The sequence below is a fragment of the Cupriavidus sp. 05N39 genome, from assembly GCF_056397325.1.
On record NZ_JBFTNE010000031.1, the window covers coordinates 1 to 55,243 of the forward strand.

General features: G+C 64.5%; 58 protein-coding genes and 1 pseudogene (1 of these 59 cut by a window edge). 31 read left to right on the plus strand and 28 right to left on the minus strand.

The annotated features are described in order from the left end of the window. Window positions 1–844, minus strand: a pseudogene (locus AC1DN0_RS16565) (DUF6402 family protein); the annotation flags it as partial. A 102-nt stretch (window positions 845–946) separates the two neighbouring features. After that, window positions 947–1,198, minus strand: a complete 252-nt coding sequence (locus AC1DN0_RS16570; RefSeq protein ID WP_441625173.1) for a hypothetical protein — start codon at window positions 1,196–1,198, stop codon at window positions 947–949. A gap of 441 nt (window positions 1,199–1,639) precedes the next feature. Here AC1DN0_RS16570 and AC1DN0_RS16575 point away from each other — a divergent pair, with 441 nt between their 5' ends. Then, a complete protein-coding gene (locus AC1DN0_RS16575; protein WP_441625175.1) occupies window positions 1,640–1,915 on the plus strand; it encodes a recombinase family protein in 276 nt (91 codons plus the stop codon). Between the two features lie 175 nt (window positions 1,916–2,090). Beyond that, window positions 2,091–2,513: a hypothetical protein gene (locus AC1DN0_RS16580; protein WP_441625177.1), complete on the plus strand. Its 423-nt coding sequence runs from the start codon at window positions 2,091–2,093 to the stop codon at window positions 2,511–2,513. Between the two features lie 46 nt (window positions 2,514–2,559). Here the strand turns inward: AC1DN0_RS16580 and AC1DN0_RS16585 are convergent, their stop codons facing one another. Together AC1DN0_RS16585 and AC1DN0_RS16590 are read right to left on the minus strand one after the other, a co-directional pair. Beyond that, complete coding sequence (locus tag AC1DN0_RS16585; RefSeq protein WP_441625179.1) at window positions 2,560–2,745, minus strand: hypothetical protein; 186 nt, start codon at window positions 2,743–2,745, stop codon at window positions 2,560–2,562. Window positions 2,746–2,866: 121 nt separating this feature from the next. Beyond that, window positions 2,867–3,325: a GNAT family N-acetyltransferase gene (locus tag AC1DN0_RS16590; RefSeq protein ID WP_441625181.1), complete on the minus strand. Its 459-nt coding sequence runs from the start codon at window positions 3,323–3,325 to the stop codon at window positions 2,867–2,869. Between the two features lie 152 nt (window positions 3,326–3,477). Between AC1DN0_RS16590 and AC1DN0_RS16595 the strand changes: the two genes are divergently transcribed. Further along, window positions 3,478–4,227 carry a glutathione S-transferase family protein gene (locus AC1DN0_RS16595; RefSeq protein WP_477145852.1) on the plus strand — a complete coding sequence of 250 codons (750 nt, stop codon included), beginning with the start codon at window positions 3,478–3,480 and terminating at the stop codon, window positions 4,225–4,227. 161 nt (window positions 4,228–4,388) lie between these two features. Here AC1DN0_RS16595 and AC1DN0_RS16600 read toward each other — a convergent pair whose 3' ends face one another. The 4 genes from AC1DN0_RS16600 to AC1DN0_RS16615 all read right to left on the minus strand — a co-directional run bounded on the left by AC1DN0_RS16600 (window position 4,389) and on the right by AC1DN0_RS16615 (window position 5,936). Beyond that, complete coding sequence (locus tag AC1DN0_RS16600; protein WP_441625185.1) at window positions 4,389–4,676, minus strand: DUF6881 domain-containing protein; 288 nt, start codon at window positions 4,674–4,676, stop codon at window positions 4,389–4,391. A 53-nt stretch (window positions 4,677–4,729) separates the two neighbouring features. Continuing rightward, window positions 4,730–5,098, minus strand: coding sequence for a c-type cytochrome (locus tag AC1DN0_RS16605; protein WP_441625187.1), 369 nt, complete (start codon window positions 5,096–5,098; stop codon window positions 4,730–4,732). A 130-nt stretch (window positions 5,099–5,228) separates the two neighbouring features. After that, a complete protein-coding gene (locus AC1DN0_RS16610; protein WP_441625189.1) occupies window positions 5,229–5,570 on the minus strand; it encodes an FKBP-type peptidyl-prolyl cis-trans isomerase in 342 nt (113 codons plus the stop codon). 57 nt (window positions 5,571–5,627) lie between these two features. Further along, window positions 5,628–5,936 (minus strand): DUF1272 domain-containing protein, encoded by a 309-nt coding sequence (locus AC1DN0_RS16615; RefSeq protein WP_441625191.1) that lies wholly within the window; start codon window positions 5,934–5,936, stop codon window positions 5,628–5,630. A gap of 127 nt (window positions 5,937–6,063) precedes the next feature. On the opposite strand from AC1DN0_RS16615, the gene AC1DN0_RS16620 reads away from it, so the two are divergent. Beyond that, on the plus strand, window positions 6,064–7,023 hold the full coding sequence (locus tag AC1DN0_RS16620) for a GlxA family transcriptional regulator (RefSeq protein ID WP_441625193.1): 960 nt from the start codon (window positions 6,064–6,066) through the stop codon (window positions 7,021–7,023). 11 nt (window positions 7,024–7,034) lie between these two features. On the opposite strand, the gene AC1DN0_RS16625 is transcribed toward AC1DN0_RS16620, so the two are convergent. From AC1DN0_RS16625 to AC1DN0_RS16640, 4 genes are all read right to left on the minus strand, one after another. Next, on the minus strand, window positions 7,035–8,135 hold the full coding sequence (locus AC1DN0_RS16625) for a CaiB/BaiF CoA transferase family protein (protein ID WP_441625195.1): 1,101 nt from the start codon (window positions 8,133–8,135) through the stop codon (window positions 7,035–7,037). Window positions 8,136–8,158: 23 nt separating this feature from the next. Then, entirely contained in the window at window positions 8,159–9,139 is a 981-nt protein-coding gene (locus tag AC1DN0_RS16630; protein ID WP_441625197.1) for a tripartite tricarboxylate transporter substrate-binding protein, read from the minus strand. Between the two features lie 71 nt (window positions 9,140–9,210). Further along, window positions 9,211–10,392, minus strand: coding sequence for an acyl-CoA dehydrogenase family protein (locus AC1DN0_RS16635; RefSeq protein ID WP_441625199.1), 1,182 nt, complete (start codon window positions 10,390–10,392; stop codon window positions 9,211–9,213). A gap of 11 nt (window positions 10,393–10,403) precedes the next feature. Next, window positions 10,404–11,957 (minus strand): AMP-binding protein, encoded by a 1,554-nt coding sequence (locus AC1DN0_RS16640; RefSeq protein WP_441625201.1) that lies wholly within the window; start codon window positions 11,955–11,957, stop codon window positions 10,404–10,406. A 100-nt stretch (window positions 11,958–12,057) separates the two neighbouring features. Between AC1DN0_RS16640 and AC1DN0_RS16645 the strand changes: the two genes are divergently transcribed. Continuing rightward, complete coding sequence (locus tag AC1DN0_RS16645) at window positions 12,058–12,963, plus strand: LysR family transcriptional regulator (protein WP_441625203.1); 906 nt, start codon at window positions 12,058–12,060, stop codon at window positions 12,961–12,963. Window positions 12,964–13,065: 102 nt separating this feature from the next. On the opposite strand, the gene AC1DN0_RS16650 is transcribed toward AC1DN0_RS16645, so the two are convergent. Further along, complete coding sequence (locus AC1DN0_RS16650) at window positions 13,066–14,151, minus strand: AraC family transcriptional regulator (RefSeq protein ID WP_477111418.1); 1,086 nt, start codon at window positions 14,149–14,151, stop codon at window positions 13,066–13,068. 346 nt (window positions 14,152–14,497) lie between these two features. On the opposite strand from AC1DN0_RS16650, the gene AC1DN0_RS16655 reads away from it, so the two are divergent. The 5 genes from AC1DN0_RS16655 to AC1DN0_RS16675 all read left to right on the plus strand — a co-directional run bounded on the left by AC1DN0_RS16655 (window position 14,498) and on the right by AC1DN0_RS16675 (window position 20,589). Beyond that, window positions 14,498–16,105: a long-chain-fatty-acid--CoA ligase gene (locus AC1DN0_RS16655; protein ID WP_441625308.1), complete on the plus strand. Its 1,608-nt coding sequence runs from the start codon at window positions 14,498–14,500 to the stop codon at window positions 16,103–16,105. Window positions 16,106–16,154: 49 nt separating this feature from the next. Continuing rightward, entirely contained in the window at window positions 16,155–16,949 is a 795-nt protein-coding gene (locus AC1DN0_RS16660) for a crotonase/enoyl-CoA hydratase family protein (RefSeq protein ID WP_441625207.1), read from the plus strand. A 55-nt stretch (window positions 16,950–17,004) separates the two neighbouring features. Then, window positions 17,005–17,322, plus strand: a complete 318-nt coding sequence (locus AC1DN0_RS16665) for a DUF485 domain-containing protein (protein ID WP_441625209.1) — start codon at window positions 17,005–17,007, stop codon at window positions 17,320–17,322. Further along, a complete protein-coding gene (locus AC1DN0_RS16670; protein ID WP_441625211.1) occupies window positions 17,319–18,887 on the plus strand; it encodes a sodium:solute symporter family transporter in 1,569 nt (522 codons plus the stop codon). The genes AC1DN0_RS16665 and AC1DN0_RS16670 overlap by 4 nt, the downstream gene beginning before the upstream one ends. Before the next feature lie 178 nt (window positions 18,888–19,065). After that, entirely contained in the window at window positions 19,066–20,589 is a 1,524-nt protein-coding gene (locus tag AC1DN0_RS16675) for a CoA-acylating methylmalonate-semialdehyde dehydrogenase (RefSeq protein ID WP_441625310.1), read from the plus strand. A gap of 176 nt (window positions 20,590–20,765) precedes the next feature. Here AC1DN0_RS16675 and AC1DN0_RS16680 read toward each other — a convergent pair whose 3' ends face one another. The 5 genes from AC1DN0_RS16680 to AC1DN0_RS16700 form a co-directional block, all read right to left on the minus strand. Continuing rightward, window positions 20,766–21,437: a hypothetical protein gene (locus AC1DN0_RS16680; protein ID WP_441625213.1), complete on the minus strand. Its 672-nt coding sequence runs from the start codon at window positions 21,435–21,437 to the stop codon at window positions 20,766–20,768. A 10-nt stretch (window positions 21,438–21,447) separates the two neighbouring features. After that, the gene (locus AC1DN0_RS16685) at window positions 21,448–22,842 is read right to left on the minus strand and encodes a selenium-binding protein SBP56-related protein (protein ID WP_441625215.1); all 1,395 of its coding nucleotides are present in this window, start codon (window positions 22,840–22,842) and stop codon (window positions 21,448–21,450) included. Between the two features lie 120 nt (window positions 22,843–22,962). Then, on the minus strand, window positions 22,963–23,223 hold the full coding sequence (locus tag AC1DN0_RS16690) for a hypothetical protein (protein WP_276291170.1): 261 nt from the start codon (window positions 23,221–23,223) through the stop codon (window positions 22,963–22,965). Window positions 23,224–23,420: 197 nt separating this feature from the next. Continuing rightward, window positions 23,421–24,224 carry a MetQ/NlpA family ABC transporter substrate-binding protein gene (locus AC1DN0_RS16695; RefSeq protein WP_441625218.1) on the minus strand — a complete coding sequence of 268 codons (804 nt, stop codon included), beginning with the start codon at window positions 24,222–24,224 and terminating at the stop codon, window positions 23,421–23,423. A 125-nt stretch (window positions 24,225–24,349) separates the two neighbouring features. Beyond that, the gene (locus tag AC1DN0_RS16700; RefSeq protein ID WP_441625220.1) at window positions 24,350–25,114 is read right to left on the minus strand and encodes a YoaK family protein; all 765 of its coding nucleotides are present in this window, start codon (window positions 25,112–25,114) and stop codon (window positions 24,350–24,352) included. A 250-nt stretch (window positions 25,115–25,364) separates the two neighbouring features. Between AC1DN0_RS16700 and AC1DN0_RS16705 the strand changes: the two genes are divergently transcribed. From AC1DN0_RS16705 to AC1DN0_RS16740, 8 genes are all read left to right on the plus strand, one after another. Beyond that, window positions 25,365–26,294 carry a dioxygenase family protein gene (locus AC1DN0_RS16705; RefSeq protein WP_441625222.1) on the plus strand — a complete coding sequence of 310 codons (930 nt, stop codon included), beginning with the start codon at window positions 25,365–25,367 and terminating at the stop codon, window positions 26,292–26,294. Window positions 26,295–26,318: 24 nt separating this feature from the next. Next, window positions 26,319–27,086: an SDR family NAD(P)-dependent oxidoreductase gene (locus AC1DN0_RS16710; protein WP_441625224.1), complete on the plus strand. Its 768-nt coding sequence runs from the start codon at window positions 26,319–26,321 to the stop codon at window positions 27,084–27,086. Between the two features lie 64 nt (window positions 27,087–27,150). Then, complete coding sequence (locus tag AC1DN0_RS16715; protein WP_441625226.1) at window positions 27,151–28,035, plus strand: beta-keto acid cleavage family enzyme; 885 nt, start codon at window positions 27,151–27,153, stop codon at window positions 28,033–28,035. A gap of 80 nt (window positions 28,036–28,115) precedes the next feature. Then, window positions 28,116–29,093: a quinone oxidoreductase family protein gene (locus AC1DN0_RS16720; protein ID WP_477145853.1), complete on the plus strand. Its 978-nt coding sequence runs from the start codon at window positions 28,116–28,118 to the stop codon at window positions 29,091–29,093. Further along, entirely contained in the window at window positions 29,090–29,428 is a 339-nt protein-coding gene (locus tag AC1DN0_RS16725; protein WP_441625230.1) for a cupin domain-containing protein, read from the plus strand. The genes AC1DN0_RS16720 and AC1DN0_RS16725 overlap by 4 nt, the downstream gene beginning before the upstream one ends. Window positions 29,429–29,524: 96 nt before the next feature. Continuing rightward, a complete protein-coding gene (locus tag AC1DN0_RS16730) occupies window positions 29,525–30,667 on the plus strand; it encodes a porin (protein WP_441625232.1) in 1,143 nt (380 codons plus the stop codon). 95 nt (window positions 30,668–30,762) lie between these two features. Continuing rightward, entirely contained in the window at window positions 30,763–31,746 is a 984-nt protein-coding gene (locus AC1DN0_RS16735) for a tripartite tricarboxylate transporter substrate binding protein (protein ID WP_441625312.1), read from the plus strand. A gap of 127 nt (window positions 31,747–31,873) precedes the next feature. Next, window positions 31,874–32,902, plus strand: coding sequence for a LacI family DNA-binding transcriptional regulator (locus AC1DN0_RS16740; RefSeq protein WP_441625234.1), 1,029 nt, complete (start codon window positions 31,874–31,876; stop codon window positions 32,900–32,902). Between the two features lie 62 nt (window positions 32,903–32,964). On the opposite strand, the gene AC1DN0_RS16745 is transcribed toward AC1DN0_RS16740, so the two are convergent. From AC1DN0_RS16745 to AC1DN0_RS16760, 4 genes are read right to left on the minus strand one after another with little or no spacing between them, the layout of a single operon-like run. Next, window positions 32,965–34,089, minus strand: a complete 1,125-nt coding sequence (locus tag AC1DN0_RS16745) for an NAD(P)/FAD-dependent oxidoreductase (RefSeq protein ID WP_441625236.1) — start codon at window positions 34,087–34,089, stop codon at window positions 32,965–32,967. A 51-nt stretch (window positions 34,090–34,140) separates the two neighbouring features. Beyond that, window positions 34,141–35,115, minus strand: coding sequence for a Bug family tripartite tricarboxylate transporter substrate binding protein (locus AC1DN0_RS16750; protein ID WP_477145854.1), 975 nt, complete (start codon window positions 35,113–35,115; stop codon window positions 34,141–34,143). Window positions 35,116–35,166: 51 nt separating this feature from the next. Beyond that, window positions 35,167–35,883 (minus strand): RraA family protein, encoded by a 717-nt coding sequence (locus AC1DN0_RS16755; protein ID WP_441625240.1) that lies wholly within the window; start codon window positions 35,881–35,883, stop codon window positions 35,167–35,169. 42 nt (window positions 35,884–35,925) lie between these two features. Then, on the minus strand, window positions 35,926–36,924 hold the full coding sequence (locus AC1DN0_RS16760) for a hydroxyacid dehydrogenase (protein WP_441625242.1): 999 nt from the start codon (window positions 36,922–36,924) through the stop codon (window positions 35,926–35,928). Window positions 36,925–37,099: 175 nt separating this feature from the next. Between AC1DN0_RS16760 and AC1DN0_RS16765 the strand changes: the two genes are divergently transcribed. The 5 genes from AC1DN0_RS16765 to AC1DN0_RS16785 all read left to right on the plus strand — a co-directional run bounded on the left by AC1DN0_RS16765 (window position 37,100) and on the right by AC1DN0_RS16785 (window position 40,849). After that, window positions 37,100–38,002, plus strand: a complete 903-nt coding sequence (locus AC1DN0_RS16765; RefSeq protein WP_441625244.1) for a LysR family transcriptional regulator — start codon at window positions 37,100–37,102, stop codon at window positions 38,000–38,002. A gap of 26 nt (window positions 38,003–38,028) precedes the next feature. Further along, window positions 38,029–38,985, plus strand: a complete 957-nt coding sequence (locus tag AC1DN0_RS16770; protein ID WP_441625246.1) for an AraC family transcriptional regulator — start codon at window positions 38,029–38,031, stop codon at window positions 38,983–38,985. Between the two features lie 95 nt (window positions 38,986–39,080). Beyond that, window positions 39,081–39,425, plus strand: a complete 345-nt coding sequence (locus AC1DN0_RS16775; protein ID WP_441625248.1) for a VOC family protein — start codon at window positions 39,081–39,083, stop codon at window positions 39,423–39,425. Window positions 39,426–39,683: 258 nt separating this feature from the next. Further along, window positions 39,684–40,280 (plus strand): hypothetical protein, encoded by a 597-nt coding sequence (locus AC1DN0_RS16780; protein WP_441625250.1) that lies wholly within the window; start codon window positions 39,684–39,686, stop codon window positions 40,278–40,280. A 119-nt stretch (window positions 40,281–40,399) separates the two neighbouring features. Next, window positions 40,400–40,849, plus strand: a complete 450-nt coding sequence (locus AC1DN0_RS16785) for an NUDIX hydrolase (protein ID WP_441625252.1) — start codon at window positions 40,400–40,402, stop codon at window positions 40,847–40,849. A gap of 54 nt (window positions 40,850–40,903) precedes the next feature. Here AC1DN0_RS16785 and AC1DN0_RS16790 read toward each other — a convergent pair whose 3' ends face one another. Beyond that, the gene (locus tag AC1DN0_RS16790; protein WP_441625254.1) at window positions 40,904–41,674 is read right to left on the minus strand and encodes an SDR family NAD(P)-dependent oxidoreductase; all 771 of its coding nucleotides are present in this window, start codon (window positions 41,672–41,674) and stop codon (window positions 40,904–40,906) included. Window positions 41,675–42,176: 502 nt separating this feature from the next. Next, complete coding sequence (locus AC1DN0_RS16795; protein ID WP_441625256.1) at window positions 42,177–42,368, minus strand: hypothetical protein; 192 nt, start codon at window positions 42,366–42,368, stop codon at window positions 42,177–42,179. A gap of 549 nt (window positions 42,369–42,917) precedes the next feature. On the opposite strand from AC1DN0_RS16795, the gene AC1DN0_RS16800 reads away from it, so the two are divergent. Beyond that, window positions 42,918–43,382 (plus strand): GDP-mannose mannosyl hydrolase, encoded by a 465-nt coding sequence (locus tag AC1DN0_RS16800; protein WP_441625258.1) that lies wholly within the window; start codon window positions 42,918–42,920, stop codon window positions 43,380–43,382. Between the two features lie 36 nt (window positions 43,383–43,418). Here AC1DN0_RS16800 and AC1DN0_RS16805 read toward each other — a convergent pair whose 3' ends face one another. Next, entirely contained in the window at window positions 43,419–44,279 is an 861-nt protein-coding gene (locus AC1DN0_RS16805) for a transglutaminase-like domain-containing protein (protein ID WP_441625260.1), read from the minus strand. A 154-nt stretch (window positions 44,280–44,433) separates the two neighbouring features. Between AC1DN0_RS16805 and AC1DN0_RS16810 the strand changes: the two genes are divergently transcribed. Further along, a complete protein-coding gene (locus AC1DN0_RS16810) occupies window positions 44,434–44,634 on the plus strand; it encodes a hypothetical protein (RefSeq protein WP_441625262.1) in 201 nt (66 codons plus the stop codon). Window positions 44,635–44,738: 104 nt separating this feature from the next. Here AC1DN0_RS16810 and AC1DN0_RS16815 read toward each other — a convergent pair whose 3' ends face one another. Beyond that, entirely contained in the window at window positions 44,739–45,443 is a 705-nt protein-coding gene (locus AC1DN0_RS16815) for a response regulator (protein ID WP_441625264.1), read from the minus strand. Window positions 45,444–45,950: 507 nt separating this feature from the next. Here AC1DN0_RS16815 and AC1DN0_RS16820 point away from each other — a divergent pair. The 3 genes from AC1DN0_RS16820 to AC1DN0_RS16830 all read left to right on the plus strand — a co-directional run bounded on the left by AC1DN0_RS16820 (window position 45,951) and on the right by AC1DN0_RS16830 (window position 47,734). Then, the gene (locus AC1DN0_RS16820) at window positions 45,951–46,121 is read left to right on the plus strand and encodes a hypothetical protein (protein ID WP_441625266.1); all 171 of its coding nucleotides are present in this window, start codon (window positions 45,951–45,953) and stop codon (window positions 46,119–46,121) included. A gap of 174 nt (window positions 46,122–46,295) precedes the next feature. Further along, window positions 46,296–46,934 carry a response regulator gene (locus tag AC1DN0_RS16825; protein WP_441625268.1) on the plus strand — a complete coding sequence of 213 codons (639 nt, stop codon included), beginning with the start codon at window positions 46,296–46,298 and terminating at the stop codon, window positions 46,932–46,934. Between the two features lie 65 nt (window positions 46,935–46,999). After that, window positions 47,000–47,734: an Hpt domain-containing protein gene (locus AC1DN0_RS16830; protein WP_477145855.1), complete on the plus strand. Its 735-nt coding sequence runs from the start codon at window positions 47,000–47,002 to the stop codon at window positions 47,732–47,734. A 107-nt stretch (window positions 47,735–47,841) separates the two neighbouring features. On the opposite strand, the gene AC1DN0_RS16835 is transcribed toward AC1DN0_RS16830, so the two are convergent. After that, the gene (locus tag AC1DN0_RS16835) at window positions 47,842–51,141 is read right to left on the minus strand and encodes an ATP-binding protein (protein WP_477145856.1); all 3,300 of its coding nucleotides are present in this window, start codon (window positions 51,139–51,141) and stop codon (window positions 47,842–47,844) included. 518 nt (window positions 51,142–51,659) lie between these two features. Between AC1DN0_RS16835 and AC1DN0_RS16840 the strand changes: the two genes are divergently transcribed. The 3 genes from AC1DN0_RS16840 to AC1DN0_RS16850 all read left to right on the plus strand — a co-directional run bounded on the left by AC1DN0_RS16840 (window position 51,660) and on the right by AC1DN0_RS16850 (window position 54,812). After that, window positions 51,660–52,391, plus strand: a complete 732-nt coding sequence (locus AC1DN0_RS16840) for a glutathione peroxidase (protein ID WP_035870843.1) — start codon at window positions 51,660–51,662, stop codon at window positions 52,389–52,391. 148 nt (window positions 52,392–52,539) lie between these two features. Continuing rightward, window positions 52,540–53,985: a dihydrolipoyl dehydrogenase gene (locus AC1DN0_RS16845; RefSeq protein ID WP_441625274.1), complete on the plus strand. Its 1,446-nt coding sequence runs from the start codon at window positions 52,540–52,542 to the stop codon at window positions 53,983–53,985. A gap of 530 nt (window positions 53,986–54,515) precedes the next feature. Further along, complete coding sequence (locus tag AC1DN0_RS16850; RefSeq protein WP_441625276.1) at window positions 54,516–54,812, plus strand: YciI family protein; 297 nt, start codon at window positions 54,516–54,518, stop codon at window positions 54,810–54,812. 39 nt (window positions 54,813–54,851) lie between these two features. On the opposite strand, the gene AC1DN0_RS16855 is transcribed toward AC1DN0_RS16850, so the two are convergent. Continuing rightward, window positions 54,852–55,243, minus strand: the 3' portion of a protein-coding gene (locus AC1DN0_RS16855; protein WP_441625278.1) for a hypothetical protein. The gene runs 142 nt beyond the window's last position; 392 of the gene's 534 nt are visible here — the last part of the coding sequence; its start codon lies off the right edge, out of view; the stop codon is at window positions 54,852–54,854.

The following is a 55,243-nucleotide window of genomic DNA, read 5'->3' on the forward strand; positions in this document are numbered from 1 at the left end:
GTGGTACCCTGTATAAATTTGAGTACAACACCAAATCCCCGCCTTGTTTGTGCCGCAATTGCAAATCCCGATAATCTCTATTTCTTATCGGATAATAGACAGTGTTTTTGGAAACAACGCCGGCGCGCGCAACTGTATAATTTAGCCAATCCGCCGTTGTTACCTCCCCAATTACAGTCGAGGCGAGAACAATAATAAAACCGGTCTTGTTCCAATGGCAAAAATATTGAGTTCCATTTTGGATAATTATTGGTTTTTTTTCGGTTCTGTCGTGAAAGGTAAATACGTCGCGCATATAAATGTACACTTCGGTGACCGTCAGGCGGGTGCGCGTGTGTGCTATGCGATGATAAAAAAATCCACCAAGTGCGGCATAAAACGAAAAGGCACCAAGGGAACCATAGAGATCGTCCATCCAAAGCCCATTTGGGTGCGCTACGCCTTTAGGCCACATCAGGAATTTTGATATATTATCGCTATCAACGGAGTTTTTCTGATACTGATACTCTTGATGCCACTGCTGTATGTCTTCTCTGGATTTATTCCATGTATCCACATGGTATGGTGAAGGATCACGGCGGGAGCACATCAATTTTAAAATGTTATGCGCATCTAAATTAAATGGCTTTTCGTTTATAAGTTAATCGAATTTTTCCTTGGCGCGTGGATATTTCAATATCCAAGCCAACTTAAACATGGTTGTATCAACCATACTCGATGGGAACGGCTTGCAGTCTTGATTGATGCCTCTAATTGCCCCCTTGTCGGTGTTGGCATAGTTCAAATCACCGGCCAACCACTTGCGCATGACCTTAGCCGACATGGGCCATTCGATGCGCTCCATAGCGCCCGGTATATCTTGCAAGTCAAACAGTTTAACGCGTGGCTTTTTTACCGCTGGCGCAGCGGGTGCGGGGGCTGGTTTCGGTGGTGGTGGCGTATTCAGTCATTCGTGAAAGTCTAGAAAGCCTTCGATCAAGCTTTTCGGCGGGCGCCTGGGCTTTGGCGGCTTTTTTGGCGGAGGGGGCGGCGGTGGTTGATTTCGCAGCGGCGACGCGGTTCGATCCGTCGAAAGTGCGAATTCTTCTGCGTCTAAGACTGTGCAGGTCTTGCTGCCAAGATTCCACAGCGGACGAATGGTGCTTTTTTCTAAGAACGGAAATTGCTTTTCTGATGTATCCATAAAGACGAACTCCATCGACTAGCCTTCGCTTATAGCAGAGACGTCTGTGGAACAAAATCAGAAAATCCTATTTTGAAGGCAAAGAATGTAAATTCTTGCAAACAGGGGCGGCGCGTTGAATGAAGCGCGCCCGCGCTGGCTACGCGCAATAGGGCAGGCGCCCGCCGCATCATCGCTTCCGACTGCGGCTGTTGTGGTTTTGCTGGAACAGAGGCACTCACGGCTTATACCCCGTGCGGTGGCGCATACGGGCCACACACCAATCCACCCAAGATAAGCGTCAACAAGGTTTATAGGCAACGTCTATATCCGCCAGTCTACGCCCGGGCAAGCGCAGTACAACCTGGAAAGCCAGCGTCGGCAATATGGATTGGTGGATCGGGGCGGGGCCCGGGCACTGGGCTGGGAAGAGGTTGATGTCATTGGTGACGCGATCTGGGTTGCTCGGGATCGGGCATGCGCCGGCGCGGCTTTGAGCGCTTGCTTGGGCAGTTGCGCGACGGCACAGTGGGCGCGGTGTTTGCCATCGAAGCTTCGCGGCTGGCTCGCAATGGCCGCGACTGGCATACGCTGTTGGAGTTCTGCAGCCTGGTCAACGCCTTGCTGATTGACGCCGATTCCAGGAGGAATCTGGCAGGCATTTGCGAATGCTATTTCGATCGCGTCGTCGAACGGATCGGTACTGCTTTTCCCGATTCCATCCCTGATATCGATCGCCCGCAACGCAATTGACCCATGAGTCTGCAATCCGTAATGGCCTTCCTGGCGCAACGGATGCGGCCATCCGGATTTCGCCCGAGCACCCGGCGCGGCTCGTCAGGGCGCAGTGGGTAGATGTGGCGCAAAGGCCAGGCATGACGCCGGAAAACGCGCACGCAAAGCGGCTTCAAAAAGCACCTGATGTAACATGACTCCCCAATCTGCCCAAGGAGAGGGAATGTCTAAAGGTTTGGTATTGCTGGCCGCCGCGCTGACGGCGCAAGCGCTAATGCTTTCGGGTTGTGCCGGTGGCGTTAACGCGAGTTCCATACAGGCGTCGGAACCAAGGCGCGTGCATTCCAATGCCAGTGTCAGCGACCTGGTGCTGTGCCTGAAAGGCAGGCTGGGGGATGACGCCAGCGTGGTCGCATACCCGGAGCCGGGGCGGGTCGATATCCGGGTCGGGCGCGCCCAGGATTCCGATTACCGGTTTTTTCACCTGATCAGCTTGCGTCGGGCCCAGGAAGGCTCGGATGTCGAGATCCGCAGCGCGGATGAATGGCATCCCTGGCTGAGTGCCAGCCGGATAGCGGGGATGGTGGATGACTGTGTACCGGGAAAGGCGCGCTGAATAGCCTTTCCTCCATGCGCTCGCTGAAAGCGCGGCGCCTGCCGGGTCAGCGCTGCGTGGCGTGGGCCCGCGCGCTGTCCGCGTTGCCCGGATCCGCATGGCGGCCGGTGCGGCTGGTTCCGGGCGTATCGTCCGCCGCGCCGAAGCGGGGCGGGTAGAGCGGGTGCCGCAGTGCCGCGTAGACAAGCACGACGGTGGCAATGGCGGTGATCCAGTCGATCAGGTCTTTCATTGGCGTTCCTCCACGTTGCCTGCATGGCGCGGCAGTTCCGTATCCAATGACAGTAGCCAACCGGCGCGGCCCGGGCAACGAAGCTTTGGTGCAATCCATATGCGCTGGCGCCGCGGGGAACCTACAAGATCAGTTTATAGCCCTCATGGCTGGCCACAAAGCCGAGCCTTTCATAGAACCGGTGCGCGTCCGGACGGCCCTTGTCCGTAGTCAGCTGGACCAGCGCGCAGCCGCGAGCCCTGCACGCCGAGATTGCCCATTCGAGCATCTGTTGGCCAATCCGCGCGCTACGGTAGGGTGCGGCGATCCGGACTGCTTCGATCTGCCCCCGCCATGCCCCTCTCCGGGCAATGCCCGGTATGAACGATATCTGCAGTGTGCCGACTACCGCATCTCCATCCATGGCGACCACGAGACGCTGATTCGGGTCGGCTTCCACGGCTTTAAAGCCGGCAACGTATCGTTCGTCCAGGGGCGAACCGACAGTCTCCCGCTGGCTGCCAAGCGCATCGTCCGCCAGCAATCCGACGATGGCGGGAAGGTCGGCCGGCAATGCGGTGCGAAAAATGATGTGTTCCATATCTGAACCGTGGGGAGCGCTGGCGCCAGGGGAAAGGCAAGTATATCGTCGCATACTGAAGCCCCGGGCGATCGCCGGATCGCCCGGGGTTGCCGGCAAACCGCCTTCGCGACCCTGGCTCGCGAGGCGAGCCGTCATGCTGGGAGGCTGAAATGCGCAAGCTGTTCTTCACCACGGGATCGCCGTTCGCCCGCGCCGTGCGCATCGTGCTCGTCGAGAAGGGGCTGGATTTTGAGCGCGAGGAAACCTTCACGACGCCCAGCGTCGAGGAACGCGCGAGGATCACGCCAACCCTTCAGGTGCCTGCCCTGATCGACGGCAAGCTGACGCTATGGGACTCGGCCGTGATTCTGGATTACCTCATGTCGGCCTATCCGGTTGCGGCGGTGCCCGAAGGCATGCGGCCCCTGGCCGCCCGTTATGTGCGCTCCGGGGAAGAATGGCATGACAAGCTCGTTCTCGCCACGCTGCAAACCTTAGGCGTGTCGACGACGACGGTGTCGCAGCTGCAATGGTCCGGCATTCGCCACGAAGAAAACAGCCATGCGGCCCGGTGCGCCATTCGCAACCAGCATCTTCTCGATTGGTTCGAGTCTCAGCTCATCGGCACTGCGGACGGCTTTGTCCCTGGCGTGGTATCCGCCCAGGATATCCTGCTCGCCTGCATTTGCCAGTTCATTGAAACTCGCCCGTTGCGGTTGTCCTGGCGCGCTCCGGATCGCCCCAAACTCGTTTCGCTGATCGCTCGCATGGAACAGCGGCCGTCCTTCCAGCAGGAAGCCGCGCTTTGGTGGGAGCCAGGGGTCACTTACGCCACTGCCGCCGAGGTGGAGTGGGCGAAGCGAAAAACCATTTACAGTGGACCTGGCTTCAGCGAGTGGGCGTCACAGCKCGCGGATTAGCGAATCCGGCCCAGGCACCTGGCCCGACGCTTCAAGCGCCGTACTCGTCGCCGCTGGATGGGGCGTACGGTAAAACCTGCTCGTGTTCGTCGGGCAGGTTGCGCGCGACGATGGCTCTCGCGGCTATCGTCGCACTCAGGTTGAATTCCGGACAAACTGCGTCAATGCCGCGCCGGGCACGCGTGTTGCAGCCAGAGGATTTCAAACGCCTCGGGCGTCATCGCCACCCCGTCAAACTCCGGATCCGCGTTGATCTCGTCGAGAAGCGGTACGGGGACGAGCCCAAGGTGGGTTCTTCCGGTTGTTGCCCCGACGCTTGCGAAGCCTACGCTTCCATCCGGGAAGAACTCCAGTTTCCGGGTCTCGAAGCGCTTGCCATTGAGCTCCGACACAAGGCGAACCGGCTCCGAGGAAAGCTCGTGCCTCCAGATGACGTCGATGTATTCCACGGAAATCCCCCTTGGCGAAATGCAATCTAGTCCTTGCTGGTCGCTTTCGATCGTTACGGGTACGAATGCAGGTACGCCAGCAGGTCCTCGATCTGCCGCTCGTTGCCGAGTCCCCAAAAACGCATCTTGGTACCGGGTACAACCTTGCCCGGCGACCTGAGAAAATCGCTCAGCGTCTTTTCAGACCATACGATCCCTGATTTCTTCATTGCCGGAGAGTATGTGTAGTCGTTGGTTCCTCCGGCGGTCCTGCCAAAGATGGCATTGAGCTGGGGACCAAACGCACCGCGCGCGGATGGCCCGACGCTGTGGCAAGAGGCGCATCGCGTGGTGAACAACGCCTTTCCGGCCTGTACGTCCCCCGCAGCGTGCGCCGATGTTTGGATGGCTAGTGCCAGAGTCAACAATGCGGCTGTTTTCATGGCGCTTGTTCGGAATAGGGGAGGCGCAGCATTATATAGCGCCTCCTGGCACCGGAAAGAGCGCGTGCCGCTGACGCAGTATCAATGCAGCGCTTGCGTGGCCGGCGGGCGCTCAGGCGGAGACGAGGCCTCAGTCATCCCGCGTCAACACTTCGAGCAGCTCGATCTCGAAGATCAGGTTCGAGTTCGGCTTGATGTGAGCCCCGACCTGTCTCTCGCCATAGGCGAGATGGGCCGGCACATGCAGCTTGCGCTTGCCGCCGACTTTCATGCCCATCAGCCCGATATCCCAGCCTTTGATGACGCGCCCTGTCCCGATGACGCACTGGAAAGGCTTGCCGCGATCGTGGGAGGAGTCGAATTTGGTGCCGTCCTCCAGGTAGCCGGTGTACCGGGTGGTGATCAGGGCGCCCTTGACGACCGCTTTGCCGTCGCCGGGCTGGATATCTTCAACTTGTAGTTCGCTGCTCATCGCTTGCTCTCGTTCATGGTCCGACGAGGCAGAGTTTACAGCGACTGTGCCGCCGCGCTATCGCTGTTCGGGAGGGATCGTCGCGATGCCCGCGGAAAACCGCGCATGAGCGGAAGGATCCACCGGCCTGTGCTTGATCTTGGCGCTGGCGGGATCCTTGCCGAGGAAGTTGTCGTTCTTCCAGTTCTTCGATGGCCTGACTGGCCTTGGCGCGAAGCCGCCTCCACAATTTGGGCAGACATTGCCCAGGACTTCGTCCACGCATCCGGCACAGAATGTGCACTCATAGCTACAGATGCGTGCTTCCAGCGAAGCTGGCGGGAGCGCCTTGTTGCAGTGTTCGCAGGTTGGCCTGAGTTCCAGCATGTTCCCTTCCTCCGTATCGGTAGCCGCGTTAGCCGTGATAGCCGAAGCGGTAAATTCGCTGCCATACTAACCACAAGCAAGATCGGCTGCTATTCGAAAAATGGACAAATATGGAAAAAAATGTGCCATGAAGCGTATCTATCTTGTACTGCCACCGAATGTACACATCCTCGATCTCGGCGGACCGATGCAGGTCCTCGGCTCGGTGGCGGCGCTTGGCATTTCGCCAGTCGAACTGGTCTGCGTGGGGCCGCTGAAGGAACTGACAAGTTTCCAGGGTCTGGCGCTCAGCGCGGTGCGGCCTTTGCCAGCCCGGCTGGTGGCCGGCGATGTCGTCATCGTGGTGGGTTTCAAGCTGGCGGTTAGCGCGCTGTCCACGCCGGAACAGCAGCAGATCGTCCGTTGGCTGCAAACCGTGGCGAAGCCCCGGCTCGGCGAGATCACGCTTGCCAGCGTCTGCACCGGCGCCTTCCTGCTCGGGGAGGCCGGCCTGCTCGACGGCCGCAACTGCACCACGCACCATGATCACCTGGCGCGGCTGCAGCAGCGCCATCCGCTGGCCCGCGTGCTGTCCAACCGGCTGGTGGTCGACGATGGCGCGCTGATCACCTCGGCGGGTGTCGCGGCGGGCATCGACCTCGCGCTGCACCTGATCCGGCATCGGTTCGGCACGGCCGCCGCTATCCGCGTCGCGCGGGAGAACGTGGTCCCGTTCCGCCGGCTGGGCCAGGACCCGGCGCTTGAGGTGCCGCTGCGCTACCGCGATCACCATCATCCGGTCATCCATGCCGTGCAGGACTTCCTGACCGGGCAGCCGGCCAGCGCGTTGCCATATCGTGAGCTGGCCGAACGCTTCGCACTGAGCTATCGGCATCTGGCCAGGCTGTTCCAGCAGGAGTGCGGCGTTACCCTCAAGCAATACCAGCAGCAGCTACGGCTCGATCTGGCGCGCCGGCTGTTGAAGGACAGCGACTGGGCCGTGGAGATCGTTGCCGAGCGTTGCGGCTTTGCCAGTCCGCAGGCCTTCCGCGCGGCGTGGCGGCGGGAGGAGCCGGTTGCGCCCTCGCTCTGGCGGGCGCAACCTTGACGCCGCCTGGCTTATTGCGCGCCGTGCTCGCCCAGTGCCGGAACGTGGTCGTCGCTTGCCGGCAAGCCAAGGGAGAATTTGACGGGGAAGCCGAGCGTGATGGCTTGCTCCCCCGGCAATGCACGGATCATGCCGCGTGCCTGCACATGCGGGTCGGCAAACAGCTCCTGCGCGCTTAGCGAAGGAGAGAAGGGAAGGTCCACCGCAGCGAAGGCGTCGGCCCACTCCGCGAGCGTTCGTGTCAGGAAGATGCCCGTGAGCAGGCCGTTCACCTCTGGCTTGTGCTGCTGTCGGCCCGCGCGGGAACTGAACCGGGCATCGAGCAGCGCCGGGAACGCGGCGCCAAGGGCATCGCACAGGTTCAGCCAGAACTTGTTTTCGAGGATGCCCATGGCAAGGTGCCGGCCATCGCGTGTCTCGAAGATATCGTTGTCCGGCATCACGGTGGGCGATTCCTGGGGGCGATCCTCGTAGCCGCGCGCGGCCCATGCGCCATGCGCGGTCCAGGACAGGATGGCATCATGGATCGAGACATCGAGATGCTGGCCGTGGCCATTCTGGCGCGCGCTCATGATGGCCACCGCCAGCGAGAGCGCGGCGTAGCCCGAGGCCGCGTAGTCGGAGACGCGGGCACGCGGGCGCGAGACCTTGTCCGCCACCTGGACCGGGACGGACCAGTAGCCCGCCAGGGCGAGATAGTTCAGGTCGTGGCCGGCATGGTCGGCATAGGGGCCGGTCTGGCCGAAGCCGGAGATGGAGCACAGCACGATGGCGGGATTCACTTCCGCGAGCATGTCATAGCCCAGGCCGAGACGCTGCATCACGCCGGGCCGGAAGCCTTCGACAACGGCGTCCGCATCCCGCACCAGGCCGAGGAATGCGCTACGCCCTTCCGCGGATTTCAGGTCGAGCGCGATGGATTGCTTGCCGCGATTGAACTGGGCAAACACCGCGGGGCCGAGTTGCCGGGAGGTGTCGCCAATGCCGGGCTGCTCCACCTTGATGACATCCGCGCCGAGTTGCAGGAGCAGGCTGGTGGCGTGCGGGCCCGGCAGCAACTGGCTGACATCGATGATCTTGACGTCCTTGAGGCAGGACCACTCTGGTTTCATGGTGCTTTCCGGGTGAGGTGGATTCAGCTTACGTCGCCGTTCATGCCGATCGAGCGGATCAGCGTGCCGTAGCGGGCGCTGTCGGCGGCTACCGCTGCGTTGAACTGGGCCGGGGAGGCGCTGCGGCGCAGCTCGCCCGCGTTGGCCTTGATCTGCGCATCGAGGCGCCCGCTGGCCTGCAACTCGCTGACGGCGGCAAAGAGCCGCTGGGTGAGTTCGGCGGGAAGGCGCGCGGGGGCAAACAGGCCGGTCCAGTTATCGAGGACGAAGCCGGGCGGCATGGCCTCGGCAAACGTCGGTACCTCAGGGAAATAAGCCGAGCGCGCGGATGACGACACCGCCAGCGCCCGGACCTGCCCGTTGCGCAGGTATTGGGTCGCGGTGCTCAGCACGGGCATGCCGAACTGGGTCTGGCCGCTGAGCATGGAGGTAATGATCTCTGTCGCACCCTTGTACGGGATATGGACGGCTTCGGTGCCGGTCTGGTGCAGCAACGTTTCGACGGCCAGATGCGCGATGCTGCCTTTGCCGCCCGATCCGTAGTTGAGCTTGCCGGGGGCGCGTTTCATCGCGGCGATCAGGTCGCCCGCGGTCTTGTAGGGCGCATCCGCGGGGACCACGAGCGCGGTCGGCCCGCCGGAGATCGCCGCGATGGACGTGAAATCGTGCGCGGGATCGTATGGCATGTTGCGATACATATGCACATTGATGACATGCGTATTCGCGAGAATGCCGAGCGTGTATCCGTCCGCCGCGGCGCGCTTCAGGGCGCCGGCGCCGATGATGCCGCCGGCGCCGGGCATGTTCTCGACCACCAGCGGCTGACCCAGTTGCCGCCCCAGTTCGGCCGCCAGCGTCCGCGCGATATTGTCGGGGGCGCTGCCTGCCAGGAACGGGACGATCAGGCGGATGGGACGGTTGGGATAGGCGGCGGCGCGCGCCGGGGCCAGCACGCTGCTCAAGGCGGCCGCGCTTGCCGCGGCAAGCCAGGTTCGGCGGTTCATGGGTTGTCTCCTTTTTGGGGCCGCGCAGTCTTGCCGCGCCGGCTCGTCAACGTTTGCTTGTGCCTGCCCGCTCAAGCTTGCGCCTGCATGGGCTCGAGAATTGCCCGGGCGATGGTATTGCGCTGGATCTCGCTGGTGCCAGTGAAGATCCGGAACATGCGCAGCTTGCGGAAGGCCTGCTCGACCGGATGCCCTCGGGTGACACCGACATTGCCGTGGATCTGCACGGCTTTGTCGGCTACCTCGAAGCAGCGCTCGGAGATATAGAGCTTGCACGCCGCGGCCTTCATGCGCAGGTCGGCACCGCTATCGGCCAGCGCCGCCGTCTGCGCGATCATGCTCTCGCAAGCCCACAGCGCGGCGGCCATGTCCGCCAGCATGTGCTGGATTGCCTGGAAGCGCGCAATGGGTCCGCCGAACTGGCGCCGCTTGCCGGCGTATTCGAGCGAGGCTTGATAGGCCGTGGTGGCCAGCCCCAGCATGGTAGGGCAGTGCAGCAGCCGGTTGACGTTGATCCGCGACATGCCGAGCTTGAAGCCGTTGCCTTCTCCGCCAAAGATATTGGCGCGCGGCACCCGTACATTGGTGAACTCGATATCCGCATCGATATGCTGGCCCGACATCGGCACGTATTCGGTACTGACCTTGACGCCGGGCAGGTCCAGGTCGATCAGCACGGCCGTGATGGCCGGCGGCGAGGCTGTGGCATCGGTCACGCACATGACGATGGCGAAATCGGCGAATGGCGCACCGCTGATGTAGTGCTTGCGGCCATTGACGACCAGCTCGTCGCCATCCGCCACGGCGGTGGTCGAGATGCTCTGGGCGTCCGAGCCGGAATGCGGCTCGGTGAGGGCAAAGCAGGTCGACTTCTCGCCCCGGATCACCGGCTGGAAGTAGCGCGCGAGCTGTTCGGGCGTCGCGTACTTGAGCATATTGCCGACGCGCGGCGGGCCGCCCAGGTCCCCCAGCACATGCGGCGCCAGCACGGCGCCGCTGGCGGCCAGGTCCGCTTTCAGCGCGCACTGCTCGGCGATATTCAGGCCCTTGCCGCCCAACTGGACCGGCAGGCAGGCGGCATAGAGCCCCAGCTCGCTGGAACGGCGCCACACGCCGCGCAGCACATCCCTGGGCCAGACGTCTTCCGAGCCGAGGCCAAGCTCCCGTTCCAGCGGCAGCAATTCCTCGTCGATATAGCGGCGGATCGCGGCGCGGGTCTCGATGAGCGTGGGGTTGGTCAGATGGTCGAACATGGCGATTCTCCTTAATTCACGCGGCGGGACACGCCTTGCCAGTACGGCTCGCGTACCAGTTTCCGGGCAAGTTTTCCGCTGGCGTTCTTGGGCAGGTCGGCAACGAAGTCGATGGATCGCGGCGACTTGTAGTCCGCGATCCGTGCGCGGCAGTGCGCGATGAGGTCGTCGGCGCTGGCTTGCCGGCCGGGCCTGAGCGCGACGACAGCCTTGACGCTTTCGCCCCATGTGTCGTCAGGCACGCTGATCACGCAGGCTTCCATCACGTCGGGGTGCAGGTACAGGGTAGCCTCGACCTCGGTCGGGTACACATTGAAGCCGCCGGAGATGATCATGTCCTTCTTGCGGTCGACCAGGTAGATGTAGCCTTGCTCGTCGACTCGGGCCAGGTCGCCCGTGCGCAGCCAGCCGTCGGCAAGCGCCTCGCGCGTCAGCGCCGGCTCGCCCCAGTAGCCCTGGAACACATCCTCGCCGCGGATCACCAGTTCGCCGATTTCGTCACCGCGCACTTCACGTCCCTGCTCGTCGACCACGCACACCTGCGTCTCACCGAGGGCCCGGCCGCAGGACGCCAGCCGTTCGGGCCGGTGCGCCATTGCCTCGGCATGGTCGGCTGTGGAGAGGCGGGTCACGCCGGAGGTGGACTCGCTCGCCCCGTAGCCTTGCGAGAGGATGGGGCCGATACGCTCCCATGCCTCGCGGATACGGGCCGGCGCCATCGGCGCGGCGCCGTAGGCCAGCGTCTTGAGGCTGCTCAGGTCGGCGCTGGCCAGGGTTGGCTCGGCCAGCAGCATGTTGATCATGGCCGGCACCATGAACACATGGGTGATGCGCAGCCTGGCCACTTCCGCCAGGAAATGCGCGGGCTCGAATTTGTCGAACAGGACCAGGGTCGCGCCGGTGTACAGGTAGGGCTGCATTAACATGCCTGAGGCGTGCGTGACCGGCCCGATCAACGCCAGGCGATCGCCGGGCCGGGCGGGGTTGTCCATGCCGAGCAGCATCTTGCGCAGCGCCGCGAGGCGGTTGCCGTAGCTCTGCATGGCCGCCTTGATCTTGCCGGTGGAGCCCGAGGAGAAATGCAATACGGCGAGGTCATCGGAGAGCGGCGCGGCATCGACGGGTGCATCGCTTGCGCCTGACAGCAGCGACTCGTAGTCGGCATAACCTGCTGCGGGGCCGCCGATGGCGATGAAGGTCTCCACCGACCCGAAGCCCGCGGTTGCCGGGGAGTAGCCGGTATAGCCCGGCCCCGCGATCATGACCCGGGGCGTGCAGTTCTCGGCGACATCCGAGGCTTCCGCGGCGGTGAAGCGCGGGTTCAGCGCCGCCTTGACGAGGCCGGCCTTATACAGGGCGCACTCGATCTCGACCAGTTCCGTACGGTTGCGAGACTGAATCGCCACGCGGTCGCCCTTGACCAGGCCGAGGCCCAGCAGCGCGTTGGCCAGGCGGTTGGAGCGCTCGTCCAGCTGGCGGTAGGTCAGGACCCGGTCCTGATAGAGGACCGCGGCGTGGTCCCCCCAATAGCGTGCGGCGCGGCGCAGGAAGAAAGCGAAACCCATTTTGTGTCTCCGTGGTGATTCTTTGCCGTAGTCTGTAAGATGCGTGGCATCACCACAATGCCGTACTGGCTATAAAGACATAACCAACAGGAATGTCAGAATGGAGACGAGGGATCTTGAGTACGTGCTGGCTGTGGATGCCCACGGCGGCATCGGCCGCGCCGCGGAGTCGCTGGGCATCAGCCAGCCAGCCCTGACCAAGGCGGTGCAGCGGGTGGAAGGGCAGATCGGCCTGCCCCTGTTCGAGCGCACGGTCCACGGCATGACCCCGACGCAAGCCGGCGCGCAGTTTATCGAACGCGCCCGGAGAATCCGGCTGGAGTATGAGGATGCGCTCAAGGAGATGCAAGGCATCCGGACCGGCGAGCAGGGCATCCTGCGCCTGGGCTATTCGCCTTCCATACCCAACGCGCTCTTCCTGGGCGCCTGCCGCCAGCTTGTGAAGGAGCGGCCGGTCGCCAGGCTTCGCCTGCGCAGGCGCATGGCGCGGGAACTGATGGATCTGCTGCTGGCGGGCGAACTGGACCTTGCCGTCGCGCCGATGCAGAAGCAGCGCGCGAGCGAGTTCGCGGTGGAAGAATTGTTCGACGACCGCCTTGTCGTCGTGGCTGATGGCGCGCACCCGCTGCTGCGCCGGCGCAAGGTGAGGCTGGCGGATCTGGTGGGCCAGGAATGGTTGCTTCCCGCGCCGCATATCGCCCTGCGGCAGCAGGTCGACGCGGCCTTTCGCAAGCAGGGGCTTGCCGAGCCGAACTTGCGGATCGAGACTGATTTTGGCAGCGCTTCGTTGTTCCAGCTGGTGAGGGGCACGCAGATGTTGAGCGTGTCGGGCGGGGATTCGGAGGCGATGCAGATTGGCCTGCGGCCGTTGAACCTGGGGCTTGAAGAGCTGGATTTGCGCCGGCGCGTGGGGGTGATCTCGCGGGCTGGGGCTTATCTTTCGCCGCTTGCGCAGCGGATGACGGTGTTGTTGCGGGAGCAAAGCGGTCAGGGGGGGGATTTGTAGGCGCCCRCAGGGCGGGGGGGCTCTATATGTGTGGCTGATTGCTGTGTTCCTGCCCGGCAACTGCAACTGCTTAACGTCAACGGCTTAAGGTCAAAGGCGGTTTCACCCCCCTGCGGGGGGCGACTGCAGTTCCTGTTGGGCGGCCCGGTACACGCCCGGCGTCATGCCCGTCCAATGGCGGAAAGCACGATGGAAAACTGCGGGTGAGCTGAAACCCAGTGCATAGGAGATCTCGGCCAGAGAGACATCCTTACGCGCAAGATTCAGGATAGCCAGGTCTCTGCGCAGATCGTCCTTGATGCCCTGGAAGGACAGGTTCTCGTCCTGCAACCTGCGGATCAGCGTCCGCGAGGACATGTGGAGCTTGCTCGAAACGTCGTCCAGTGTTCGCCCCAGGTCCGCATACAGTAGCTCGCGCACCTTCAGTCGCATGACGTGCTCGTGATAGGAGGTGAAGATCCAATCACGGGGCGCTCGTTTCAGGAATTCGCGTACGTCGGCCGTGTTGCGTTCCGCCCGAATTCTTCCAAGCTCCGCGCGGAACGTGATATGTGAGAACTGCCCCCCAAAATCAATGGGGGCCGGGAAGAGAATCGGATAGTCGGCTGCAAAGGAGGGGCGTTGGAAAACAAACACCACCCTCTGCACGGGGACCTCCCGACCGACGAGCCATGAAACAATGCCGTGCGTGAGTTTCAATATCAAGGCATGGCCGAAGCGGTTCACGCCAATCTTCGTGGAGCGGGGAATCAACTCCAGGCTCATGCTGTCTCCAGCTTGCGCGAGATTCAGGCGGTAGTCGTCCAACAGCAAATTCCAGACCTGCGTGAAACGGTACAGCGCCACACGGATCGTTGGCGCATCCATTACTGCACGGACGATGTACTTCAGGGACCCGGTCCGTATGGGACGGCTCCATAGCCCCATCATTTCGTCACCTGTCGCGGCGGCGCTCTCCTGGTACAGCCTGACGAGTTGATCGTGCGTGAGTCGGGAGGCGGGATGGCTGATGAACTCCTTGACAATACCTGCCTGCTTCAAACACTCGTCCAGAGTCGGCTCTGAGCACAAGGCTCGCAAGCTCAGCAGTAAGTCTTGCACCAGTTCGAGCGAGACCGTTGCCGTTGACACGGATCCAGCCGCCTTGTCCGTCCGACCTCCATTTGCTGTGATGCTCAAGCTGTCCATGGCACCCTCGCGCAGCAGCAAGGGCCGCCGGTCCCACGCGCCAGCGCCGCGTGTTTGAAGGCAAAGGGGGATTGCAGTGCCGCAAAAATGCCCGCTTGATCCCTTCCTGGTGAACGCATCCGCTTGCGCCTCCTGAGGCGGCCTCTTCCTGTTGAACTGAGCAATACCGGTTTCCGGACCGACCGGGGCATGCGCGCCTTGGCGCAGCCCTTCCCCCAGTCTACCTGAGTCCGCTCCGTTGGCTAGTCGAATGTTGGCAGTTTTTGCATATTCGCCGTCGCCATTGGCAATTGGGGGATGGAACGAAGCCACCTATTCTTCGGTGAAAGGAAAAGGAGACGACAACATGGTGCAACCGGGAAACATGATGCGCATGCCCTTGCTCATCAATTCAATCCTCACACATGCCCTGGAAAGCAGTGCGGATCAGGAGATCGTGACCGCGCTTGATGACGGTAGCCTGCATACGTACACATACCGGGAGTTTGGGCGCAGAGTGAAGGATCTGGCTGTCGGCATGGGGCATCGAGGATTGCTCCCGGGCCATCGCGTGGCGACATTGGCATGGAATACCTATCGCCACTTGGAGATCTACTATGCCACCGCCGGCATCGGAGCGATCTGCCATACGGTCAATCCACGCCTGAGTCGCGAGCAGATCGAGTTCATCATCAACGACGCCCAGGATGTCGTGGTGTTCTACGACGGGCACTTCGCAGAATTGGTTGAGCAACTGGAGCCGCGGTGCCCGTCGGTGGCACATTGGGTTCTGCTCAACGAGGACGCCGATCAAGACCATGCCGGGATGCACTACGGCGCCTGGTTGGGAAACGACGTTCGAAATTTCGAGTGGCTGGAGTTCGACGAGGACACTGCATGTGGGCTGTGCTACACGTCTGGCACCACCGGGGCGCCGAAGGGCACGCAGTACTCTCACCGATCGACCGTTCTGCATGCCTATGCATCCAGCCATCCAAACGCGCTGGCGATCTCCTGCAGCGATGCGGTCATGCCGCTGGTTCCGATGTTCCACGTCAATGCGTGGGGATTGCCGTACTCCTCCCTGATGTCCGGGGCCAAGATCGTCCTACCCGGATCGAACATGCAGGGCGAGCGGCTCTACGCCTTGTGCGAGCGTGCCGGCGTGACGCTATCGGCGGGTGTGCCGACGGTATGGAAAGGGGTGCTGGACCATGTCGAAAGCCGGGCACTGACATTTAGCACGCTCCAGCACATCGTCATCGGTGGCGCCGCGTGCCCGCCGCACATGATTGCATCCTTTCGCGCACGTAACGTGACAGTGCGCCACGCGTGGGGCATGACGGAGGTCTCGCCGCTGGGAACCGTCTGTCAGCTACTACCCAAGCACGCGTCGCTGCCCGGCGACGAGACGCTGCAGGTGCTTGCATCGCAGGGGCGGCCGCTGTTCGGCGCACGCTTCAAGGTTGTCGATGAGGAAGGTAAGCGGTTGCCCCATGATGGGGTGTCCACCGGGCACCTCATGGTCCAGGGCAACTGGGTCATCTCCCACTACTACGGCAAAGCCGAGCCCGCCACCGAGGACGGCTGGTTCCGCACTGGCGATGTCGGAAGCATCGATGCGGATGGCTACATGCGCATCACGGATCGCAGCAAGGATGTCATCAAGTCCGGGGGCGAGTGGATCTCGTCAATCGAGATAGAGAACATTGCGATGGAGGAACCCGGCATCGAACTGGCGGCCTGCATCGCCGAGTCAAGCGAGAAATGGGGCGAGCGCCCGGTTCTGTTTGTCGTCCCCAAACCGGAAGGTTGCCTGTCTGCCGAGCAGATCCTCGCACGCTATCAGGGGCGCGTCGCGAAATGGTCGATTCCCGACAAGGTCGTGTTCATCGAGCGCATGCCGATGACGGCCACAGGAAAGATACAGAAAGCGGCGCTTCGCTCGTTGCCGCTGCCGACCAAACCTCAATAGCACGACGGTCGTGCTCCTCCCCCTTCATCCATTCCAAAGGAGTCGTTCCATGACTGAACCCTTCTTGCTGACGTCCGAGCAGGGCAACATCGGCATCATCACGCTCAACAAGGCGCGCAAGCGCAATGCACTGGACGAGCGCGCAATCGCCGAGATCGACGCCTATTTCTCCAGCATCCCCAGCCACATCCGCGCCATTCTCATGACGGCGCAGGGAGATCATTTCTGTGCCGGTCTGGATCTCAAGGAACACCACGATAAGGAGCGCAGCCCGGTTGACTTCATGCGCGTGTGCCAGGGATGGCATCGGGCTTTCGACAAGATCCAGCACGGTGGCGTCCCTGTCATCGCTTGCTTGCAGGGGGCCGTGGTGGGCGGCGGTCTGGAACTGGCAAGCGCCGCGCACGTGCGTGTTGCCGACAAGAGCACCTTCTTTGCATTGCCAGAGGGGACGCGCGGCATTTTCACCGGCGGAGGGGCGACGGTACGCACCGCCAAGATCATCTCGGCCACCCGGATGGTGGAAATGATGCTGACCGGGCGTGTGCTGGATGCAGAAGAAGGCGAGCGCCTGGGCCTGGCCCACTACGTCTGCAATACCGAGGCCAACCCCAAATCGGCGTACGACCTGGGCCTGGAGCTGGCGCGGAGGATCGCAAGCAACGCGGTGCTGTCGAACTACGCGATCGTCAGTTCCATCAACCGTATCGCCGACATGGCATCGACCGAAGGGCTGTTCGCCGAAGGGCTGATGGCCGCTGTCGTGCAAACCGGGCGAGACGTGCAAGAGCGGCTGGGCGAGTTCGTGGACAAGAAGGCCTACAAGGTTCGGCCGAATGGCTGATCGGCGTCAGCGTGTGGATGCAGGAAAAAAAAGACGACAAGGACGGAGACAAACAATGCTATCGAATGAAGAGATCTGCCGGCGACTTCCCGGCCACCCCGACTATGAGCGGCTGAAGACGCTGCGCCGGCGCGTGGCCTTCTGGTTCGCCGGTGTGTGCCTTGTGCTCTGCATGGGGTTCATACTGACTGCCGTGCTTGCGCCAGCACTCTTGGCGGTTCCTTTGAGCAGCAAGGGCACGTTGACCAGCGGTCTGCTGTGCGCAACCGGTCTGATCCTGTTGTCGTGGCTCCTGACGGGCGCCTACATCCATATCGCCAACACCCAGTTCGACAAGATGTGCGAACGCCTGATCTCAATGGTGCGCACATGAACACGGAAGCCATCCTGATTTTCGGCGGCTTCGTCGCCGTCACGCTCGGCATAACGTACTGGGCGTCGCACAAGACACGATCGACTTCGGACTTCTACACCGCCGGTGGCGGTATCACCGGGACGCAGAATGGGCTGGCCATTGTGGGCGACTACATGTCTGCCGCAACGCTGCTGGGGATATCCAGCCTGGCCTTTTCCAACGGGTTCGACTCGCTGATCTATGCGGTGTGCGCATTCATGGGCTGGCCCATCATCATGTTCCTGGTCGCCGAGCGCCTGAGAAACCTGGGCCGCTACACCTTGAGCGACATCGTTTCCTTCCGTCTCGACGAACGCAGCACGCGGATCTTCAGTGCCATCAGTTCGTTGACCGTGGTGCTGTTCTATCTCATTGTCCAAATGGTCGGCGCGGGTCAACTAGTGCAGTTGCTGTTCGGAATCGACTACACCTATGCCGTTATCAGCGTTGGCATCCTGATGATGGTCTATGTCGTCGTCGGGGGCATGGTTGCCACGACCTGGGTGCAGATCATCAAGGCCATCCTGATGCTCGGCAACGGCGTCCTCCTGACGGCGCTGGCGCTGAACTACTTCGACTTCGACTTCTCCGCGCTTGTCGCAACTGCGGCGAATAACCACCAGGCCGGCGAGGCGATAAAGGGTCCCTGGAAGCTGATGGGCAATCCGGTCTCCGGCCTGTCGCTGGCGCTCTCCCTGGTCTTCGGGATCGCCGGGCTGCCCCACATCATGATGCGCTTCTTCACTGTGCCGGACGCGCGTGCCGCCCGCAAGTCGGTATTCGTGGCCACGGGATTGATGGGGGTGTTCTTTGTCATCATCTGTTTCCTCGGCCTGACCGCCATGGCGATCCTGCCGAACTATCCGTCGTTCTATATCGATGGCAAGGTCGGTGGCCCGGTGCTGGGCGGCTCAAACATGCCGATCATGCACCTGGCCACGGCGCTAGGAGGCAATCTTCTGTTCGGACTGCTCGCCGCCGTGTCGTTCGCCACCATTCTCGCCGTGGTCAGTGGCCTGACGCTGGCGGGAGCGTCCGCCATAGCACACGACCTGTACGCCAAAGTGCTGCGCTGCGATGATGTTTCACCATCCGAGGCGATGCGGGTGAACCGTATGGCGTCGATAGGCATCGGCGTCGTCGCCATCGTCCTGGGCCTGCTCTTTCGCGATCAGAACGTTGCATTCCTGGTGGCCTTGGCCTTCAGTATCGCAGCATCCGCCAACTTCCCCGTATTGCTCATGTCGATGTACTGGCGCGGCCTGACCACCCGGGGGGCGCTGGCCGGAGGCATCGTTGGCCTGGGCGTGGCCTTGACCCTGGTTGTGCTGTCGCCGGCGGTGTGGGTGCGCATCTTCGGGTTCGCCACGCCGCTTTTCCCATATGACTATCCCACGCTGTTCTCGATGCCGCTGGCTTTCCTGATGATCGTTGTCGTGTCCCTGACGGATCGCACCAGGCGGGCCTCACTTGACCGAGCAGGATTCCCGGCGCAAGAGGTGCGCGCCGAGACGGCGGTGGGGATTTCGGCAGTGTCCCACTAAACCCGGCATCGGCGACTGCCCACCTTGCTGAGGCACACCAGGATGTGCCTCCTTCCTGCCCACGGGTCAGGCGCCGACCATGATGCCCGAGATCGCGCCTGTTCCCTTGTGTGGACGCGCCAAGGCGCAGGGCCTGCCCAATTCAAGGATTTATTCTTTCTCCAGCGAGAACTTCATCATGACAGAGACCAGAAACAACAGCGAAATCACCCATTACATCGGAGGCGCGCTCACTGCGGGTGGTGGCACCCGGACTCAACCCATCTACAATCCCGCGACCGGCGCTGTCAGTCGTCACGTGCGCCTTGGCAATCAGCAGGATTTGGAGGCTGCAGTTGCTTCCGCCCGGATGGCATTTCCATCTTGGGCAGATACCCCGCCAATTCGGCGCACCCGGGTGCTGTTCAAGTTTCTGGAACTGCTGGGCCGAAACAAAGATGCACTTGCTGCACTCATCACGGCCGAGCATGGAAAGGTCTTCACCGATGCCCAGGGTGAAGTGGCGCGTGGTATCGACATTGTCGAGTTCTCGTGCGGCATCCCCCAGCTTCTCAAGGGAGATTTCACCGATCAGGTCAGCACCGGCATCGACAACTGGACGTTTCGACAACCGTTGGGTGTCGTCGCCGGGGTTACGCCATTCAACTTTCCGGTCATGGTGCCAATGTGGATGTTCCCAGTAGCCATCGCGGCGGGCAACTGCTTCGTGCTCAAGCCCAGCCCCATCGACCCCAGCCCGAGTCTGTTCATCGCAGATTTGTTGAAGCAGGCCGGCCTGCCTGACGGCGTGTTCAATGTGGTGCAGGGGGACAAGGAGGTCGTGGATGCGCTACTGGTGCACCCGGATGTGAAGGCGGTGTCTTTCGTCGGCTCTACGCCGATCGCGAATTACATCTACGAGACGGGCGCACGCCACGGCAAGCGGGTACAGGCGCTCGGCGGGGCCAAGAACCATATGGTGGTGATGCCCGATGCCGATGTCGATCAGGCGGTGGATGCCCTGATCGGAGCGGGCTATGGTTCAGCCGGCGAGCGTTGCATGGCGATTTCGGTGGCGGTACTCGTGGGGGATGTGGCTGACAAGATCATGCCGAAGCTGGTGGAGCGCACCAAAGCACTGAAGGTGCTCGACGGTACCAACCTGGAAGCTGAAATGGGGCCCATCGTGACCCCCGCGGCGCATGCGCGCATCACTGGCTACATTGAGCAAGGAGTCAAGGAGGGAGCGCAGTTGCTGGCCGATGGCCGGACGTTCAAATACTCGACCGCCGGCATGGGCTGCGATGGGGGGTTCTGGCTTGGAGGAACCCTCTTCGATCATGTCACGCCCGAAATGAGCATCTACCGGGAAGAGATCTTCGGTCCGGTGTTGTCGTGCGTTCGCGTGACCGATCTTGCTGCTGCAGTGCAACTCATCAACGACCATGAGTTTGGCAACGGCGTTGCGTGCTTTACCCGTGATGGCAATGTGGCCCGCGAATTTTCTCGGCGCATTCAAGTCGGGATGGTGGGCATCAACGTGCCTATTCCAGTGCCGATGGCCTGGCACGGGTTCGGTGGGTGGAAGAAGAGCCTGTTTGGCGATATGCACGCCTACGGCGAGGAAGGGGTTCGTTTCTACACCAAGCAGAAGTCCATCATGCAACGCTGGCCCGAAAGTATTAGCAAAGGCGCAGAGTTTGTCATGCCGACATCCAAGTAGGTTGAACCCTCTTTTCCGCTCTTTTTGCCCGCCGACGAGGCGCCCCATGCGGCCTGGTACACCTTGACGGCTCGCTTCGCATCGCGCCGGGGTGTGGCCCGTCCTTGGGGGCGCGCCACACGGCTGCATCGAGTCGTGATCTGGCGCCATCGCTCTTCTTTGCTCCGGCTGCCTGCCTACCCCAACAGCAGCACTGCGCCGCAGCCCGTCAGCGCCAGCGTCCATACGCGGTCGAGGTTGATCCATCCCGTGCGCAGGAAGGCTATGCCGACGCGGTCGTAGACCAGCAACGCTACGGTGCCGATAGCGAGGAGCATGGTCAGCGTATGCAATCCCAGCGCCAGCAGCGCCGGCATCAGCGGGCCACTGGCGGCCGGCCCGCCGGCCACGGCGCTGCACACCGGCAGCAGCGCCGGCACCAGCATCAAGCCCGCCCCATGCGTGCCGGCCATCAGGAATGACCACAGCGCCAGCCCGGCCATGCCGGCCTGCATGCCCACGCGCGGATGCTGGCGGTGGCCGCGCAGGGCGTGCCAGCCGGCCCAGGCGATCAGCACCGCGCCACCGGCGCGCGCCAGCCATTGGGGATCGAGCAGGCTGCCGAGCGTGAGCGTGGCGGCCAGTACCAGGGCTACCGCCAGCGCATGGCCAAGCGCGATCGGCAGCAGTGCCAGCAGCACTACCTTGCGCCGTCCGCGATGCAGCCCGAGCGCTACCGCGAACAGCCAGCCCATCGCGGGATTGATGCCGTGGAACAGACCCAGCGCGGCGATGGCCAGCCAGGGCCACCAGAGTGGCCACAGCGTGGCGAAGTGCGTGCCCAGCGGCACGCCCGAGGTGGCGGGCATGGCGGGGCCGCTATGGGTAGCAGTACGAATCCGACGAGCAGTCGCCGCCTTGCAGCCTGACCTGGTGCGGACGATGGCCCGCCGGCCAGCGCAGGAAGAAGCGCGGGTCGAACGCGATGCCGCCTTCGGGCGCGGCGTCCAGCTTGACCATCCAGCCGTCGATCCCCTCCGGGTAGAACTGCGGATCGACCGCGCCGTAGAGCGAGTTGGTGAAGTAGACGCGGCGCCCGTCGCGGCTGACTTCCACCATCTGCGGGCCGCCGTTGAGCGCGGCGCCGCCGGCGCCGGGATGCGTGGCGCGCGAGACGATACCGCCAATGCGCACACGCCCCCTCTGCTTCGGTGCGAACGGGTCGGAGACGTCGTACTGCAGCAGGTCGCCGGTGCCCCAGCACGCGACATAGAGGAAGCGGTCGTCCATCGACAGGTCGATGTCGCTGACCAGCGGCGGCACCGCCTTGAAGCCCTTGAGGATGGGCGGCAGCAGATCCGGGTCCGCCGGCTCGGCGGGAATATCGATCACCTTGCGCACTGCCCACTTGCCGCTGTCCCGGTACCAGACCCAGATCGATGAAGACAGGTCCTTCAGGCTGATCACGCAATTGACGAAGCCGTACGCCTTGGTGGGGTCGTGCGCGGGGCGCAGCTCGAACACGAGCTGGTACTCCTCGCCGAAGTCGATCTCCTGCAAGTGCTTGCGTCTGGTGAGATCCCAGAAATGCAGGCGGCGGCCGTAGCGCGAGCCAAGCAGGATCTCGGGCACCAGGCCGTCCTCGATCATGTCGGGCGTGCCCCATTCGCTGGTGACCAGCGTGTCGTAGCCGAGGTGCCACCAGCCGTCATAGGCAAAATACTGCGGGCCGCGTTCCACCTCCCACCGCCCGAGCGGCTCGAAGCCCTGCTGGTCCAGCAGCAGGATGCCGCCCGGCCCCTTGCCCTCGGCATTGCCCAGCGCCGTCACGTAGATACCGGCGGGGCCGCAGTGCACGGTGTGCGGGCGCGTATAGCCGGTGCGTTCGGCCAGATCGGCGGGCTCGATGATCTTGGCGATGGCCGGCCGCCGCGGGTCGGGCTGGGTGTCGATGATGTAAATGCGCGACGAACGCAGGCCCGGCACCACGAGGTAGCGCCGTTCCATATGCGGGTGCGGGGCATTCGGGCAGAGGCAGGAAGAGCAGGCGTTCCAGCCGAAGTGATGCAATTCGTCGCCCGCATACGGCATGGGCAACTGCCCGACGATGGTGGCATAGGTCCCGGATGCGGGATCGACGTCGACCACGGCAATGCCGTCGGGCTGGGTACGCGTGGGATCGAACATCGCCACATAGGCGAGTGCCTCGGGCGGCGCCTTTGCTGCCAGGCGGGGCGATGGGTAAAAGCTGGGGTCGGGCTTCCAGGTTGCCATGATGCGCCTCCTCGTACCTAGCCGTGAACCTTGCTGGATAACACTGGCTTAGAACTATAGGACACATCGCGGCAGGCTGAGCCACGCCAGGCACGGGGGATGGACGCCGCCGGTGCAGCGTCAATAAAAAAAGCCAGGCGACGGGCCTGGCTCGGAGTCCAACGGTATCCATGCGCAGCGCCTTAGCGCTCTCGCGATGCAGCGCTCGAAGGCGGTATCGAATTCCCGATCCTTGCTCCGCAAGCGCCCCGAGCCTCGATGGTAGACGTGGTACGAATCGGCGGAAGACTTTTGCGCCGGTACCTCTCCCTCGTCGGTCCGCTGCATCGCGCGGATCTCCATCATCCCGATAATGACGGTAAAGCCCTTGGAAATGGCCATGGCACCTCCGGGAGAACGCCCGATGGCGTTCAAATTGCTGGGCGGGAGAGGGGAGTCGGGCGGCTGTCCGACGCAGCCGTCTTATTGAACCCAGCATGTGCCATGGCCGCAGGAGGAGCAAGCTCCTCATGTTATCTGGCGCACATATGACGGCCAATGCCGGAACGGATGGGCATGGAAGCGATTGCCGTGCCAGGTCAGAAGGCCGGAATCAGCGATCCCTTGAACTCGGTCTCGATAAACCTGCGTACTTCATCGGACTGGTAGGCCTTCACCAGTTTCTTCACCCACGGTTTGTCCTTGTCCTCCACGCGGGTAGCGATCAGGTTGGCGTAAGGCCCGCGCGCGTCTTCCACGGCGATGGTGTCGCGCTGCAGCGAAAGGCCGGCACGGTAGGCGTAGTCGTTGTTGATCGACGCGGCGGCGAGGTCGTCCAGGGCGCGCGGCAACTGGGCCGCGTCGAGCTCGATGAGCCTGAGCTTCTTCGGGTTCTCCACCACGTCCAGCGGGGTGGCGTTGACGCCGTTCTCGCCCACGCCGGGCTTGAGCTTGATCAGCCCGGCCTTTTGCAACAGCAGCAGCGCGCGGTTGCCGTTGGAGGGATCGTTCTGGATGCCAATGCGGGCGCCTTGCGGCAACTGGTCGGGCGACCCGAACTTCCTGGAGTAGATGCCGAGCGGGGCGGTCAGGGTCAGGCCCACCGGCACGATCTTGTAGCCGCGCGCCTTGATCTGGCTGTCCAGGAAAGGCTTGTGCTGGAAGGCGTTGGCATCCAGGTCGCCCGCGGCCAGCGCCTCATTGGGCTGCAGGTAGTCGCTGAAGGTGATCAACTGGATTTCCAGCCCGTCGCGCGCCGCCACTTTCCGCACCACTTCGAAGGTCTGCTCGGCATTGCCCACCGACACGCCGACCTTGATCCTGCTTTTTTCCTGCGCGTGGCCAACGCCGGCGCCCGTTACCATCAGTAGCGCCGCCATCGCGGCGGCTTGCCATCGCTTCATTCTCTGCTTCCTCGCTAGGTTGGGAGGCCGCGTGGCGGCCGACCGCCGAGTATAGAAAGCGCGCGCTGCGCCGCGAACTGATGGTTTCGTCTTAGCTTAGAAGGCGGGTGCGCAAGGCAGGGACGCTAGGACTGCCTCTCGGCCGTGGCCGGGTTCGGCCCAGTGCCGGCGGCCGGCGCCGTCTGCGTGGACCGGTAGCTGTACGCGAGCGCCAGCAGGATGACGATGGGTACCGCCAGGCACCAGAAGGATGCAAACACGTAGGCATAGGCCCCGGACACGGCCCCGGCGGCGAACGCGCCGATGGCGGGGACCATCTTGCGCAGCCGGTTCTTCGCGGGCGCGATCTTGTCGGCCGGACCGCGGGCCAGTTCTACCAGGTCGATGATGACCTGCGTGCTGTTGCCCGTCATGATGGTGGTCGGCACATGGTCGGTCAGCACGATGCGCGACTGCGCGTTCTGGACCGCCATCGCGGCCACGCCCAGCATGCCGGTCGCGATGGCGGATGGCATGTCGGGTGAGGTGACGGGCGAAGCCAGGCAGCCGGCCAGCATGAAACAGGCCAGCAGCACCCCTTGCGCGACCAGCAGCGGCGGAAGCGGCGGCTTGCCGCGCGCCTGCATGGCATCGATCGCGATCTTGGTAGCCGCCACCGACAGGGCGAACACGGGCAACGCCAGCATCTTGGCCGCCACGCCGGTGGTCGAGTGCGCCAGCTCCACGCCGACCATGACAAAGTTGCCGGTCACGTGCGCGGTGAACAGCCCGAACAGCGCGATAAAGCCGACCACGTCGACATAGCCCGCCACCAGGCTAAGCCAGGCGGCCTTGAGCACGTTGCCGGCGGTTGCCTGGGTTTGCGACGGCGATTGCGGCGTGGTTTGCATGGCGGGATCATGTTTGTGAAGTGGCGGGCGCTTGCCTGTACTACAGCATAGAACGGAACCATGGGTGCGAGAGTCTCAATGCCTGCATCGCTCCCTCCGGACAGGAGCCGCACCCGCCGCTCAGGGCAGCGTGGTGCCTTGATCCGCCTGCCAGATCGCATTGCAAATTCCCTTGATTTTTTCAAAAGCTGGCCCATAATCCGGATGTCATGCAAACGTTTGCAAAACAAAAGTAGCGAGAGAGAGGCATATGGAGACGATACTTGCCCCGAGGCATGGCCAGGGCCTTGCCGTGGTGGACGATGAACACACGCTCAGCCAGCTGGTGAAGCGGGCCATGCACGATACCGCCGACCCGCGCCTGCGCCAGGTCGTCGACGCGCTGGTCGATCATTTGCATGCCTTCCTGAGGGAGGTACGCCCGAGTGACGAGGAGTTCGAGTCCGGGCTGCGCTACCTCGCAGCGCTTGGCCACGCCACCAACGCCACCAACAATGAGGTAGTGCTGGCGGCGGATGTGCTGGGGTTGTCGACGCTGGTCACGCTGATGAACAACGGCACCACCGGCGGCCGCACGCCGGGCGCGCTGCTCGGGCCGTTCTATCGCGGCGGCGCGCCGTCCTACGACTGCGGGGATTGCGTGGTGCTAGGCGAGACGCCGGGCCTGCCGCTGTTCGTGACGGGGCAGGTGCGCAACACCGCGGGCGAGCCGCTGGCTGGCGCGCTGGTGGAGGCCTGGCAGGCATCGCCGGTCGGTCTCTACGACAACCAGGATCCGTCGCAGCCCGACAAGAACCTGCGCGGTGCCTTTCGCACCGATGCGAACGGCCGTTTCCATTTCCGTTCCGTGCGCCCGGCAGGCTATCCCGTGCCCACCGATGGTCCCGTCGGCAAGCTGCTGGCCGAACAGAACCGCCATCCGTACCGCCCCGCGCATATTCATTTCATCGCGGCCGCGCCAGGCTATCGCACGCTGGTGACGCAGGTGTTCGCGGATGACTCCGAACACCTGGAATCGGACGTGACCTTCGGCGTGCACCGCGAACTGGTCGGGCACTTCCGCCGCGTGGACGACGGCGCCAGCCCGTGGGGCGGATTCTCCGCGCCGTTCTACACGCTCGACTTCAACTTCGTGCTGGAGCCCGGCGAGCAGACCTTCCCGACGCCTCCCATCGACTGATTACCTACGACAGAAAAACTCAATATGGCAATTTCAGATCAAGCGGTGATGCCGCAGCTTGCCGGCAAGGTCGCCGTCATCCTTGGCGGTACGGGCGGCATCGGCATGGCCACGGCGCACAAGCTGGCAAGCCTCGGTGCCAGTGTCGTGCTGGTCAGCCGCAAGCCGGAGACCGCCGCGCACGCCGTGGCCGGACTGCCGGCGGGCAATCACCATGCTGGCGTGGCGGAGGTCAGCGACACGGCCTCGCTCACGCGCCTTGCCGATGAAGTCCAGCGCAAGTACGGCCGCATCGACATGCTGGTCAACAGCGCCGGCTTCACCAGGGCGATCCCGCACGGTGACCTGGACATGCTGGACGACGCGCTCATCGACCAGATGTTCGCCGTCAACTGGCGCGGGCAGTTCGCCGCGATCCGCGCGATGGCCCCGCACCTGAAGGCCACCGGGGAAGGGCTGGTGGTCAACGTGGGATCGATCGCCGGGCGCACCGGCATGGGCAGCAATGTCGCGTACTGCGCCGTGAAGGCGGGGCTCGACATGATGGCCGTCTCGCTGGGCCGCGCGCTGGCGCCGGAGATCCGCGTGCTCAACGTATCGCCCGGCGTGGTGGATACGGATTTCGTGCCGGGGCGCGACAGCGCCTTCAACGAGCGGGCGGCGAAGACCACGCCGCTCAAGCGCATCGGCAGGCCGGACGATGTGGCCGATGCCATTGTTGCCTGCGCGACTTCGCTGCGATTTGCCACCGGCACCACCATCGTGGTCGACGGCGGGCGCCAGCTTGGGTGATTCGGCTGCGCTCGCCCGCACCGAAGCGCAAAGAACCCGTTTTCGAGACATCAACCCGTCCGCCATGCACAGCAGAAATACCATCATCACCTGCGCCGTCACCGGCAACATCGTCACCCCCGAGCAACATCCCGGCTTACCCGTGACGCCCGCGCAGATCGCCACCGCGGCACTGGAAGCAGCCGAGGCCGGCGCCGCCGTCGCCCATATCCATGTACGCGATCCCGCGACCGGCCGGCCATCGATGGCGCTCGAGTACTACGCCGAGGTCATCGAAGAGATCCGCAAGCGCAACAAGGCGCTGATCATCAACCTCACCACCGGCCCTGGCGGACGCTTCGTACCGGACGACGACGAGCCTCGCCGGGCCGCCGCCGGCACCACGCTGGTTCGTCCGGAGGTGCGCGTGGCGCATATTGCCGCGTTGCGCCCCGACGTGTGTTCGCTGGACCTCAACACCATGAACTCCGGCCCCGACGTGGTCATCAACACGCCGAAGAACGTACGCAAGATGGCGGCCGTCATCCGCAGCGCGGGGGTCATGCCTGAGCTTGAGATCTTCGACTCCGGCGACCTCCACATGGCGCGCGACTTCATCAAGGACGGCGTGCTGGACGGTCCCGGCCTCTGGACCTTCGTGCTCGGCGTGAAATACGGTTTCGCGGCCACGCCGGAAACCCTGTTCTATGCCCGCAACATGCTGCCGCCGGGCGCGCACTGGTCGGCCTTCGGCATCGGGCGCGCGGAGTTTCCGATCGTGGCGCAGTCGTGGCTGGCGGGAGGGCATGTCCGGGTCGGCCTGGAAGACAACATCTACCTGGAGAAGGGCGTGCTCGCGCCGGACAACGCCGCGCTGGTCGCCAAGGCGCGGGACATCATCGCGTCGCTGGGCGGCGCAATCGCGTCGCCGCGCGAGGCCCGGGCCACGCTCGGCCTGCGGGCGGCATGAGCGCGAAGGCAATCCTGCCAGCGGCGCTCCTTCATATTGACAACACAACTACCTACAAACGTAACCAGGTGCACGACAAGATGAACACTATCCGCGTTTCCCGCAAGGCCGCGAACATCGACGAGCTGCGGCTCGAATTCGTCGGCATTCCCAAGCCAGCCGCCGCTGCCGGCCAGTGCGTCATCGAGGTGGCCAGTGCCGGCGTCAACCCGAGCGACGTCAAGGCCACGCTGGGACTGATGCCGCACGCCGTGTGGCCGCGCGTGCCTGGCCGCGACTACGCCGGCGTGGTGGTGGACGGTCCCGCGCACCTGCTGGGCAAGGAAGTCTGGGGCAGCGGCGGCGAGCTTGGCATTCGCCGCGACGGCACGCATAGCCGTTACCTGACGCTGGACGCCGCCGCGGTGCGCGAGAAGCCTGCCAACGTCACGCTGCGGGAAGCCGGCGCGGTCGGCGTCCCGTTCGTGACCGCCTACGAAGGCCTGCGGCGCGCCGGCTTGCCGAAGGCGGGCAGCGTGGTGCTGGTCTGCGGCGGCAACGGCAAGGTTGGCCAGGCCACCATCCAGATTGCCACCGCGCTGGGCGCTCATGTATTCGCCGTGGAGCGAGAGGCCGGCCCGTATCGTGGCCACGCAAGCAGCACGGTGCGCATAATGGATGCCAGCCGCSACAACATCGCCGAGCTGGTGCGGGAAGAAACCGACGGCCACGGGGCCGATATCGTCTACAACACGGTCGGCAGCCCATACTTCGAGCAGGCCAACAAGGCCATGGCGACCGGCGCCGCGCAGATCTTCATCTCGACCATCGACCGCGCCGTGCCGTTCGACATCTTTGCCTTCTACCGCGGCCAGCATACCTATGTGGGCATCGATACGCTGGCGATGGACAGCATCGCATGCGCGGCGGTCTTCGATCAGCTCGCCCCGATGTTCGCGGAAGAGCAGCTCAAGCCCTTCCCGGTGCGCGCCGACTACACCTTTCCGCTGGCCAGTGCTGCCGACGCGTATCGCGCCGTGTTGCAGGGCGCCCGGGAACGCGTGGTGCTGACGCCGTGAACACGACGCGTTTCGCCACGGCGCCGGCGTATTTTCCGCCCCGGCATGAGGGCATGCGCTGCCTGCGCCTGCAGGGCCACGAGGCAGGGCCGTCCGAGTCGCTCTGGTTAGGCGTCTCGGTCATCCTGCCGGGCGGCCATACCGGGCTGGATGCTTCGCCCCTGGAAAAACACTACGTGGTGCTGGAGGGAGAGGTGACCATCAGCAGCGGGACGGAGGTTGTGCGACTGGCGCAATACGACTCGGTGCGGCTTGCGCCGGGCGAAGCCCGCAAGGTGGAGAATCCGGGCAACCGTCCTGCCATGCTGCTGCTGGCCATGCCCTGTCCGCCATGATCCCGCAGATTTTTTAGTTTGAATGCAAACGTTTGCACATGCTTCAAATTGACGTGGTGAATCGAGCGTTGCGATCCCGTACCAAGGGGAGGGAACATGGAAGAAGCCTGGAGGCGTGGGTGGGAGGATGCAGGCAAGGGTTGTGGCACAGGCGCTGCCGGGCACCGGTGGCTGGCGCTGGTTGCGGTGGCATGCGCTCCGGTGTACGCGCAATCCTCGGTGACGATCTATGGGCGTCTGAATACCAGCATCGAGTATTCGCGTGCCAGCACCGCTATGGACGGTACTTCGCTGGGCGGCGTGGGACGGCTGACCAATAACCGGTCGGTCTTCGGCCTGCGGGGAGAGGAAGGACTCGGCGGAACACTAAAGGCAATCTGGCAGATCGAAAGCAACCTGTCGCTTGACAACGGGACCGGGCAGATTGCGGGACGGAACTCGCGCATTGGCCTGACCGGCAGCTACGGGACCTTCTTCATGGGGCACTGGACCACGCCGTACACCGAAGCCACCATGGAATACGATCCCTATTACCCGACCACGGCCGGGTATATGGCCCTGATCAGCAACGGCGCGGCATCGACCACGAACAACATCCAGAACACCAGCTCCTTCGACCGCCGGCAGCAGAACATCGTGCAGTACCGCAGCGCCGAATGGAACGGCTTGCGCGGAGGGGTGGGCTGGGGCGTGCCCGAGGAAAAGCTCACGACGCCGCGTAACCCGGCGCTGTATTCGTTCGCCGCGACCTATGACCGCGGGCCGCTCAATGTGGCGCTGGCCTACGAACTGCACCAGCATTACCAGACTGCCGGCCGCAACGACGACGCCATCAAGGTCGGGGTGTCGTACCAGTTCCCGACCACCAGGATCGCGGCGGTCTACGAACGGCTGCACTACCGCACCGCCACGGGCGACCTGACGCGCAACGGCTACTACACCTCGGTGGTGCAAAAGCTCGGGCCGGGCAGCATAAGACTGGGCTTCACCTTGGCAAGCAACGGTGCTGGCAACGCCACCGAGACGGTGGGGTCCATCAGCAGCGGCGCGGATACCGGCGCAACACAGATCACGATCGGCTACGACTATCCGCTGTCCAAACGCACCGCGCTCTTTACCTACTACAGCCGCATCAATAACAAGAAAAACGCCATCTACGATTTCGCCATCAACGGTCTAGGGGTGTCCGCGGGGGCCGATCCGCAAACTTTCGCGCTTGGCATGCGCCATTACTTCTAACCCTCGAACCTGACCATCGCACCGCCCAACCGCGGCCGGATTGCGATCCGGCCGGCCAAGAGGCGGTGGAGGAGACAAACGTGATTCGAAAGAGCTTGATACGCGCCGCCGCCGCGGCCGGCGTGGCGGGTGCGTTCGCCCTGCCGGGCGCTTCCGGGCAGGCACATGCCCAGCCGGCCAGGTACCCCACCAAACCCATCCGGCTGGTGGTGCCATTCTCATCGGGCAGCGCCACCGATATCCTCGCCCGCATCGTCAGCACCAGGCTGGGCGAATCCGGCGGTTACCAGATGATTGTGGAGAACCGGCCCGGTGCCGGCGGCACGCTTGGCGCCGCGCTGGTCGCCAAGGCGGCGCCCGATGGCTACACCCTGATCCTGGTGTCGGTCGGGCATGCCATCAACGCCACGCTGTATCCCAGGCTGCCCTACGACACCGTCAAGGACTTCGCCCCGGTGACGCTGGTGGCGACGGTGCCCAACGTGCTGGTGGTCAACGGCGCCAGCAAGCTGGGCTCGGTCAAGGACGTGGTGGCGGCCGCCAAGGCGAAGCCGGGCGCCATGAACTTCGACTCGGCCGGCTCCGGCAGTTCGACCCACCTGAGCGGCGAGCTGTTCAAGATGGAGGCTGGTGTGGACATCGCGCACATCCCTTACAAGGGCACGGGCGAGGCGCTGACCGATGTCATGGCGGGCCGCGTCGACCTGATGTTCGCGCCCACGGTCTCGGCGATGCCGTTCGTGCGCCAGGGCAAGCTCAAGGCGCTGGCGGTCACCACGCCCCGGCGGGCAACCTCGCTGCCGGACATCCCGACCGTGGCGGAGTCGGGCCTGCCCGGCTATGCATTCGAGTCCTGGTTCGGCGTGCTGGCGCCTGCCGGTACGCCGAAGGAAATCGTCACGGCGCTGAATGGCGAAATCGCGAAAGCGCTAGGCACGCCGGCGGTGCGCGAGCGCCTGCTGGTGCAAGGGGCGGAGCCGCGTACGTCCACGCCGCAGGAGTTCGAGCGCTACATCAAGGCGGAGATCGCCAAGCTGGCGCCGGTGGTCAGGCAGTCGGGCGTGCAGGCTGGCCAGTAGGGCGCCGGCAAGCTGAGGTGGCCACGCGCAAGCGCGCGTGGCCACGGCGGCCTGGGATGGAGGGCGGTTCGGCCGTCTTCGCATAAAATGGCATGTTCTCATTCACCGCACCCCCCAGCCTGCCGTCATGGACCAGCGTAAGCGCATTACCCTCAAGGACCTGGCGGCGAAGGCGGATGTCCATTACTCCACTGTCTCCCGGGTGATGAATGCGTCCACCCGGCACCTGGTCGCGGACGAGGTGGCGGAGCGCATCCTGCGCATGGCGGATGAGCTTGGCTTCCGGCCGAACCGCATCGCCGCCGGCTTGCGCACCAAGCGCTCCGGACTGATCGGCGTGGTGCTGCCGGATATTGCCAATCCGGTATTTCCGCCCATCCTCGCCGGGCTCGAAGGCGTGCTGGCCTCCCAAGGCTATGTGCCCATCGTGGTCAATGTCGGCGCCGACAAGGCGCGGCAGCGCTTCGTCATCGACCAGATGCTCGGGCGCCAGGTCGATGGCCTGATCCTCGCCACCGCCGAGCGCGAGGATCCCGTCCTGGATTACTGCGTCAAGCAGAACATCCCCGTAGTCATGGTCAATCGCGGGGAGGATCTCGGCAGGGTGCCCTGCGTGGTCAGCGACAACATGGTGGGGATGCGGCTGGCGGTGGATCACCTCCTTGCGCTGGGCCATCGCCGTATCGGCCATATCGCCGGTCCGGACTCGTTGTCCACCGGGCACCAGCGCAAGCTGGGCTTTATCGAAGCGGTGCGCAAGCACAAGCTGCGCAAGAGCGAATGGATGATCGTGGAAGCGGCGAACTACGGCCGCGAAGCGGGCCGCGAGGCATGCCAGGCGCTGCTCGCGCAGTTTCCCGCCCTGACTGCGATCGCCGCCGGCAACGACCTGGTGGCGCTGGGATGCTACGACTATTTCCGCGAAGCGGGGATCGCCTGCCCTGGCCGGGTCTCGGTGGTTGGCCACAACGATATGCCGTTCGTGGATGCACTCACGCCGCCGCTCACCACGATCCGCATCGCGGTGCACGAAATGGGGGCGAAGGCTGCCACCTTGCTGCTGGCGCGCATCAAAGGCGCAGGCGCCGAGGCGGCCAGCGTGGTGCTGTGCCCGGAGCTGATCGTTCGCGGCTCGACGGCGCCGCCGGCGGCCTGACCGCAGTCAGTCAGGTTTACTCGCCCAGCGGCGCCATGGCAACCTGCCAGCGTGGCCGGCAATCAGGGCGTCAGCGCGGCCACCCGTTGCCCGACGTAACCACCGATGGCCAGCGATGCGCTCAGCCCCGGCGACTCGATGCCAAACAGGTTGAGCAGGCCCGGAATGCCATGCTCGCGCTCGTCTTGCACGATGAAGTCGGTGGCGCTGTTGTGCATTGACGACCCCGGGCCGGCCAGGCGGGGGCGGATGCCCGTATAGCCGGGTTGCAGGTCGCCATCGCGCAGGCCGGGGTAGTAGCGGCGCACGGCGTGGTAGAACGCGGCTTCGCGCGAGGCGTCGAAGCGGTAGTCCACGCCGTCGCGCCAGTCCAGGTCCGGGCCGAATTTGCACTGCCCGCCCAGGTCCAGCGTTACGTGCGCGCGCAGCGCGCCTGCGCGGCCGGCGGGATAGACCAGGCGCTGGAAGGGCGATGGGCGGCCCAGCGTGAAGTAGTGGCCGATGGCGTGATAGAGCGGCGGGATCTTGTCGGCCGGCATGCCCGCGATGGCCGTTGCCACTCGCTGCGCGCCAAGGCCAGCCGCGTTGATGACGGTGCCGCACAGCAATTCCGTTGGTTCGGCGCCGCCCACCTTCAGAACGATGCCATCCGGGGTTGGCTGTCCTGCCAGCACCGGACTACTCAGTGCCAGCGCAGCGCCATGGCGTTCTGCGTCGCCCAGGTAGGCCAGCATCAGGCCGTGGCTGTCGACGATGCCGGTCGACGGTGACAGCAAGGCCCCCGCGCAAGCCACTTCCGGCTCCAGGGCGCGCGCCTCGGCGGCGCCGATGATGCGCAGGTCGGTGACACCCTGGGCCGCGCCTAGCTCCACGTAGTTGTGCAGTTCGGGAAGGTCGGCTTCCTGTACCGCGACGATCAGCTTGCCAATGCGCTGGTAACCGATCCCGCGCTCGGCGCAGTAGTCGTACAGCGCCGCCTTGCCGGCCACGCAAAGCCTGCCCTTGAGCGAGCCCGGCGCATACGAGATGCCCGCATGAATGACTTCCGAATTGCGCGCGCTGGTGTGGGTGCCGAAGGCGTTCTCCGCCTCCAGGATGACCACTTCGCGGCCGGCGGCGGACAGGGTGCGGGCGATGGCGAGTCCCACCACGCCAGCGCCGATGACGGCGCAGTCAACGCTTTCCATTTTGCAGAAACTCCGGTTGAAGAAGGTTGGGCTTGCTTTCCGTCTGGCGTCTCAGGTCAGCCTGATCTGCGCTTCGCGGATCAGCGCGCCCCATTTGGCGTGCTCGGCACGAATGTGCGCGGCGAACTGCGCCGCGGTCTGCGGCGTCGGCACGCTGCCTTCCTGCGCCAGCTTCTGTTGCACGTCCGGGCGCGCCAGCACCCTGATGGTCGCCGCGCCCAGCCGCTCGGTGACATTGGCGGGCAAGCCGGCGGGGCCGACCAGGCCCAGCCACGTGGTGGCCTCGAAGCCTGCGAATCCTTGTTCGGCCACCGTCGGCACTGCGGGCAGGGAAGGCAGGCGCTTCGCCGAGGTCACAGCCAGCGCGCGGATCTTGCCGGCCGACAACTGCGGCATCACGGAAACGGTGTTGYCAAAGTAAGTGTCCACCTGGCCGCCGAGCAGGTCGGTCATGGCCGGGCCGGCGCCCTTGTACGGCACCTGCAGCACACGCACGCCGGCGCGCCGCGCCAGCATCTCGCCGGCCAGGTGGCCCACGGTGCCGTTGCCGGCCTGGGCGATGCCCATATCGCCGTTGCGCGCCCTGGCCGCCTTGACGAAGTCGGCCAGCGTGCGCAGCGGCGAGTCTTGGCGCACCACCAGCACCACGGGCTGTTCCGCCACGCCGGCGACCGGCGTGAAATCCTTCAGGGGATCGAACGGCATCTTCGGGTACAGCGCGGGGTTGATCGCCAGGTTGGCGGCCTGGCCCATGCCAATGGTGTAGCCGTCCGGCGCCGATCTGGCCACCGCGTCCAGGCCGATATTGCCGCCCGCGCCGGGTTTGTTGTCCACCACCAGCGTCCAGTGGTCGGTCAGGGTCAGCTTCTCGGCGACCAGCCGCGAGGTGGTGTCGGTGCCGCCGCCGGGCGGGAACGGCACCACCAGCCGGATGGGTTTCTGTGGCCACGTGCCTTGCGCACGGGCGATGCCGGCGGTGGCCAGCGCCATGGCGGCGGTGGCCTGGAGGAAATGGCGTCGTTGCATGTTTTGTCTCCTGTTTTTCTTGGCACCCGCGCGGGCGGTGCCGCGCCGGATTCAGACCGGCAGTCCCTTGGCGCGCAGCGCCGCGTCGAACCGTTCGGGGTCCGAGGTGCCGGCGGCGTTGTCGGCGCGAATCCGCGCTTCCTTCTGCAGGTGGGCGCCGGTGCGCTGCAGGATCTCGGCGGCCTCCGCGGCGGGCACGGCGATCACGCCGTCCGCGTCGCCCACGATCAGGTCGCCCGGCAGCACGGCCATGCCCGCGCACGAGACCGGCACGTTGATCTCGCCGGGGCCGTCCTTGCTCGGGCCGCGGTGGGTGTTGCCGCGCGCGAAGATGGGCATGCCGTCTTCCGCCCATTCGAGTACGTCGCGCACCGCGCCATCGATCACCAGCCCGCCGAGCTGTCTGGCCAGGCAAGTGGTGCGCATCAGGCCGCCGACCAGCGCCTGTGTGACGTCGCCTCCGCCGTCGATCACCAGCACATCGCCGGGGCGGACCATCATCAGCGCCTTGTGGATCATCAGGTTGTCGCCGGGGCGCACGCGCACGGTGACGGCCGGCCCGCACAGGACGGTGTCCGGCCGGCTGTGATAGGGGCGCAGGCCGATGGTGCCGATATTGCGGCTCATGGCATCGCCGATCGCCGCCACCGGCATTTCGCGGAAGGCGGCGACGAGATCCGGCGCGGGGCCGGCGGCGCAGGGGTTGATGCGGTAGCCCGCGGGCCATGCCTTGTTGCCGGCTTCGGTGCTGCTTGCTTCGTTGCTCATCCAGGTCTCCTTCGTGTCTTGCTGTCGGTTGGGGGCGCGCTGTCACGCGCTGAGGGCATCCGGGGCGCCGTCCAGCACCTGCGGATTGACGCAGGCGGTGGCCGCGGGCGGCGTGCCCTGCAGGAAGCCGAGCACATTGCGCGCGGCGCCGCTTGCCATCGCGGCCAGGGCGGCCGGCGTGGAGCCGCCCACATGGGGCGTGAGGACGATGTTGTCCAGGCCGCGCAACGGGCTGTCGGCGGGCAGGGGCTCGACCGCCATGGTGTCCAGTCCGGCTGCGTAGAGCTGGCCGCTTTGCAGCGCCTGCACCAGCGCCGGCTCGTCGACCACTTCGCCGCGCGCCGTATTGAGCAGGATGGCGCCGTGCCGCATGCGCGCGAACTGCGGCGCGCCGATCATGTTGCGGGTGTGGCTGTTCAGCGGTACGTGCAGGCTCAGCACGTCGCTGGCTTCGAGGAGCGCATCGAGCGTGCCGACAAGGGCCACGCCCTCCACGGGGCTGGCGTGCCCGGCCAGGGCCGGGTCGAAGGCAAGCACCGGCATGCCGAGCGCCAGGCATACGCCGGCGACCCGTTGCGCGACCTGCCCGAAGCCGACCAGGCCCAGCGTGCGGCCATGCAGCTCGATGCCGTCCTGCGCGCGCGACCACCGGCCGGCCTGGATCTCCCGGTCCATCCACGCCACGCGCCGCGCCGCCGCGAACATCAGGCCGAGCGTGAGTTCGGCCACCGACGGGGCATTGGCACCGGGCGTGACGTAGACGGGAATGCCGCGCGCGGTTGCGGCTTCCACATCGATGTTGCTGACGCCTACGCCGTGCTTGGAGATCACCTTCAGCGTGGGGCATGCCGCGATGGCCGCACCGCTCAGTGCGACGGTGCGGGAGATGACGGCGTCCACCGGTTCGGTGGCGAGGATGCGCGCCACCTCGCCAGCGTCATCCGCATTGGCAAGATAGAGAATCCGCGAACCGGCCGCTTGCAGCAGGCGGGCGCCGGCCGGGGCCAGGCGAGGAGCGGTGACGAAAACGGTATATGGCATGGAGATGGTCAGCTGGCGATTGGACAATCGGCGTGCGGCCGATGCGGTGCTGAATTCTTGTCCTCACGACAGATTCCGTCCAGCTTATAATTTTTGGAATTCGTTAAATATTAGTAATCAATCAAGGCTGCCCCCGGCAGCGCACTCCACAGACCCCACAGACTCCAGGCACTCCATGGACCTCCGCGATCTCAAGTACTTCCTTGCCGTGGCCAGCGCGGGTAACTTCCGGCGCGCGGCAGAACTGGTGCACCGCAGCCAGCCGACGCTCACCAAGGCCATCGACCGGCTGGAGGCGTCGCTCGGCGCCGGGTTGTTCGAGCGCGATGGCAGGGGACAGAAGCTCAGCGCGGCCGGTATCGCGCTGCGGGCGCGCGCAACCTTGCTGCTGCAGGAAGCCGACCTGTTGCGCGACGAGGTAAGCGCGATAGCGCGCGGGGTAGCCGGCACGGTACGGCTGGGCAGCGGCCCGCTTGGGGCGGAATACCTGCTGCCCCGCATCTGCAGCATGCTGCTGCGGCAGGCCGCCGACGTGATGCTGCAGCTCACGATCCGCAACAACTACGAACTACGCGACGAATTGCGCGAGGGGCGTCTGGACGTTGTGCTGGGCTTCGTGCCGGAAGAGGAGGAGGAATTCCGCTGCGAGACGCTGCTCAAGGACACCGTGGTCGTCGCGGCAGCGAAGGGCCATCCGATCCTCAAGACGCGGCGCGCCACGCTGGAGTCGCTCGCGGCTTGCCAATGGGCCCTGCCCAACCGCGCGGTGGCAAGCCGGACCTGGCTGGACCATGCCTTCGAGTCGCGCGACCTGCCCCGGCCCGTGGTGCAGATCGAGACCAATTCGATCCCGCTGATTCCCCGCGTGGTGGCGGACACAGAATTGCTGACCTTCGTCTCGCGGCGCACCTTGCGCGCAAGCGGCGGACAACTGCAAGAGGTGCCCCTGGCGGCGGCCACGCTGGTGCGCAATTTTGGTGTGACGTATCGCAAGGACGTGCCGCTATCGCCGGTGGCGGATCGCCTGATCGGCTTGCTGCATGACCATGGGAGCAGCTTGTTCAACAAGGTGGATTAGAACGGCGGCGCGGGCGCGGGAGGAAAGTGGAACATACTGCGGCTTTCGCCCGGCTGCGCTATCCGGACCATTATTTCCCGCGCATCGCGCATCGCGGCGAGCGATGTCCGATGCGCGGCTGGAATTCCGAGGGAGAGGTTGTGAGCGATCAGCCCTTGTCGTCCTGGCAGTACATGCCGGGCCCGCCCCTTGCGCGCTTGCGCTCCTGGGGCTGCACGCTGTCCGGTTTCAGCGAAGACCTGGGGCGAACCGTGCGGCGCGTGGAAGTGGTCAGTCCGCGCATCAAAGTGGTGATCGGCTTTGGCGCCGGTTACCTGCTTGGCGCGGGAAAGAACCAGCGCCGCCACCAGGCGTTCGTTGTCGGCAACCCAGCCGGGCCCACCACGGTGGAGCACGATGACGCGCAGTCCTGCGTCGAAGTCGAGTTGCCGCCGTGGGCGGCTTACAGCCTGTTTGACGGCGCGTCGGATGTCCTTGCCGGCGGAGTTGTCGATCTCGCGGACATCTGGGGCAGCGAGGCGGGCCTGCTGGCCGAGGCGCTGCATGGGGCGCCCGCATGGGAACGGCGTTTCGAGATCGTCGAGCAGGTCCTGGCGCGGCGCCTGGGGGCGCCCCGCAGGGCCGTGCCCGCGGCGCTTCGCTGGGCATGGGAAGAACTCGAGCGCGAGCAAGGGAGCGTCCCGGTCCGGCAACTGTGCGACAGGATCGGATGGAGCGGACGACACTTCGCGGCATGCTTCAAGTGGCACCTGGGCGTGGGTCCGAAGGCCGCGGCGCGGTGCATTCGTTTTGGCAGCGCCCACGGCCTGATGTCCTCGGCGCCGGGCATGGCGCTTAGCCAGGTTGCCGCGGCATGCGGCTATAGCGACCAGAGTCATTTCACCAGGGAATTCCAGGCGTTTGCCGGATGCTCGCCAGCCGCTTATGCGCAGGCCGGGTTCCCGGATGCGCCGGGGAAGCCCGCATCATTGCTGGATGCATAGATAGTCCATGCGGACGCAGGTCATTTTTATTCAAGACCGCATCCGCCGCCAGGCCAGATACTCCGGATTCAACTTCAGCGATCAAGGAGTGCCATATGACTGGCAGCGTGTCTTATCTTGAGATCGGCGGGCAGGATGCCCGCGTCTCGCAGGACTTTTTTCGCCAATTATTCGATTGGCCCTTCCAGCCCACCGAGCTTGCCGGTGAAGGCTGGTTTCGGGCACCGTCGATCCGCGTCGGCTTGCATGGCAATGATCCGGAGCCACAGGTGCTGGTCTTTTTCCGGGTGACGGACATGCTTGCCGCTGTGTCCAGGGTGAAAGCCCTGGGCGGTCACGCCGATGACGCCGGGCCCGGTGAACCCGGGTTCGGTCTGTTCCGCATGTGCCGCGATCCGCAAGGGGTGAAATTCGGCTTGCACCAGTCCGTGGCCGCGTAGGAGCGCGCGGCTGGCGCACCTGGATTTGCATGCGGCGCAGCTACGGGACCGGAACGTCAGGTGCCGGCTGCCGTTTGCCGCCCGCTCGCGCTTGCGCGGCGCTGAACCACGGCCCCGGCCGACGCCTCGTTCTGGAAAAATGGCGGCAGCGTTCGATATCCCGGCTGCCGGGTTGTTCATTCTTTTGGCTGAGGGGCGTGCATACATCGACCTCCTATAATCCCCTGGCGCAATCGCCGCGGAAATGATAGACGAAGTATGTGGTTCAACCATCAGACGTTCTACACAGCCTATGAGCAGGCGTTCGCGCCGCTCTCCGCGCCGAAGCTGTCGGGCCTGGACAGGCTCCTCGGTTTCGTGCAGCTCGATCCGGACGTCGTGGACGTTCGCTGGGTCGCCTACATGCTGGCAACCGTGAAGCACGAGTGCGCGGATAGCTGGCAGCCCATCACGGAGTTCGGAAAGGACTCGTATTTTCTCCAGTACGAGCGTCCGCCGAAGGCCGGACCACTTGGAAATACGCAGGCCGGCGACGGATTGCGGTTCAAGGGCCGCGGTTACGTGCAAATCACCGGGCGCGGGAACTACGGAAAGCTGAGCAAGCGTCTGGGACTGGGCACCTCGCTTGTCGATGACCCGGAGCGGGTCCTGGATCCTCTGACTGCCTATCGGATCATGTCCATCGGGATGCGCGAAGGTGTATTCACCGGGAAAACGCTATCCGCCTACCTCACGGGTGACAAGACGGACTACGTGAATGCGCGGCGGATCATCAACAGGCTCGATCAGGCCGACAAGATCGCTGGCCATGCGGAGCGCTTGCAGGATTGCCTGGAGGGAGCGCTTCAGAGTTGACACGAGTTAAGGCCGGCAAGGCTTGGCAGGTATCGGCAGGAAGCGGGCGTGCCGTCTGGATGGGGGCGGATTGGCAAAATCGCATAGAATCCGCCGGAACCTGTTACCGGATGCCTGCAATGCGCCATCGTCCTGCCGCAAGACTTCTCGTCCTCAGCCCGGCGCGAAGACTGCTGCTGTTTCGTTTCACCCACCGGCAGGGGGCGCTGGCTGGCCAGGACTATTGGGCTACGCCCGGAGGAGGCCTGGAAGCCGGCGAGACTTTCGAAGCGGCGGCGATTCGCGAACTGCGCGAAGAGACGGGGATCCGGGTCGACGCGGTCGATGCGCCGGTGAGCACGCGTGAGGTCTCGCTGCAATTGCCTGACGGAGAACATGTCCTGGCGGTCGAGCGGTATTTTGTCGTGGCGGCAAATGGCGAGGCGCTGTCGCGTGACGACTGGACCGACAATGAAAGGAGCGTGATCGCGGACCACAAGTGGTGGTCGCAGGCGGAGTTGGCCTCGACCACCGAGACCGTATGGCCGGAAGGGCTGGTTGGCATCCTGAAGGCCGCGGGAAGGTTCTAGCCGCCATGCGTATCGGGGGTGCGGCAGCGGCGTCCCCCGATACCTCTTCTTCCCTCAGAACAAGGTATAGCCACCATCGATGACCAGCGTATCGCCCGTGTGATAGCGGGATGCCGCGCTCATCAGATAGATGGCGATCCCGCCGAAGTCGGCCGGCTCCCCCCAGCGGCGCATCGGCACGCGCTTGCCTACCATTTCCTGGAACGCCGGATCCGCCTGCCCCCTGGCGGTCATGTCGGTGGCGATCCAGCCCGGCAGGATGGAATGCGCGCGGATGCCGTGGCGCGCGTACTCCACGGCCAGCGCACGCATCATCGATATCAACCCGCCCTTGGTGGCGGCATAGTGCTGGTTGCGCGCGGCCCCTTCGATGGCCGCCACCGACGCGGTGCCAACCAGCACGCCGCCGTCGCCTTGTTCCAGCATGTGCCGCGCGGCGGCGCGCAGTGTAAAGAAGGCCCCGTCGAGGTTGACCCGCAGCACGCGATGCCAGTCTTCCGTGCCGAGCGTCTCGAAGCGGGCGCCGCGCGCGCCGATTCCCGCGTTGGCAAAGCAGCCGTCTACGCGGCCCAGGGTCGCGACCGTTTCGGCGAAGGCGGCTTGCACCGCGGCCTCGTCGCCCACATCGCAAACTGCCGTGTGCACCCTGCGGCCGTGCGCGGCCAGGCGCGCGGCCGCGTCGGCATTTTTCCGGGCGTTGGTGCCCCAGATCGAGATATCGGCACCGGCCGCCGCCATGGCATCGGCCATGCCGAGTCCGATTCCACTATTGCCGCCCGTGACGAGGGCAACCTTTCCGGTCAGGTCAAAAGCTGTGTAGGTCACGACGCTTCCTTAGCCAGGATCAGGGTTCCTCCCTGCGGCGATCCGGCAGGGAACCTGCAGCAGTGTCGCGAGCGCGGTGCGCCCGTGCGTCGTCCAAAGAGACGAATCTGCGCGCCGGGCGCCTTTCCACGGCTTTACCGACATCGAGGGCTGCCGGCCTGACGCCTGGCGCAATAAAAAAAGCCATTCCGAAGAATGGCCTTTTACACCCCGCGACATCCACACCTCGTAGATCCTGCCCCGTTGGCTCTCTGGCCTGTGTAGGCATGCTGGATCACGCTGCGAAGATCGGCAAACAAGTCGTTCCAGGCGGCAATACCGCTCATGGTCCAGTTGTCAGATCTATTAACTTATGCACTGCGACTTGTCACGCGACGGATCATACGTATTCTTGTTGATACAACGTATAGAGAATAGCCCCCATTTTTCCTCTCTGTTCTCGGGTTCGTCCTCGTTCGCTTGTGCCTTGCCCCCTCCGGGGCAGCGCGGCAGATGCATGGCGTTAGCCAAAGATGCGCGTGTCGGCCGCTGCGTCGTCCCGCTTTGGCAGGCGCTCGCGGAGTAGCCGTTCCAGGTCGCAGATGCGGTGATCGACGCGGGTCTGTTTCCGGGCACGCCGGATCGCGAGTGCTGTACAGAGCACGGCGGCAAAGGTGCAGCATAGCGCGGCGAGCTGTGGCAGATTGTCTTGCATAGGGATACTCGGACTTCTGTGGGCGCCATGGCGCTGTCGGGCGCGGGCAGCGCCAACATGCGGCGTGGCGCAGCCCGCCGCTCAGGGAATAACGGCAGCGGCACGCAAATTTTTAGTTCGGTGGCGGCGCATCTCCGGGTCTGTTTTGCCTATGATTTTTCCATAAGCGTTGCGCAGGCCATGCATCCGGAGCGGCCACAAAGCCGTGCGCACGCGGGTCTGGCGTTGCTTCGTGGCAACGAGCCCGCGCCCGCCGGCTTGCGCCGCCGCCCCCGATAGCCAGCTTGCCGGCCGTGCGGGCAAGGCCATTGCCATCCTCAGTGACATCGCCGCAGCAATGCCTGGTGCGCTAGCCCACGTTCTATTCGCACGGCCGCGGGTAGGCTCCATACGTCGCGGGCAGGTCTGACCCACCTGTTCGCGCTTTGCGCCTCGCCTATCCCCCGGTGGGCGAGGCGTCTTTCTGCACCGGCAGCGTCGCGCCGACAGCTTTCGGGCTTGTTCCGCGGCGGAACAGCATGTTGCCTGTCGATTTCGGAGCCGATCCCAATGCTCGTCGGAAAGGATTTTTTCTTCGTGGTGCGCCATGCACCGCTGGTCTCGATCGACCTGCTCGTCACCGATGCGCACGGCCGTGTGCTGCTTGGCCGGCGCCGTAACCGGCCGGCGCAAGGTGTGTGGTTCGTGCCGGGCGGGCGCATCCGCAAGGACGAAGGCCTGGACGCCGCCTTCCGCCGCATCGTGGCGGACGAACTGGGCGTCGCCGGGGCCAGGCGTGGCGATGCAGTCCCGCGCGGCGTGTTCGAACATCACTATGCGGACAACTTTGCCGGCGAACCCGGCGTTACCACGCACTATGTGGTGCTTGCCTATGCCTGGACCCTGCCGGGTGGCGAGCCGGACGGGAAGCCGCCAGGGCAGCCCGATCAGCACAGCGCGTACTGCTGGATGGCGCCGGCCGAGCTGCTTGCCCGCGACGATGTGCACGAATATACCAAGGCCTATTTCCGCTGACAGGCCCGGCAAGCGGCGTGGCCGGGGAGAACCGTCCTACCAGGTACAGATGCCCCAGTCCGTGAAAAGCGGCATCTCCAGTCCGAGCGCCGCATCGGTCACCGCATGGACCTGCACGAAGGGCCGCTCGGATTCCACCTTGCCGAAAATCGCCGCGAAAGGAATCTCTCCCGCGTCCCGGCCCGTGCCGATGCGCAGCAGGCCGGTGGGAATGGACGTGCCGGAGGGATCGGCCAGGTACCATCTTCCCGACAGGAAGACTTCGACAAAGGCATGGAAATCCGGCGGCCCGAGAGCGGGATCGGCGCCGTAGTCCAGGCTGCTGGAAATGCGCGCGGGAATGCTCAGGGCCCGGCAGATCGCAATCATCAGGTGCGCAAAGTCCCGGCACACACCGGTGCGTTCGACAATCGTATCCACGGCCGAGGTGCGCTCGTTGGTGGACTTTGACAGGAAACGCACGTGGTTGCGCACCCATTCCCGGATCGCGACGATACGGGTGTATCCCCACGGAATGGCGCCGAACTCCCGCAGGGCAAATTCCATCAGCCGGTCGGATTCGCAGTATCGGCTCGGCGCCAGGTAAGGCAGCACCTCGAACGGCAGTAGCGCGACCGGGACCTCCGACAAGGTCGATGGCTCGTCGAGGCGATGGTCGATATCGACCACGGCTTCATAGTGAATGGCCAGATGTCCCTTCGGCGCGCGCAGCCGGATCAGCCGGTTGCATAGCATCGGGTCGTTGTAGTGATCCATGCGCAGCACGGGCGGTAGCGTCAGGCGCTCGGAAACGACCGTCTGGCGGGCGGTACGGGCGGCTTCGATGTTGAAGAGGAAGTCCGCCTCGGCATCCAGGACTTCGTAGGACAGGTCGACCGAGTATCGAAGACGGTTCATTTGATGTCCCTCCTTTTTTTCCGCGCTTTCCGCGCGGCACAACCGGCGCTTGGCTTGAAGAATAGTTTGTGACAAGTTCAACGGATCGCCACTTCCTGCCGTTAAGCGGTGTATCGTGCCCGACCATGGTCACCGGCACTCAGGGGAAAGTCCAGTGAATCCGTTGAAAGCGCTTTGGTGGTGTCCGCTGTCCTTGCTGAGCACCATCACGGTGCCGTCTCCCGAGCCGGGGTTCGAGATGCATGCGGCGGCGGCCGCGTCGGCGGAGCCGAAGGACCGGTTGGACCGGAACCGCGGTGCCGACGGTGCCGACGGTGCCGACGGTGGCGCGGCGCTTCGCGTCCCGGCGAACTAGCCCGGGCGTCGCGTTCGCCACCGGGCAGGGCTTCGAGGCGTTCGCGCGCGTTTGGAGGCGGGGTATCGGCGGGGCAGGGCGCTCGCCTGCATCATTGCGCGCCGTTATTCCCGGGTTGTGGCGTTCAGGCGGCGCGCGTGGTGCTGCCCGAGCAGGCCGATGGAAGCGGCGTAGTTATAGAGTTCCAGGTCGCCACGTAGCCCGAGCCGGCGCATGGCCGACATTTTTTGCGTACTGATGGTCTTGATGCTGCGCCCGAGGCTGACCGCGATCTGGCTGACGGACATGCCGGACAGGTAAAGCCGGATCACCTCGACCTCGCGCGGGCTGAGCGGCCCGAACCGGGCTCGCAGGTCAGCGGGCGGGCCGATGCTGTCCAGCAGCCGCTGTATCGCCGGCGACAGGTAGCGCACGCCGGCGAGCAGGTGTGCCAGCGCCTTCGGGATATGGGATGCGTCGTCGAGCTTGCTGACCACGGACAAGTGGTCGAAGCCGACCAGCTCGCTGATCTGCTCGGGGTTGTGCAGCATGGTGAATACCAGGATCGCCAGTTCCGGGTAGCGGCGGCGCACGAACTCGATCATGTGCAGGCCATCGCCATGGGCGCCGCCTGGCATCGCATAGTCGGTCAGCAGGATCTCGCAGGGCTGCCGGCTGAGCAACGCGAGGATCTCGGTGGAGTTCCGGGCAATGCCGGCGATTTCGACGCTTTCAAACTGCGCGAGCAAGCCGCGCAGGCCCACCAGCATGACGGGATGATCGTCGGCGATGACGATGCGGGATTTGGAGAGCGAGACGTCGGCCAGCATGGGCTCATATCCATGAGTACGTCGGACGGGATGGCTTGCGCCGCGCGAGCCGTTCCAGCTGCGCGGGTGGCTCCGGCGCCCCGGTTGCGCAAATTGGGGTGATATCGCTCATGGCTTGCTTCCGTGTTCTCCCGCCCAGGCCGCGTTACGCCAATGGCAGTGCGGCTGACGGTGGTCAATGGCGGCGCGGGGCGCCGGCGAAAGTACTGTTTTGTGACTGCAGACTGTATCGCCGACGGCACGGTGCTGGTTTGCGAAATTTCCGCATTTTGCGTCCCGCCATGTCAGTGATCCATGTCATTGGTCGCTTTCAGGCGTGCCGCTGCGGAATATGCCGTGGCGGTCGGCCTCGGGCGACGGTCAAGGGGATAGTGGGGATATTGTGTCTTTTGCGGAATTTTCAGCAGCTTGATTCGGAGCATTCGGCGGTCCGGGCAAGACCCGGGTTTCGTGCCGACCACGCAAAAGCGGGACCGGGCTCCGGGGTGCTCGTGGAGAAGAGGGGGAGTGACCAAGGAAAGCAGAACATACTTCGACGATGGACTCAGCGCGGAAGTAGTCGGCGAGATCCTTTTTGGCATCGCGGTCTGCCTGCGTCCAGCGCAGGATTTTCTCTCCTTAAACGCAATTCACGATTCATTTTTATCAGTGAACGTCCAGCCTGAGCCCTGGCTGTGAAGGCGCGATTCGAGGTTGCGGGAGCCCTTCTTTAGGAAATTTCCGATAACTTGCTCGGAAATTTCTGGCCGGCTGTAGCGTAAATTCGCCACATAATCCGCGCTCCACCTTTTGATTATCGGTGTGTCCCGGCGCAGGTGAGTTCCTTGTTGGCTTTTTTTGGGGAGAATGCGAGTGGCAACTATCTTGGTCGTCGACGATCACCCGGCACTCCGCCTGGTGATCAAGGCCCAGTTGTCGCAAGTGCTGGGGGTCAGCCATATTCTGGAAGCGGACAATGGCCAGGCTGCAATCGAAGCCGCCAGGCAGTTCCAGCCGGATCTCGCCGTCCTGGACCTGGATATTCCCCGGATCAGCGGCCTTGACGTGATTCCACGCCTGAAGCTGATCTACCCGCCGATCCGTATCCTGGTGATTTCCGGACAAGACCAGGCCACGTTCGCTCCTCGGGTGAGGCACGCTGGTGCCCAGGGCTTCGTCAGCAAGATGCAGGACATGAAGGAAATCGTGCGCTGCGTCGAAGCGGTGATGGCCGGCTATACGGTGTTTCCGGAGATGCGCTACGAGCGCGAACTGCCGAAGGTTGCACAGCTGGCGGACGAAGAGCGGCTCGCTCGGCTGTCGGACAAGGAAATCGTCATCCTGCAGTTGCTGGCCAGGGGCTTTTCCAATAAAGCAATAGGCGAACTGCTATTTATCAGCAACAAGACGGTGAGCAGCCACAAGACCCGCATCATGGGCAAGCTGCAGGTCAGCTCGCTGGTGGACCTGGTCGATTTCGCCCGGCGATATCGCCTCACACCGGCGCAATGACGCCAGCTTGTGGCCACTTGCTGACAGTGGCTCAACAAAATGCAAATGTTCCCGAAGGTAATTTCATGATCCGCGCGCTATTACTCAGCACTACCGAGAGTGGCGTGCAAGCGTTGCAAATCAGCGGACTCGCGACCGTGCTCGCGGGCCTGGGGTTTTCCGTCGAGCACAGGGATGCGGCCGAGCCGGATGCCGGTCCCGCGCAAACCGAGCGTATCCGGCTGGCGCTTGTCTGGCTTGCGCATGACCATGAGGGCGAACCGGCTCGCAGTGACTTCGGCCTGTCGCCGGATAGCCTGCTGTTTGCGGTGGTGCCGGCCGATGCCGGCAAGCGCGTAACCCATGCGGCCCACGGCGCGGYCTTCGATGCCACGCTCACCGCGCCGGTCAATGCCAGTTCACTGGCGCGCGCGCTGGCTGAACACGGGTTTGTCGCGGTGTCGCCGGACGAATGCGCGGCCGTCGGCGCCTTGCTCGATACCCTGGCCGGCGGCGACGCGGATATCGTCAGGGATCTGGTGGACAGCCTGGTCGACACCAACCGCATCGATCTCGCCATGATGCACGCCGCGCTGACGGACGGCGCGTGGCAGCGGTTCGACAGTGGTGCTCATCGGATCAAAGGCTCGGCCCGGATTCTGGAGTGCGCGGCGCTGGTGACACTATGCGGACGGCTGGAAGCCGTTGCGCAGTTCGGTGATCTGGCCGCGGCGCGGGCGTTGTTGCCGATTCTCGCCGCGACGGTGGAGCATCTTGAGGCTTCGCTGCTGGCAATGCGGCCGCCGCCCCGGGCGGCGTGAGGGTTTGGGTGTAGGGGTTGGAGTCAACTTCGACGTCAACTTCAACCCCAACTTCAACCCCAACTTCAACCCCAACTTCAACTTCAAGGTGCGCTTCCGGCGCGCAATCAGGCCGGTGTGGCATCGCCTTGCCCGGCACCATGGCTTGCGCGCAGATGGCGGCGCAGGGCGCGTTCCAGTGCGACCAGCCCCATTGGCTTGACCAGTACCTCGCTCATTCCCGCCGCCAGCGCATGCTGATGATCTTCGCTCTGGGCACTGGCTGTGCACCCGATGATCGGTATCTTGCCCAGGGAGTCCTTGCGCGCGCGAATTGCACGGGCCAGGCTGAAGCCGTCCATCACCGGCATCATGCAGTCGCAGATGATCAGGTCTGGCGGGTGGCGCAACAGGGCTTCCAGGGCAAGGGCGCCGTTTTCCGCCGTATCTACCGCAATGCCTAGCCGCTCCAACTGACGCTCCAGCAACAGCCGGTTAGGCGCATGGTCATCCACGATCAGCACGCGCATGCCGGCGGGGAACACGGAGATGTCGGGCGTGCCGGCAATCGAAGCGCTTTCCTGGGGCGGGGATGCCGAAACTTCGAGGTTCAGGCGCACCACCACCTTCGTGCCGAGGCCGGGCTCGCTCTCAAGCGAGATCTCGCCTCCCATCCTTCGCACCAGGTTTTGCGCGATCGAGAGGCCCAGGCCGGTGCCGCCGGTATTCGCGCGCTCGGGCGATTCCACCTGGGAGAAGGGGCGGAACAGTTTGCCGATTGCTCCGGGGGGAATGCCGATGCCGGTGTCCTGGATGACGATGTGGAGCGCTTGCCAGGCGTCTCGCACAGTGGATCCGTCGAGCCGGATATCCACGCTGCCCTGCTCGGTAAAGCGGATGCTGTTGGAGACAAAGTTGCTGATGACCTGCTTGATGCGCAGGATATCCACCTTGTGCGCTTGCGCCACCGTATCGCCAACGCTGATGCTCAGGGCCAGGCCTTTCTGCGAGGCTACCGGCCCGAACATCCGGGCGAGCTCGTGCAGGGCCTGGCGCAGGCTGGCGGCGCGCGGCTGCAGCGTGAACTTGCCGGCTTCCATCTTGGAGAGGTCCAGGATGTCATCCAGCAGCGACAGCAGCGACGTGGCCGCGCCGTGCGCGGCGCCCAACTGCTCCCGATCCGCGTGCGAGGCATGCTGGCGCGCCAGCACCAGCTCCAGCATCCCCAGGATGGCGTTCATGGGGGTGCGTATCTCGTGGCTGATCGAGGCGAGGAAGGTGGACTTGGCGCGGTTGGCCGCTTCGGCGCGGTTCTTGGCCGCGGCCAGTTCGGCCAGCATCTGCTGGCGCTCCGTCACATCGATCCAGCCACCGACGATGCCGGCCGTGCCGCCATTGGCGCGGCGCAGCGGCACGACCCAGCTGATGACGCTGCGTTGCTCGTTGCCAATGGTCAGGCGGCGGTCGGCACTGGACGGCAGGCCGGTCTGCAGTACGTCCCGGTAGACGTCCATCAGCTCGTCGTGGCGGATGTCGGGACTGATGGCGGCGGTGGCGAACGCCAGCTCCGTGCCGGCCAGCGCGCGCCGCGTCGTGCCAAGTACCGCTTCGTAAGCGGTATTGCAGGTGATCATGCGCAACTGGCTGTCGCGCAGGTAGATCGGCTGCGGAATCCCGTCGAGCACCGCGGTCTGGAATGCCACCTGGTCCTGCAAGGCGTGTTCGGCCGCGGTGCGTTGCGTCACCTGGCGCCGCAGCGAGGTCACCCACGCCAGAAAGAGCAGGCTGACCAGCAGCAGGRCAGCCGCGGCCCCCATCAGCCACGGCAGGAACTGGCGCCAGGCAAGGGGCGAAGGCCTGACTTCCGTCCAGTGCGCGCGCATGGCGCCGAGCTCGTGGGGGGGAATGCTCAGGATGGCCTTGTTGATGATGCCGAGCAATTCAGGATGCCGGTTGCTGACGCCCAGACCGACTTCCAGCGGAACCCCGCCAGTCGCGGCTGCGACCTTGAGGCGGCCAGCGTAGGTCTGCCTGAGCATGTGGCCGGCCATGAAGGCGTTGGCGATGGTGGCATCGGCACGGCCGGTGGCGACCAAGCGGAATGCCTCCTCGTAGGAGTCGGTCTCGCGCTGGCTCACCGCATAGCGGGTGTGTACGAGGTCTTGGATGCCATTGAACGGCGGCCCCGCAATGATCTTGTTGGCGAGGTCGGGCAGGCTCTTGATGCTGTCGTCACCGGCGCGCGTGACGACGACCCAGTTGCCGGAGAAGTAGGGCGCGCTAACCGAGAGACGGGCGGAGCTGGCCTGATGCTGGTTCACCGGCAGGATCGGCACGATGTCCAGGGTGCCATTCTCGACGGCGGTGGCAATGTCCGCGCCGCTGGCTGGCCAGTAAGGCAAGAAGCGTAGCCCGGTGCGTTGCGCGATCAGTTGCAGCACCTGTTCGGTGAGTCCGCCGAGGCGCCCCCTGGCTTCGACAAACTGGAACGGGACGAAGTCGCGCGACACCAGGTAGCGCACCTCCGGGTGGCCGGCGATCCAGGCGCGTTCGGCGCCGGAGAGATTGAGCTTGTCGGTGATATCGAACTCGAGCGAGCTGGCGATCCAGGCGGTTTCGATCTCGCGCTTGAGCGAGGCGGGCATGGCCGCCAGCGTCCGGTCGACGATCCGGCCCAGGGAGGGATCCGCCACGGCGAACGTGACGCCCGCCTGCGCCAGTGGCGCGAAGTTGCGCGCGGTGAGTTCCTCGTACCGGTATTGCTCGACAAGATAGCCTGCGGCGGTAGCGTTGGTGACCACCACGAAGTCGGCATCGCGGGAGAGCTGGTCGAGCGCGCCCAGCAGGTTCTCGAAGGGTTGCAACTGCGCGCCCGGGTAGGCCCGGTGAAGCGCGGCGGGCGAGACTTCGCCCGCCAGGTAGCCAATGGTGCGGTTGGCCTGGTTACGCGCCTTGTCCCTGCGAGACACCACCTCGATCAGGCGATGGTCATGGTAGGGCGCGGTACGCAGGCCGGCGCCGGGGTCGTCCAGCGAGGTGGTGATCAGGTCGACGGCGCCGTTGGCCAGCTGGCTGCGCGCCAGTTCGTGCGAGGGATAGCGAAGGATTTGCGCCGGTATGCCAAGGCGCGCGACCAGCACGGCGAGGTAATCCGCGGAGATCCCGCGGTAGTCCCCTTTCAGGTCGACGAGGTCGAAAGGCGGCAGGTAGTTGCCCACCACGGCTACCCGCAGGACCTTGTGCTTGCGGCGCCATTCGGCCAGCTCCGCATCGTCGCCACGCCCTGCACCGGCCCGACCGGTGGGGGCGCCCGTACCGGGCGCATAGGACGAAGCCAGCCGCAGCTGGGGGCTCGGTTGCGGCGCGCGGGGCGGCTCGGCCGGCAGGGCCGGCAAGCCGTGGCAAAGCGACAGCAATAGTACAAACACTTGGCGGTGCCACCAGCGGGCGCACACGCGCCGGATCCGGGTAGCCGAGCGGTCCGCCGGGTTCGGGGAGGTGCAGATGCACATATGGGAGTTCTCACGGAAGGGGGGCGTGCCGCCGCCTGCCGGTCCGCCCACGCGAGCGTTCGCTGCCTTGGGAGACGGCACGCGCCACAACGGACGCGCATGCGGGATGCCTTGCCCGAATGTAAGCGTCGTGATGGCGGGCAACGTTCGGAAATGTCTGAAGAGACCTGTGGGAATTTCCGAATCCGCGCCAGCCTCGACCGCAGCGTCTTTGTTCCCGGCTGCCATGGGCAGGATTAGCGTACATAAGTGATGTTTAAATCTCATTTAAAGGCATGTGTGGAGTCTCTTAGGGCGAAGTTATCCATGTTCGATAGCAAAAGACAATGATTGTGTTTGTAATGATGAATTGTACAAATCACGCTGCGGCGCGGAAAATCGGGTCTTCGCTGCAACACGCGGCCATCCACCCCCAGTCATCCAGGAGCTCATCCATGCTGCAATCCCGTGAAGGTCAACGCGTTCCCAATGTCACGTTCCGCGTCCGCGAGAACAATGAATGGAAGACCGTGACCACGGCCGACCTGTTCGAAGGCAAGACCGTCGCGCTGTTCTCGCTGCCCGGCGCATTCACCCCGACCTGCTCGTCCACCCACCTGCCGCGCTACAACGAACTGGCGCCGGTGTTTGCCAAGCATGGCGTGGACGCGATCCTGTGCGTCTCGGTCAATGACACCTTCGTGATGAACGAATGGGCCAAGGACCAGGAATCGGAAAACATCGTGATGATTCCCGACGGCAACGGCGAATTCACCGAAGGCATGGGCATGCTGGTCGACAAGACCGACCTGGGCTTCGGCAAGCGCAGCTGGCGCTATTCGATGCTGGTCAAGGATGGCGTGGTCGACAAGATGTTCATCGAGCCGGAAGAGCCGGGCGACCCGTTCAAGGTATCGGACGCGGACACCATGCTGAACTACATCGCCCCGAATGCCAGGAAGCCTGACCAGGTAGTCGTGTTCTCCAAGGTTGGCTGCTCCTTCTGCGCCAAGGCCAAGCAGATGCTGTCGGACAACGGTTTCGACTACATCGACGTGCCGCTGGAGAACAAGATCCGCGGCAAGGTGCTGGGCGCGGTGTCCGGCAACATGACCGCGCCGCAGATCTTCATCAACGGCAAGCTGATTGGCGGGGCCGAAGCGCTTGAGACCTACCTTGTGCGCTAAGCCTGTCCAGACGCAATAACCGCTTCACCGCCGCAAGGCGCGGCGCCGGCATGGCCGGCAGCCGCGTCCCAGTCGGCGGACCGGATGGCAGTGCCGCGCGGTGCCATCCGGTCCGCTGATTGAAGCCGACTTCACCAGGAAACTCGACATGACCGCCATGCAGACCACGCAGACCATGCAGACCACGCAGAAGCAGCAGACCGCTCAAACCATTCAGACCGACGTCGCCGTGATCGGCGCCGGCACCGCCGGCCTGGCCGCCTATCGCGCCGCCAGGGCGGCCGGCAAGCGCGCCGTCATCATCGAAGGCGGCCCTTATGGCACCACCTGCGCCCGCGTGGGTTGCATGCCTTCCAAGCTGCTGATCGCCGCGGCCGAGGCCGCCCACGAACTGCGTCACACGGCGCCCTTCGGCGTGCATGTGGATGGCGAAATCCGCATCGACGGGCGCGAAGTCATGGCCAGGGTCAGGCGCGAGCGCGACCGCTTTGTCGGTTTCGTGGTGCGGGGCGTGGACGGCATTCCCGCCGAGGACAAGGTGAGCGGCTATGCCCGCTTTATCGACAACACGGTGCTGCAGGTCGGCGAGCACACCACGGTGCGCGCCAGCCGCGTAGTGATCGCCACCGGCTCCAGCCCCATGATTCCGCCGCCCTTCAAGGTGTTTGGCGATCGGCTGGTGGTCAACGACGATGTGTTCGCCTGGGACGACCTGCCGCGCCGCGTGGCCGTGTTCGGGCCCGGCGTGATCGGGCTCGAACTTGGCCAGGCGCTGTCCCGCCTGGGCGTGCAGGTGCGCGTGTTCGGCCTGCGCGGCGGCGTGGGGCCGCTGACCGACCCGGCCATCAAGGCCAACGCCGTTGCCACCTTCCGCGAGGAGTTCTACCTTGACCCGGACGCGAAGCTCGGCGAGATGCGGCGCGAGGGCGACGAAGCCGTGATCTCCTTCACGGATCTCGCGGGGAACACGGTGACCGAACGCTTCGACTACGTGCTTGCCGCCACCGGCCGCCAGCCTAATGTGCGTGGCCTGGGCCTGGAGCATACCGGGCTGGAACTGGATGCGCGCGGCGTGCCGGTATTCGATCCGGCCACCCTGCAATGCGGYACGGCGCCGATCTTTATCGCCGGCGACGCCAACGACATCCTGCCGCTGCTGCACGAAGCAGCCGACGAGGGCAAGGCCGCCGGCGAGAATGCGGCAGCTTATCCCGCGGTGCGTCCGCTGGCGCGCCGCGCGCCGATCGGCGTGGTGTTCAGCGATCCGCAGATCGCCATGGTGGGCCAGCGATATGCCGACCTGGCGCGGGACAGCTTCGTGGTGGGCGAGGTGAGCTTTGAAGACCAGGGGCGCAGCCGCGTGATGCTGAAGAACCGCGGCCTGATGCACGTCTATGCCGACAAGCAAAGCGGGCGCTTCCTTGGCGCGGAATGGACCGGCCCGCGCGCCGAGAACATCGCGCATTTGCTGGCCTGGGCTTATCAGCAATCGCTCACTATCGAGCAGATGCTGGCCATGCCGTACTACCACCCGGTGGTGGAGGAGGGCCTGCGCACCGCGCTGCGCGACGCGGCGGCAAAGCTGGCTGGCTGAACCGTAGCCCGCACTCACTTCGGTGCGGCGACGCCCCGTGGGACACCTTTCGGTGCCCGGTGCGGCGCCGTTGTTGCCATGCCTTCGCTGCGCTACCCCTGGAGCCCTTGTCCGCCGGCCTCGCCCCCATTCCCCCATTGACTGCGAGATTTTTCCGAGGTGATCCGCGCCAGCTAATGGCCCGGCCCGGTCGGGGCTGCGTAGCTGCCCGTTTTGTGGGCAGTCCGATAGGGTCCGCGTGCCAGAGCCATTTGCGGAGCTTGTCGACAGTGTTATCCACATAAAGTGTGGATAACACTGCGAGGCCAGGGGAGGCGAGGCGCAAAATCCAGGCGTTTTGTCAAGCCCGGATTGCGGGTTTCTCAAGCTTCACGGGAGCGCGCTGGCGATGGCCGCCGATGGTTCCCCGGTGGCTTGCGCGGCTTGCGCGAAAATCGGCGAAACTCTCCTCCGGGCCTTGCCGGCATGACGCCGGCGGCGCTTCTGGCTATCCCGCCCAACCCAAACGCCTCTTCAAGGACAACCACGCCATGCCATTCCTCATCGAAACCTGGGACAAGCCGCAGCACCAGCAAGTCCGACAGGCAGCCCGAGCCGGGCACCTGGCCTTCCTGGACGCCCAAAGGGCGTTGCTACTGGCGTGCGGGGCCAAGCTTAACGACGACGGCAGCGACGCGGGCGGCGGTTTCTATATCGTGGATGTCGACACCCGCGATGCGGCGCAGCAATTCATCGATGCCGATCCGTTCACGCAGGCCGGGCTCTTTGCCGAGGTGCGCATTACCCGCTGGCGCAAGGCCTATCTGGCAGGGGAGTGCTGCCTCTGACAGCCAGGCCCCCGCCGGACAAGTGGCGCGGGGCCGCGCTCAGCCACCCCCCGCCATCCCCGGAGAATCCGGCGCACGCCGTTCCAGGTTGGTATAGGCATCGGCCGCGATCAGTCCGAACAGGATGTGCGCGAACACGCTTTCCCACCCTCGCGCTTCGTCGAACCAGTTGAAGTAGCGGCCCAGGACATAGAAGTTCACCAGGTAGGCCAGCAGTCCGAACATCGCGCCGACCATGGTTGCCATGCCGATGCTGGAGTCAAAGCGGAACGACGCAATGATCATGGCCAGGATCGTGGCCAGCACCACCGACAAGGCGAAGTGAACCGCGCCCGCAGCCAGCACGATGGTCCAGCTGAACGCATCCGCCGATGCCAGCGCCTCCCGGCCGAGCATGATGGCCGCCACCATCTTCACCGTGCCCCATGCCC

Coding starts and splice junctions, on each gene's coding strand:
- AC1DN0_RS16730 (WP_441625232.1), top strand. CDS start 29,525: ATGGAAGAAGCCTGGAGGCGTGGGTGGGAGGATGCAGGCAAGGGTTGT.
- AC1DN0_RS16635 (WP_441625199.1), bottom strand. CDS start 10,392: ATGTTCGACCATCTGACCAACCCCACGCTCATCGAGACCCGCGCCGCG.
- AC1DN0_RS16815 (WP_441625264.1), bottom strand. CDS start 45,443: ATGCTGGCCGACGTCTCGCTCTCCAAATCCCGCATCGTCATCGCCGAC.
- AC1DN0_RS16775 (WP_441625248.1), top strand. CDS start 39,081: ATGACTGGCAGCGTGTCTTATCTTGAGATCGGCGGGCAGGATGCCCGC.
- AC1DN0_RS16805 (WP_441625260.1), bottom strand. CDS start 44,279: ATGAACCGTCTTCGATACTCGGTCGACCTGTCCTACGAAGTCCTGGAT.
- AC1DN0_RS16640 (WP_441625201.1), bottom strand. CDS start 11,957: ATGGGTTTCGCTTTCTTCCTGCGCCGCGCCGCACGCTATTGGGGGGAC.
- AC1DN0_RS16745 (WP_441625236.1), bottom strand. CDS start 34,089: ATGGAAAGCGTTGACTGCGCCGTCATCGGCGCTGGCGTGGTGGGACTC.
- AC1DN0_RS16585 (WP_441625179.1), bottom strand. CDS start 2,745: ATGAAAGACCTGATCGACTGGATCACCGCCATTGCCACCGTCGTGCTT.
- AC1DN0_RS16760 (WP_441625242.1), bottom strand. CDS start 36,924: ATGCCATATACCGTTTTCGTCACCGCTCCTCGCCTGGCCCCGGCCGGC.
- AC1DN0_RS16620 (WP_441625193.1), top strand. CDS start 6,064: ATGAAGCGTATCTATCTTGTACTGCCACCGAATGTACACATCCTCGAT.
- AC1DN0_RS16570 (WP_441625173.1), bottom strand. CDS start 1,198: ATGGAGTTCGTCTTTATGGATACATCAGAAAAGCAATTTCCGTTCTTA.
- AC1DN0_RS16605 (WP_441625187.1), bottom strand. CDS start 5,098: ATGAAAACAGCCGCATTGTTGACTCTGGCACTAGCCATCCAAACATCG.
- AC1DN0_RS16630 (WP_441625197.1), bottom strand. CDS start 9,139: ATGAACCGCCGAACCTGGCTTGCCGCGGCAAGCGCGGCCGCCTTGAGC.
- AC1DN0_RS16690 (WP_276291170.1), bottom strand. CDS start 23,223: ATGGCCATTTCCAAGGGCTTTACCGTCATTATCGGGATGATGGAGATC.
- AC1DN0_RS16625 (WP_441625195.1), bottom strand. CDS start 8,135: ATGAAACCAGAGTGGTCCTGCCTCAAGGACGTCAAGATCATCGATGTC.
- AC1DN0_RS16615 (WP_441625191.1), bottom strand. CDS start 5,936: ATGCTGGAACTCAGGCCAACCTGCGAACACTGCAACAAGGCGCTCCCG.
- AC1DN0_RS16715 (WP_441625226.1), top strand. CDS start 27,151: ATGCACAGCAGAAATACCATCATCACCTGCGCCGTCACCGGCAACATC.
- AC1DN0_RS16785 (WP_441625252.1), top strand. CDS start 40,400: ATGCGCCATCGTCCTGCCGCAAGACTTCTCGTCCTCAGCCCGGCGCGA.
- AC1DN0_RS16850 (WP_441625276.1), top strand. CDS start 54,516: ATGCCATTCCTCATCGAAACCTGGGACAAGCCGCAGCACCAGCAAGTC.
- AC1DN0_RS16695 (WP_441625218.1), bottom strand. CDS start 24,224: ATGAAGCGATGGCAAGCCGCCGCGATGGCGGCGCTACTGATGGTAACG.
- AC1DN0_RS16685 (WP_441625215.1), bottom strand. CDS start 22,842: ATGGCAACCTGGAAGCCCGACCCCAGCTTTTACCCATCGCCCCGCCTG.
- AC1DN0_RS16650 (WP_477111418.1), bottom strand. CDS start 14,151: ATGGACAGCTTGAGCATCACAGCAAATGGAGGTCGGACGGACAAGGCG.
- AC1DN0_RS16655 (WP_441625308.1), top strand. CDS start 14,498: ATGGTGCAACCGGGAAACATGATGCGCATGCCCTTGCTCATCAATTCA.
- AC1DN0_RS16660 (WP_441625207.1), top strand. CDS start 16,155: ATGACTGAACCCTTCTTGCTGACGTCCGAGCAGGGCAACATCGGCATC.
- AC1DN0_RS16710 (WP_441625224.1), top strand. CDS start 26,319: ATGGCAATTTCAGATCAAGCGGTGATGCCGCAGCTTGCCGGCAAGGTC.
- AC1DN0_RS16590 (WP_441625181.1), bottom strand. CDS start 3,325: ATGGAACACATCATTTTTCGCACCGCATTGCCGGCCGACCTTCCCGCC.
- AC1DN0_RS16765 (WP_441625244.1), top strand. CDS start 37,100: ATGGACCTCCGCGATCTCAAGTACTTCCTTGCCGTGGCCAGCGCGGGT.
- AC1DN0_RS16700 (WP_441625220.1), bottom strand. CDS start 25,114: ATGCAAACCACGCCGCAATCGCCGTCGCAAACCCAGGCAACCGCCGGC.
- AC1DN0_RS16680 (WP_441625213.1), bottom strand. CDS start 21,437: ATGCCCGCCACCTCGGGCGTGCCGCTGGGCACGCACTTCGCCACGCTG.
- AC1DN0_RS16670 (WP_441625211.1), top strand. CDS start 17,319: ATGAACACGGAAGCCATCCTGATTTTCGGCGGCTTCGTCGCCGTCACG.
- AC1DN0_RS16795 (WP_441625256.1), bottom strand. CDS start 42,368: ATGCAAGACAATCTGCCACAGCTCGCCGCGCTATGCTGCACCTTTGCC.
- AC1DN0_RS16610 (WP_441625189.1), bottom strand. CDS start 5,570: ATGAGCAGCGAACTACAAGTTGAAGATATCCAGCCCGGCGACGGCAAA.
- AC1DN0_RS16675 (WP_441625310.1), top strand. CDS start 19,066: ATGACAGAGACCAGAAACAACAGCGAAATCACCCATTACATCGGAGGC.
- AC1DN0_RS16800 (WP_441625258.1), top strand. CDS start 42,918: ATGCTCGTCGGAAAGGATTTTTTCTTCGTGGTGCGCCATGCACCGCTG.
- AC1DN0_RS16840 (WP_035870843.1), top strand. CDS start 51,660: ATGCTGCAATCCCGTGAAGGTCAACGCGTTCCCAATGTCACGTTCCGC.
- AC1DN0_RS16580 (WP_441625177.1), top strand. CDS start 2,091: ATGACTCCCCAATCTGCCCAAGGAGAGGGAATGTCTAAAGGTTTGGTA.
- AC1DN0_RS16755 (WP_441625240.1), bottom strand. CDS start 35,883: ATGAGCAACGAAGCAAGCAGCACCGAAGCCGGCAACAAGGCATGGCCC.
- AC1DN0_RS16780 (WP_441625250.1), top strand. CDS start 39,684: ATGTGGTTCAACCATCAGACGTTCTACACAGCCTATGAGCAGGCGTTC.
- AC1DN0_RS16575 (WP_441625175.1), top strand. CDS start 1,640: ATGCGCCGGCGCGGCTTTGAGCGCTTGCTTGGGCAGTTGCGCGACGGC.
- AC1DN0_RS16740 (WP_441625234.1), top strand. CDS start 31,874: ATGGACCAGCGTAAGCGCATTACCCTCAAGGACCTGGCGGCGAAGGCG.
- AC1DN0_RS16645 (WP_441625203.1), top strand. CDS start 12,058: ATGGAGACGAGGGATCTTGAGTACGTGCTGGCTGTGGATGCCCACGGC.
- AC1DN0_RS16705 (WP_441625222.1), top strand. CDS start 25,365: ATGGAGACGATACTTGCCCCGAGGCATGGCCAGGGCCTTGCCGTGGTG.
- AC1DN0_RS16665 (WP_441625209.1), top strand. CDS start 17,005: ATGCTATCGAATGAAGAGATCTGCCGGCGACTTCCCGGCCACCCCGAC.